At 43.4% G+C, this 57,671-nt stretch carries 57 protein-coding genes (1 of these 57 running past the window's edge); 24 read left to right on the top strand and 33 right to left on the bottom strand.

Annotation, left to right across the window (positions count from 1 at the left end; translation table 11 throughout):
* From NH462_RS18420 to NH462_RS18405, 4 genes are all read right to left on the bottom strand, one after another.
* Window positions 1–361 carry the 5' portion of a class I SAM-dependent methyltransferase gene (locus tag NH462_RS18420; RefSeq protein ID WP_253107088.1) on the bottom strand. Its footprint begins 305 nt before the window's first position, so only the first 361 of its 666 coding nucleotides appear in the window; its start codon is at window positions 359–361; the stop codon falls past the left edge of the window.
* Window positions 362–371: 10 nt separating this feature from the next.
* On the bottom strand, window positions 372–4,031 hold the full coding sequence (locus NH462_RS18415) for an AAA family ATPase (protein WP_253107087.1): 3,660 nt from the start codon (window positions 4,029–4,031) through the stop codon (window positions 372–374).
* Window positions 4,032–4,035: 4 nt separating this feature from the next.
* A complete protein-coding gene (gene sbcD / locus NH462_RS18410) occupies window positions 4,036–5,235 on the bottom strand; it encodes an exonuclease subunit SbcD (RefSeq protein WP_253107086.1) in 1,200 nt (399 codons plus the stop codon).
* 81 nt (window positions 5,236–5,316) lie between these two features.
* Window positions 5,317–5,556 carry a hypothetical protein gene (locus tag NH462_RS18405; protein ID WP_010376069.1) on the bottom strand — a complete coding sequence of 80 codons (240 nt, stop codon included), beginning with the start codon at window positions 5,554–5,556 and terminating at the stop codon, window positions 5,317–5,319.
* Between the two features lie 460 nt (window positions 5,557–6,016).
* Between NH462_RS18405 and NH462_RS18400 the strand changes: the two genes are divergently transcribed.
* From NH462_RS18400 to NH462_RS18375, 6 genes are all read left to right on the top strand, one after another.
* Window positions 6,017–8,440 (top strand): M1 family aminopeptidase, encoded by a 2,424-nt coding sequence (locus tag NH462_RS18400; RefSeq protein WP_253107085.1) that lies wholly within the window; start codon window positions 6,017–6,019, stop codon window positions 8,438–8,440.
* A complete protein-coding gene (locus NH462_RS18395) occupies window positions 8,440–8,928 on the top strand; it encodes a DUF6702 family protein (RefSeq protein ID WP_253107084.1) in 489 nt (162 codons plus the stop codon). The genes NH462_RS18400 and NH462_RS18395 overlap by 1 nt, the downstream gene beginning before the upstream one ends.
* 111 nt (window positions 8,929–9,039) lie before the next feature.
* Window positions 9,040–9,927 (top strand): hypothetical protein, encoded by an 888-nt coding sequence (locus NH462_RS18390; protein WP_253107083.1) that lies wholly within the window; start codon window positions 9,040–9,042, stop codon window positions 9,925–9,927.
* Window positions 9,928–10,165: 238 nt separating this feature from the next.
* On the top strand, window positions 10,166–10,759 hold the full coding sequence (locus NH462_RS18385) for a 1-acyl-sn-glycerol-3-phosphate acyltransferase (protein ID WP_308375416.1): 594 nt from the start codon (window positions 10,166–10,168) through the stop codon (window positions 10,757–10,759).
* Between the two features lie 334 nt (window positions 10,760–11,093).
* Window positions 11,094–11,795 (top strand): hypothetical protein, encoded by a 702-nt coding sequence (locus NH462_RS18380; protein ID WP_010376083.1) that lies wholly within the window; start codon window positions 11,094–11,096, stop codon window positions 11,793–11,795.
* 15 nt (window positions 11,796–11,810) lie between these two features.
* Complete coding sequence (locus tag NH462_RS18375; RefSeq protein ID WP_039495419.1) at window positions 11,811–12,551, top strand: reprolysin-like metallopeptidase; 741 nt, start codon at window positions 11,811–11,813, stop codon at window positions 12,549–12,551.
* A gap of 76 nt (window positions 12,552–12,627) precedes the next feature.
* Here NH462_RS18375 and NH462_RS18370 read toward each other — a convergent pair whose 3' ends face one another.
* The gene (locus NH462_RS18370; protein ID WP_010376088.1) at window positions 12,628–13,248 is read right to left on the bottom strand and encodes an arylesterase; all 621 of its coding nucleotides are present in this window, start codon (window positions 13,246–13,248) and stop codon (window positions 12,628–12,630) included.
* On the opposite strand from NH462_RS18370, the gene NH462_RS18365 reads away from it, so the two are divergent.
* The 3 genes from NH462_RS18365 (at window position 13,247) to NH462_RS18355 (ending at window position 17,228) form a co-directional block, all read left to right on the top strand.
* Window positions 13,247–13,960 (top strand): ABC transporter ATP-binding protein, encoded by a 714-nt coding sequence (locus NH462_RS18365; protein ID WP_010376092.1) that lies wholly within the window; start codon window positions 13,247–13,249, stop codon window positions 13,958–13,960. The two genes, NH462_RS18370 and NH462_RS18365, sit on opposite strands and share 2 nt — an antisense overlap.
* On the top strand, window positions 13,950–16,451 hold the full coding sequence (locus NH462_RS18360) for an FtsX-like permease family protein (protein WP_253107079.1): 2,502 nt from the start codon (window positions 13,950–13,952) through the stop codon (window positions 16,449–16,451). The genes NH462_RS18365 and NH462_RS18360 overlap by 11 nt, the downstream gene beginning before the upstream one ends.
* Before the next feature lie 159 nt (window positions 16,452–16,610).
* Window positions 16,611–17,228: an HAD family hydrolase gene (locus NH462_RS18355; protein WP_253107077.1), complete on the top strand. Its 618-nt coding sequence runs from the start codon at window positions 16,611–16,613 to the stop codon at window positions 17,226–17,228.
* Between the two features lie 19 nt (window positions 17,229–17,247).
* Here the strand turns inward: NH462_RS18355 and NH462_RS18350 are convergent, their stop codons facing one another.
* Window positions 17,248–17,628, bottom strand: coding sequence for a DUF3224 domain-containing protein (locus NH462_RS18350; RefSeq protein ID WP_253107076.1), 381 nt, complete (start codon window positions 17,626–17,628; stop codon window positions 17,248–17,250).
* A 144-nt stretch (window positions 17,629–17,772) separates the two neighbouring features.
* On the opposite strand from NH462_RS18350, the gene NH462_RS18345 reads away from it, so the two are divergent.
* Complete coding sequence (locus NH462_RS18345; protein ID WP_253107074.1) at window positions 17,773–18,567, top strand: helix-turn-helix domain-containing protein; 795 nt, start codon at window positions 17,773–17,775, stop codon at window positions 18,565–18,567.
* A 59-nt stretch (window positions 18,568–18,626) separates the two neighbouring features.
* Here the strand turns inward: NH462_RS18345 and NH462_RS18340 are convergent, their stop codons facing one another.
* A complete protein-coding gene (locus NH462_RS18340; protein WP_253107072.1) occupies window positions 18,627–19,184 on the bottom strand; it encodes a TetR/AcrR family transcriptional regulator in 558 nt (185 codons plus the stop codon).
* A gap of 86 nt (window positions 19,185–19,270) precedes the next feature.
* On the opposite strand from NH462_RS18340, the gene NH462_RS18335 reads away from it, so the two are divergent.
* Window positions 19,271–19,804, top strand: a complete 534-nt coding sequence (locus NH462_RS18335) for a dihydrofolate reductase family protein (RefSeq protein WP_253107070.1) — start codon at window positions 19,271–19,273, stop codon at window positions 19,802–19,804.
* A gap of 40 nt (window positions 19,805–19,844) precedes the next feature.
* Here NH462_RS18335 and NH462_RS18330 read toward each other — a convergent pair whose 3' ends face one another.
* Window positions 19,845–21,218, bottom strand: a complete 1,374-nt coding sequence (locus tag NH462_RS18330; protein ID WP_253107067.1) for an MATE family efflux transporter — start codon at window positions 21,216–21,218, stop codon at window positions 19,845–19,847.
* A 95-nt stretch (window positions 21,219–21,313) separates the two neighbouring features.
* On the opposite strand from NH462_RS18330, the gene NH462_RS18325 reads away from it, so the two are divergent.
* Window positions 21,314–22,186: a LysR family transcriptional regulator gene (locus NH462_RS18325; RefSeq protein WP_253107065.1), complete on the top strand. Its 873-nt coding sequence runs from the start codon at window positions 21,314–21,316 to the stop codon at window positions 22,184–22,186.
* Between the two features lie 213 nt (window positions 22,187–22,399).
* A complete protein-coding gene (locus NH462_RS18320) occupies window positions 22,400–22,909 on the top strand; it encodes a hypothetical protein (protein WP_017216921.1) in 510 nt (169 codons plus the stop codon).
* 74 nt (window positions 22,910–22,983) lie between these two features.
* Here NH462_RS18320 and NH462_RS18315 read toward each other — a convergent pair whose 3' ends face one another.
* Window positions 22,984–23,220: a helix-hairpin-helix domain-containing protein gene (locus NH462_RS18315; protein WP_010376112.1), complete on the bottom strand. Its 237-nt coding sequence runs from the start codon at window positions 23,218–23,220 to the stop codon at window positions 22,984–22,986.
* A 37-nt stretch (window positions 23,221–23,257) separates the two neighbouring features.
* Entirely contained in the window at window positions 23,258–23,677 is a 420-nt protein-coding gene (locus NH462_RS18310; RefSeq protein WP_010376114.1) for a nuclear transport factor 2 family protein, read from the bottom strand.
* 370 nt (window positions 23,678–24,047) lie between these two features.
* Here NH462_RS18310 and NH462_RS18305 point away from each other — a divergent pair, with 370 nt between their 5' ends.
* Complete coding sequence (locus tag NH462_RS18305; protein ID WP_253107061.1) at window positions 24,048–24,539, top strand: GNAT family N-acetyltransferase; 492 nt, start codon at window positions 24,048–24,050, stop codon at window positions 24,537–24,539.
* Between the two features lie 64 nt (window positions 24,540–24,603).
* Here NH462_RS18305 and NH462_RS18300 read toward each other — a convergent pair whose 3' ends face one another.
* A complete protein-coding gene (locus tag NH462_RS18300; protein ID WP_253107054.1) occupies window positions 24,604–25,359 on the bottom strand; it encodes a DeoR/GlpR family DNA-binding transcription regulator in 756 nt (251 codons plus the stop codon).
* Window positions 25,360–25,503: 144 nt separating this feature from the next.
* Between NH462_RS18300 and NH462_RS18295 the strand changes: the two genes are divergently transcribed.
* Both NH462_RS18295 and NH462_RS18290 read left to right on the top strand, forming a co-directional pair.
* On the top strand, window positions 25,504–26,151 hold the full coding sequence (locus NH462_RS18295) for an HAD-IA family hydrolase (RefSeq protein ID WP_253107053.1): 648 nt from the start codon (window positions 25,504–25,506) through the stop codon (window positions 26,149–26,151).
* Window positions 26,148–26,435 carry a hypothetical protein gene (locus NH462_RS18290; RefSeq protein WP_017216915.1) on the top strand — a complete coding sequence of 96 codons (288 nt, stop codon included), beginning with the start codon at window positions 26,148–26,150 and terminating at the stop codon, window positions 26,433–26,435. Before NH462_RS18295 ends, NH462_RS18290 begins: the two co-directional genes overlap by 4 nt.
* Window positions 26,436–26,571: 136 nt before the next feature.
* On the opposite strand, the gene NH462_RS18285 is transcribed toward NH462_RS18290, so the two are convergent.
* The 4 genes from NH462_RS18285 to NH462_RS18270 form a co-directional block, all read right to left on the bottom strand.
* Entirely contained in the window at window positions 26,572–29,733 is a 3,162-nt protein-coding gene (locus tag NH462_RS18285; RefSeq protein WP_253107052.1) for an EAL domain-containing protein, read from the bottom strand.
* Entirely contained in the window at window positions 29,730–30,680 is a 951-nt protein-coding gene (locus NH462_RS18280) for a cytochrome c peroxidase (RefSeq protein ID WP_253107051.1), read from the bottom strand. Before NH462_RS18280 ends, NH462_RS18285 begins: the two co-directional genes overlap by 4 nt.
* A gap of 102 nt (window positions 30,681–30,782) precedes the next feature.
* Complete coding sequence (locus tag NH462_RS18275; protein WP_253107050.1) at window positions 30,783–31,355, bottom strand: NAD(P)H-dependent oxidoreductase; 573 nt, start codon at window positions 31,353–31,355, stop codon at window positions 30,783–30,785.
* Between the two features lie 79 nt (window positions 31,356–31,434).
* Complete coding sequence (locus NH462_RS18270; RefSeq protein WP_253107049.1) at window positions 31,435–31,794, bottom strand: MerR family transcriptional regulator; 360 nt, start codon at window positions 31,792–31,794, stop codon at window positions 31,435–31,437.
* Between the two features lie 116 nt (window positions 31,795–31,910).
* On the opposite strand from NH462_RS18270, the gene NH462_RS18265 reads away from it, so the two are divergent.
* The 3 genes from NH462_RS18265 to NH462_RS18255 all read left to right on the top strand — a co-directional run bounded on the left by NH462_RS18265 (window position 31,911) and on the right by NH462_RS18255 (window position 33,657).
* Entirely contained in the window at window positions 31,911–32,546 is a 636-nt protein-coding gene (locus tag NH462_RS18265) for a glutathione S-transferase family protein (RefSeq protein WP_010376138.1), read from the top strand.
* A gap of 24 nt (window positions 32,547–32,570) precedes the next feature.
* Window positions 32,571–32,939: a nuclear transport factor 2 family protein gene (locus NH462_RS18260; protein ID WP_010376139.1), complete on the top strand. Its 369-nt coding sequence runs from the start codon at window positions 32,571–32,573 to the stop codon at window positions 32,937–32,939.
* 343 nt (window positions 32,940–33,282) lie between these two features.
* Entirely contained in the window at window positions 33,283–33,657 is a 375-nt protein-coding gene (locus NH462_RS18255) for a PH domain-containing protein (protein ID WP_017216909.1), read from the top strand.
* A gap of 93 nt (window positions 33,658–33,750) precedes the next feature.
* Here NH462_RS18255 and NH462_RS18250 read toward each other — a convergent pair whose 3' ends face one another.
* From NH462_RS18250 to NH462_RS18245, 3 genes are read right to left on the bottom strand one after another with little or no spacing between them, the layout of a single operon-like run.
* Window positions 33,751–34,110: a nuclear transport factor 2 family protein gene (locus NH462_RS18250; RefSeq protein WP_010376142.1), complete on the bottom strand. Its 360-nt coding sequence runs from the start codon at window positions 34,108–34,110 to the stop codon at window positions 33,751–33,753.
* Between the two features lie 46 nt (window positions 34,111–34,156).
* A complete protein-coding gene (locus tag NH462_RS22935) occupies window positions 34,157–34,279 on the bottom strand; it encodes a hypothetical protein (RefSeq protein ID WP_017216907.1) in 123 nt (40 codons plus the stop codon).
* A gap of 11 nt (window positions 34,280–34,290) precedes the next feature.
* On the bottom strand, window positions 34,291–34,851 hold the full coding sequence (locus tag NH462_RS18245; protein WP_010376143.1) for a hypothetical protein: 561 nt from the start codon (window positions 34,849–34,851) through the stop codon (window positions 34,291–34,293).
* 293 nt (window positions 34,852–35,144) lie between these two features.
* Here NH462_RS18245 and NH462_RS18240 point away from each other — a divergent pair, with 293 nt between their 5' ends.
* The gene (locus NH462_RS18240; protein ID WP_010376145.1) at window positions 35,145–36,977 is read left to right on the top strand and encodes a peptidase S41; all 1,833 of its coding nucleotides are present in this window, start codon (window positions 35,145–35,147) and stop codon (window positions 36,975–36,977) included.
* Window positions 36,978–37,094: 117 nt separating this feature from the next.
* On the opposite strand, the gene NH462_RS18235 is transcribed toward NH462_RS18240, so the two are convergent.
* Both NH462_RS18235 and NH462_RS18230 read right to left on the bottom strand, forming a co-directional pair.
* The gene (locus tag NH462_RS18235) at window positions 37,095–37,322 is read right to left on the bottom strand and encodes a hypothetical protein (protein WP_010376146.1); all 228 of its coding nucleotides are present in this window, start codon (window positions 37,320–37,322) and stop codon (window positions 37,095–37,097) included.
* Between the two features lie 15 nt (window positions 37,323–37,337).
* On the bottom strand, window positions 37,338–39,470 hold the full coding sequence (locus NH462_RS18230) for a winged helix-turn-helix domain-containing protein (protein WP_253107048.1): 2,133 nt from the start codon (window positions 39,468–39,470) through the stop codon (window positions 37,338–37,340).
* Between the two features lie 315 nt (window positions 39,471–39,785).
* On the opposite strand from NH462_RS18230, the gene NH462_RS18225 reads away from it, so the two are divergent.
* The 3 genes from NH462_RS18225 to NH462_RS18215 all read left to right on the top strand — a co-directional run bounded on the left by NH462_RS18225 (window position 39,786) and on the right by NH462_RS18215 (window position 43,334).
* A complete protein-coding gene (locus NH462_RS18225) occupies window positions 39,786–40,394 on the top strand; it encodes a hypothetical protein (protein ID WP_017216902.1) in 609 nt (202 codons plus the stop codon).
* A gap of 38 nt (window positions 40,395–40,432) precedes the next feature.
* Window positions 40,433–41,188 carry a DUF3307 domain-containing protein gene (locus tag NH462_RS18220; protein ID WP_253107047.1) on the top strand — a complete coding sequence of 252 codons (756 nt, stop codon included), beginning with the start codon at window positions 40,433–40,435 and terminating at the stop codon, window positions 41,186–41,188.
* Window positions 41,189–41,804: 616 nt separating this feature from the next.
* Window positions 41,805–43,334, top strand: coding sequence for an ATP-binding cassette domain-containing protein (locus tag NH462_RS18215; protein ID WP_253107046.1), 1,530 nt, complete (start codon window positions 41,805–41,807; stop codon window positions 43,332–43,334).
* A gap of 132 nt (window positions 43,335–43,466) precedes the next feature.
* Here NH462_RS18215 and NH462_RS18210 read toward each other — a convergent pair whose 3' ends face one another.
* The 3 genes from NH462_RS18210 to NH462_RS18200 are packed head-to-tail and all read right to left on the bottom strand — an operon-like array spanning window position 43,467 to window position 47,382.
* Window positions 43,467–44,294, bottom strand: a complete 828-nt coding sequence (locus NH462_RS18210) for a DUF4198 domain-containing protein (RefSeq protein WP_010605557.1) — start codon at window positions 44,292–44,294, stop codon at window positions 43,467–43,469.
* Window positions 44,295–44,296: 2 nt separating this feature from the next.
* Window positions 44,297–45,388, bottom strand: a complete 1,092-nt coding sequence (locus tag NH462_RS18205) for a PepSY-associated TM helix domain-containing protein (RefSeq protein ID WP_010605556.1) — start codon at window positions 45,386–45,388, stop codon at window positions 44,297–44,299.
* The gene (locus NH462_RS18200) at window positions 45,388–47,382 is read right to left on the bottom strand and encodes a ligand-gated channel protein (protein ID WP_253107045.1); all 1,995 of its coding nucleotides are present in this window, start codon (window positions 47,380–47,382) and stop codon (window positions 45,388–45,390) included. Before NH462_RS18200 ends, NH462_RS18205 begins: the two co-directional genes overlap by 1 nt.
* Before the next feature lie 122 nt (window positions 47,383–47,504).
* Between NH462_RS18200 and NH462_RS18195 the strand changes: the two genes are divergently transcribed.
* Window positions 47,505–48,440, top strand: coding sequence for a LysR family transcriptional regulator (locus NH462_RS18195; protein ID WP_253107043.1), 936 nt, complete (start codon window positions 47,505–47,507; stop codon window positions 48,438–48,440).
* A 25-nt stretch (window positions 48,441–48,465) separates the two neighbouring features.
* On the opposite strand, the gene NH462_RS18190 is transcribed toward NH462_RS18195, so the two are convergent.
* From NH462_RS18190 to NH462_RS18145, 10 genes are all read right to left on the bottom strand, one after another.
* On the bottom strand, window positions 48,466–48,774 hold the full coding sequence (locus NH462_RS18190) for a cupin domain-containing protein (RefSeq protein WP_010376168.1): 309 nt from the start codon (window positions 48,772–48,774) through the stop codon (window positions 48,466–48,468).
* Between the two features lie 297 nt (window positions 48,775–49,071).
* Complete coding sequence (locus NH462_RS18185; protein WP_010376170.1) at window positions 49,072–49,455, bottom strand: VOC family protein; 384 nt, start codon at window positions 49,453–49,455, stop codon at window positions 49,072–49,074.
* 100 nt (window positions 49,456–49,555) lie between these two features.
* Window positions 49,556–50,257: a TorF family putative porin gene (locus NH462_RS18180; protein WP_253107041.1), complete on the bottom strand. Its 702-nt coding sequence runs from the start codon at window positions 50,255–50,257 to the stop codon at window positions 49,556–49,558.
* Window positions 50,258–50,269: 12 nt separating this feature from the next.
* Window positions 50,270–51,487, bottom strand: a complete 1,218-nt coding sequence (locus tag NH462_RS18175) for a BCCT family transporter (RefSeq protein WP_253107039.1) — start codon at window positions 51,485–51,487, stop codon at window positions 50,270–50,272.
* A gap of 151 nt (window positions 51,488–51,638) precedes the next feature.
* A complete protein-coding gene (gene betA, locus NH462_RS18170; RefSeq protein ID WP_253107036.1) occupies window positions 51,639–53,306 on the bottom strand; it encodes a choline dehydrogenase in 1,668 nt (555 codons plus the stop codon).
* 9 nt (window positions 53,307–53,315) lie between these two features.
* The gene (gene betB / locus NH462_RS18165) at window positions 53,316–54,779 is read right to left on the bottom strand and encodes a betaine-aldehyde dehydrogenase (RefSeq protein ID WP_253107034.1); all 1,464 of its coding nucleotides are present in this window, start codon (window positions 54,777–54,779) and stop codon (window positions 53,316–53,318) included.
* Between the two features lies 1 nt (window position 54,780).
* Window positions 54,781–55,371: a transcriptional regulator BetI gene (betI, locus tag NH462_RS18160; protein WP_017216888.1), complete on the bottom strand. Its 591-nt coding sequence runs from the start codon at window positions 55,369–55,371 to the stop codon at window positions 54,781–54,783.
* 301 nt (window positions 55,372–55,672) lie between these two features.
* Complete coding sequence (locus tag NH462_RS18155) at window positions 55,673–56,524, bottom strand: transporter substrate-binding domain-containing protein (RefSeq protein ID WP_253107032.1); 852 nt, start codon at window positions 56,522–56,524, stop codon at window positions 55,673–55,675.
* A gap of 215 nt (window positions 56,525–56,739) precedes the next feature.
* Complete coding sequence (locus NH462_RS18150; RefSeq protein WP_010376185.1) at window positions 56,740–56,952, bottom strand: helix-turn-helix transcriptional regulator; 213 nt, start codon at window positions 56,950–56,952, stop codon at window positions 56,740–56,742.
* Window positions 56,945–57,445, bottom strand: a complete 501-nt coding sequence (locus tag NH462_RS18145; protein WP_010376186.1) for a hypothetical protein — start codon at window positions 57,443–57,445, stop codon at window positions 56,945–56,947. Before NH462_RS18145 ends, NH462_RS18150 begins: the two co-directional genes overlap by 8 nt.
* Window positions 57,446–57,671 lie beyond the last annotated feature (226 nt).

Genomic DNA, 57,671 nt, shown 5'->3' with positions numbered 1-57,671 from the left:
CTTTTACAAAGTGCATCACCAGCAAGCACAGTACCGCATCCGCTTGATAGGCCTGTGGTGAAATCGCGCCATGATGGATCTGCACGCGCTCCTGTAGGCTTAACTTAGTAAAATGCTGATCTGCAATTGCCAACATATCAGCAGATACATCTTGCGCTATAAACCGCCAACTCGGGTTTAGCTGAGCAAGCTCTACAATTTCTTTGCCTGTCCCTGCACCCACAACCAAAATGGTTGCGCTATCTGGGTAAAGTGCTAAAAGTTGTGCCCCAGTAAGTTGGTGAATTAACGCATAACCTGGCACCAGTTTTGTGATCCTCGAGTCGTAGTTTTGGGCTTCTTCGCCCGTAAAAGTCGGCATCCAAATTTCCTTATGTTTGTGGTACTAAATTTAAAGATGAGTAGCCTCCCGGCTGTTTATTCACATGGATACGGGTGGCGATCCGCTCGCTCATCTGAGCAACATGCGAGATCACTCCAACCTTGCGGCCTTGTGATTGCAACGCGTCTAGTGCATCAATCGCGACACCTAGCGTCTCAGGGTCTAACGTACCAAACCCTTCATCAATGAATAATGAATGTATTTGCACTTTATTTGATGAAAGTGCAGCAAGTCCAAGTGCTAAAGATAAAGATACCAAGAAGGACTCTCCTCCAGACAAGGTGTTGACGCTACGTTGTTCGTCAGCCATGTCTTTATCTATCACCGCAATTTCTAAAGACTGCTCAATATTGGTAAGCAGATAACGTCTAGAAAGCGTATGCAATTGCTGGTTAGCATACTGTAATAAGATTTTTAACGTTTGTGTTTGCGCGCAATTACGCAGCTTTTTGCCTGTTGCGTCGCCTAATAGCTTATCTAACAAATGCCATTGCTCGTAGTCTTGTTGCTGCTGAGCGAGATTTGCCGCTTGCAAAGAGAATTGTTGTTTATTCTGAGCATCGACCTCTAATGCACTTTGCACTTGTAGCAACTGATTTTGAGTTTGCTCAAGTGCTTGCGTCATCTCGGTATGACTTTGCTTAACTTGTTCACTATCAACCCCATCAGGGTATTTACTTTCAAGTAGGCTGAGTTCTTCACGCTGATGACTAAGCTGCAGCTTAGTGTTTTGAAAGGCTTGCTGAACTTGCGCACACTTTTCTAAATTCGCTCGAGCTTCATCTAACGAAACCTCAAGTAATGCTAATACTTTTACTTTGTCTAGCTGCCCCTGCTGGTCGAGCAACCATTGTTCAAAGCGTACATCAAGTTGCTGCAACCGCGATGTTTGCTCGGCAATTTGCTTTTCTAGCTGCGTCAGGCTGTGCTGAGCCTTTTCACGCTGCGCTTCGGTTTGGCTCAGCGCCAGCTGGGTTTGTGTGATCTGCTCTCGGCTTTGCAGTTCTTGCTGCTTAAGCTCTGCAATCCAATCATCCAAGCTGGTGTGCTGCTGTGGCAAGTATTCAGCGCGTTCGCGATTGAGGCGTTCAATATTCTGCTGATGTTGTATAAGCGTATGTTCTAATTCTTCAAGCCGCTGCGCCTCATCTTGTTTTTGTTGACTGACAAGATGTAATTGATGCTCTAGCTGAACTTTATTCGCCGTTAATGCATCTTTACGCTCGGTGGTTTTTAGCCAAGTTTGCACCCCTGTTTTAAGTTGCCTAATGGCAGCTTGAGGAGATGAATCAAAGTCTTGCCACCACGACTTATCGGAAATTAACGCTTCAAGTCGATTGCGTAAGGCATCCACTGTCTGTGATAGCTGATCATATTCGGTTCGCAAAAAGGCAATATGATTACCTAAATCATGGTGCTGCTGCTGAAGTGCCTGCCCTTTATGTTTAGCCTGCTCGAGGTGTTGTTGTGCCTGCTGAACCAATTGCCACTGGCGGTCGATATTATTGCGTAACTTGGATAGTTCATTTAGCCGTGACTGAATACTCACGAGTTGCAATTCAGCTTGCTCAGCGCTGCCAACTTTATACTCATCACTCAACGCATCTAGTCGAGCGCGATTCTCATTTATTTGCTTAGTGCAGTGAGCAATTTCCTGAGTGACTGACTGCCATAGCGCATTTTCACGCTCTTTTTCACCGACTTGTTGATTATAACGCTGCAACACCTGTTCCCGAGCTTGCTCAGCAGCTTGATACTGAGACCGAAAATCCGATAGTAACTGCTCCCAATGGGCATCGATGTGCTCTACACCATAAGGATGTTCTTTTGAGCCACATACCATGCATTCTTGCCCTGCTCGCAATTGAGCGCGTAAATCGCTGATCCGCTCACTTGCGCGTAACTGCACTTGCTCCAAATTATCACGAGTTAGGGCTAGGCGCTGTTTAGACAGCTCATCTTGCTGCTTGGTATCTCGGATCAGTATCTCAAGCCTTTCCAAGCCAATATGATGCTGAGTTTGTTGCGATCGTAACTGATGCAGCAAGGCATCCCCTTCTTCAATACTACGATAGGCTTGAACGCATAGAGACCAGTTCTGTAATGCCAAATTTAGGTCTTGTTGAGTCAAAGGTGCGAGTGCTTCTTTTAACGCTGAGAGCGCGCTGGCTTCGGTGTCGTAAACCTTTTGTAGGTGCTGTACCTCAGCCTCATGTTTGCTCAATTGCGTACCTAGCGCTTGCTGTTCATTCGGTAATTTTTGCAACTGGGTTTCATGATCGTTGCGTTGTTGTTGGTACTTTTGCAGATCATCAAATTGAGGCTGAACCACGCTCCATTGCCCGGCAATATTGCTAACTGAGTGCAAGTTCGCTTGCTCATGCTCTAGCTGCTGTAATTCAGTAGCGATTTCGCCTTGTTGCACGTGATACTTCTGTATCGCAGCTTCATGTTGCGCAATAAGATTGGCATGCTTATCGAGATAAGGCTTAGTTTCTCGTTCTTGCGCTTTGTGTAGGCTCAGCTTTTCATCCAATAGACGAATGGTATTAAAGCTTGGTTCTAACTTTACAAAATTGGCTTGCTGCGTAATAAGCTGCTGTTCCAGTTGCTGCTGTTTTGCTTTAAGCGTTGCAATAGCGGATGCAAAATCTTGTTGCTGCAATGCTAGCCGCTCTTGAGATAGCTGCGCAACGCGTTTATCCGCCAGCTCATGCTGCTCACGATTATCACGCATCTCATTGGCTTTTAAGACTTGCTGCGCATATTCCTGCTGTGGCTTTCCCTCTTCTATTTGCTGCTCAAGCGTTTTTAGCGTGTGTTCCACCTCAGCTATTTTTTGCTTTCTTAGCTCGACATCCGCGAGCCATTGCAGCTGAGCTTGCAGCTTTGTGCTTGTCTCTTGTTGTCGATTTCTTGTATCAAGCAATCCCAACTTTTGTGCTTCAAGTTCTGCAAGCTGCTCTGGTGACAAGAGCACAATTTGACCTAGCCTATCTTGCAGGGATTGCAGCTCGATTTTCTTTTGTTTGTGCGCTTCAAAAACCGCTTTACCTATATTGCTGAACTTTTCGGTACCCGTAAGACATTCTAGTAACTGAGCCCGTTCATCTCCCCCAGCCTTCAAAAACGCAGAGAATTCATGCTGAGCAAGCAACACAGCTCGAGTAAACTGTTCAAAGTTAAGCCCGACTAGCTGTTCGATTTTTTGTTCTGTTTCTTTTTTCTTCTCACAGACTAGGGTCATATCAGGTAGGCTAAACAACTCTATAGTGGCGGTTTTTAAATTACCTTTAGGGCTTTTTCTAGCGCGCTCTACCGACCAGGTAGCTTGATAACGTTTACTATCTTGGGCAATAAAAACCACGCTCGCAGAAGCCGCAACACAGCCCCGACGCAATAAGTTTCGCGGGTCATTTAATTTAATGTTATCGCCATTAAAGGCAACTTTCTCTTTGTCGTCCGATTTCAACCGTGCGGTTTTGCCATAAAACGCGAGACAAATCGCATCCAGTAAAGTGCTTTTTCCCGCCCCTGTATCACCAGTAATGGCATAAAGACCGGTGTCTTTGAGTGGTGCCGCAGTAAAGTCGACTTCTGCACTTTCTATAGAGGCAAGGTTGGTGATCAATATTTTTTCAAGTTTCATCGCCCTACTCCTCCATGCTCGCGATCACTTCAGCTAATTTTTCATGCAATGTCGCGGGTGCTTTTTCCTGCTCAGGTTCAATTTCGCGATAGGCGATATCCAACAAGGTATTGGGCGATAACGATTCAACTTTGCCCAAATCTTCAAACAACCACTCACTGGCGGCTGCGCCTTTAGACACCCGCTCAATACCACAAAACTTAATATCCTTCCCTTTTAGCGCTTCATCAATCTCGGCTCGAAAGCGGCTATTGGTTTCAGCTGCAGATAATTTTAAGCGAACATAGGGAGCGCTATCGAACTTGCTAAAATCCTGCGCCGCGATAGCTTCGCATAATTCAGCCAAGCGCTTTGCACCATCTTCAGGGATATATAACACATCTTTAAAACGGGGAACGTAAAGGGGGTTTACATCGACCAGACCTTGCTCGTTAAATTCAGCGAGCAATACCTGATGCTTATAATTGCGTTCGGAAAATGACATTGGCAAAGGTGTGCCGCAGTATCTGATAGCACTTTGCTTAGCGACGGTTTGCGCTTTATGTAAATGACCTAACGCAACATAGTCAAACTGCTCGCCAAACACGCCTGCAGATACCGCATCAAAACCGCCAATGTTGAGGTTACGCTCAGAATCTTCAGAAATCGTTCCCCCCTTGGCGTGCAGATGCCCCATTAGCACAATAGGGCCTTTCACTTCTTCTATCGTACTTAGCGCATGCTGATAAGCTAATTGCACCCCTGCTTGATAGTCAAACTCGTCATCTAGCGGTTTTGGTAAATCAGCACTGCGTAAAAATGGCATTGCCACAACATGCATATGCTGCGCTGCGATGGGTAAATCGATAACAACCTGTTCCGGCGCTTGCTTGTTAAAACGTCCAATAACATGGGTGTTAAATAAGGTTAAGAGTGGTTTTGCGGTTTCAATGCGATTAGCGGAATCGTGGTTGCCAGCAATCAGAATAATGTGCAGCTGAGGGCACAGTTGAGATGCTTTTTGGATAAAGGTATACAGTTGCTTTTCAGCACTGGCGGGCGGTGTTGCGGTATGAAAAATATCACCGCTGATCAACAGTACATCGACTTGCTGTTCAACCAGCGCATCGCATAGCCAGTCTAAAAACAGCTGATGCTCTTCACTGCGGTCATGCTCGTAAAACGATTGCCCTAAGTGCCAGTCAGACGTGTGTAAAACCTTCATTTAGCGTTCCTTTTCCTATAGAAACGCTAATATAGCATCGTCGAGCAATATTCGTCTTGTGAATATTGACGCTTTAACAGCTTAGTGAGTCAACTGCCACCAAGCAAAAATGATTATAGGTAATGCCAGTAAAAAGAATTTAGCAGGTAACTTGAAAACACGACTATGCTTATCTTGCACGCGTTTAATCGCCGATTTCTCGTTACAGGCAGCTACTTTATCAACATAAAAATAGCCGTCATCTAAATAATCTTTACAGTTTTGTTCGTCTGCAGGAATTGCAACAAACTTCTCTTGTTTTTTTAGTATGTAGAAATCCATACTGCCCACCACATTCGATTCGCTAAACGGGTATTTAGTACAGAGCAAAACTAACGCCAGTTTTACCCAGAGATTGTAAAGTGCGCGATTTTAAAGACAAACTTGGGTCAATATCAACAACTAATTTTGTTTTCTTTATTTATTTATAAAATGTAGACAATAACCCAGCAAAATACCTTTTTGGCATACAAATTAATTTTTTAGACCACTGTATTTTTTCTATCAAAAACAATAGATTAAAAAACACTCAAAACAGTCTAATTTCAGTCGAGTCCAAATCTTGTTACTTTATCTCAAAACTTTGATTTATGTGTTTTTATTTGTCAGTTTATTGACACGTAGAAGGTTTTATTTGTCTTCCTTTGTCACCATGCAAATCCCCTCTACTCACTCAGAGCAAAAAACTGAAATAAAAATGTTTATCGGTCAATGCCTTGGCATGATAAAACGGGAAATAACAATGAAAAAATCAACACCAGCTATGCCTTTATTGGTTGCACTCGCGCTATCCGGTGTCGCACACGCCAGCGCCATTTCACAAACCAAAGGGCATTTTGAAGATAAGTTTCGCCAATTAGATGAAGCCTTACCTACCCCAAATATCTACCGTAGTGCAGCCGGTGAGCCCGGAGAGCGTTATTGGCAACAAAAGGTGGATTATGATATTGATGTAAATTTGGACGAGAAAGCCAAAAGATTAACCGCTACGCAGACCATAAATTACAAAAATAACTCTCCTCACACCCTCAAATATTTATGGCTACAATTAGACCAAAATATCTTCAAAAACGATTCAATCGCTGAACGCACTGCAACTTTTGGGAACGAATTACAGAGTAATCCGGTTGCAAAACATGCAAAAATTTCACTAAATCAACTCAGACGTCAGCAGTTTATGGATGACACAGAACTTGGTTTTGTCATTAATAATGTCAAGGACGGTCGCGGTAAACAGCTCAAGATCACGATTGTTGATACCATGATGCGTGTTGACCTAAACGAACCGCTCAAATCAGGTAAAGATCTGCAATTTAGCATGGACTTCGCCTTTAATATTGTTGAAGAAGATGCGGTTGGCGCACGTTCGGGTTATGAGCACTTTGAAAAAGATGGTAATGACATCTTTTTGCTCGCGCAATGGTTCCCTCGTCTAACGGCGTATACAGATTATGAAGCTTGGACCAACAAGGCGTTTCTTGGCAGTGGTGAATTCACGCTCGAATTTGGTGACTACGACGTTGAAATCACGGTGCCAGCCGATCATATCGTTTCTGCAACCGGTGAGTTAGATAACCCAAAGCAAGTTCTGAGCAAAACCCAGCGTGACAGACTAGCGCAAGCAAAAACAGCAAAACGCCCGGTATTCATCGTTACTGAAGAAGAAGCGCTAGAAAACGAAAAAGCCGGCACAGATGACACTAAAACGTGGCGCTTTAAGGCCAAAAATGTGCGCGATTTTGCTTGGGCTTCATCACGTAAATTTATGTGGGATGCTAAAGGCTATCAGCAAGGTGGTGACGAGCAGCCTCTCGTGATGGCCATGTCATTTTTCCCCAAAGAGGGGGGGGACTTGTGGAAAAAATACTCCACCGAAGCCGTTATTCATACCATGGAAGTCTATTCACGCTTCTCGTTTGATTACCCCTATCCAACCGCGCAGTCGGTAAATGGTCCTGTCGGTGGGATGGAGTATCCGATGATCACTTTCAATGGTCCTCGTACGAAATTGCAAGATGATGGCTCTCGCACCTATTCACTGGCCGAGAAACGTTTTTTAATCGGCGTTGTCATTCACGAAGTAGGGCATATCTACTTCCCGATGATAGTCAACTCAGACGAGCGCCAGTGGACATGGATGGATGAGGGCCTCAACAGCTTTTTAGATGGCGTTGCTGGCCGCGAATGGGATCCCACCATTCCTTGGGGCGTTGAGCCAAGAGATGTTGCTGCCTACATGAAATCTGAAGATCAGTCTCCCATCATGACACAATCAGACAGCGTATTGCACTTAGGTCCAAATGCCTACACTAAGCCAGCAGCGGCTCTTAACATTCTGCGCGAGGTGATTTTAGGTCGTGAGCTATTCGATTTTGCATTTAAAGAATATGCCCTACGCTGGAAATATAAACGCCCAACGCCTGCCGACTTCTTTAGAACGATGGAGGAAGCTTCTGGGGTCGATTTAGATTGGTTCTGGCGCGGCTGGTTTTACAGCACAGATCATGTCGATATCTCATTGGATAAAATCTATCAATTGCGGTTAGACACCAAAAACCCAGACATCGACTTTGGCCGTCTACGTGAGTTTGAAAAGAACAAACCAATGTCGTTATTCGTCAAACGCAATCAAGAACAAGGGCGCGCACTTTGGATTGATAAAAACCAAGACATAACAGACTTTTACGATAGTAATGACCAGTTTACGGTAACCAATGAAGAACGAAATGAGTATCGTGAGTTTTTATCTGAGCTTAAACCTTGGGAAAAACGTACCCTTGAGCGCGCGGTAAAAGAAGACAAAAACTATTATGTGCTTAAGTTTAGTAATGTCGGTGGACTCGTGATGCCAATCTTACTTGAGCTCACGTACCAAGATGGTAGCAAAGAAGAGCGAACTATCCCTGCCGAGATTTGGCGTCGCAATGCCCGTAACGTCAGCAAGCTAATTATTACAGATAAAGATAAGCCGCTTGCATCCGTGACTGTTGATCCGCGATGGGAAACTGCTGACGTTGATATCGAGAATAACCATTACCCAAGGCGCATTATAGAATCCCGCCTAGAACTCTATAAAAAGAAAGAGCGTGAAGGTAAAGTGTATCGCGATATCATGCAAGACGTGAAAGCCGAGCTAAAACCATTCGAAGAGAAAAAGGATAACTAATGAAAACCTGGCGCTTAGCCTGTTTACTGGTGCTGATTTCGCCGCTTTGTCAGGCGCACCAATTAAAAGCAGCGATCACCACTGTTTTATTTAACGAACGCAGTGGCAATATCGAGATCATGCACAGATTTTATCTCCATGATACTGAGCACGCGATAGAGAGCCTACTGAGTCACAATGCCGACATCTTTAACAATGCTGCAGATAGAGCAAGCTTTGCGGATTATGTCAGTAAGCACGTTGAAATCAAAACAGGCGCAGGGAAAGTGCTGCCTTTAAATTTGGTTGGTGCGGAAATCGATGGCCAATTCTTTTGGGTATATCAAGAAACCCCGCTGTTCTCACCAATAACAGAGCTTAAAATGCGTCACAATGTACTCAGAGATGTGTGGTCAGAACAAGTCAATTTAGTAAACTTCGAAGGCAAAGGAAAAGTCAGGTCGCTGCACTTTGATGGCAATGATGATTGGCTAAGCGTCACGTTTTAGGTTATCTAACTCGCTAAAGTAAAAAGGCACTTCGGTGTCTTTTTTACTTTATCAACTCAAGTTCTGCGCTAAAGTTAAAGAATACTTTTTAATGCACGATGAGGAAAAGGAATGATAGCCTCAATAAAGCTGGTGTTGACCTGCATATTACTGACGTCATTTAGCGTCTGTGCAAACGATTTAGTGCGCTATAACATCTCTAAAGAATTTGCAGATCCAAAACAAGACTACTACATCGCGTTATTAAGGCTGGCTCTAAATAAGAGCCGCGATAAATATGGCGCTTACCAACTCAGTGAAAACTCTTTCGATCATACCCCTCAAGGACGCACCTTAGAAATTTTGGAGCAAGGGAAGCTTTTAGATGTTCACTGGAGTATGACATCCATCAAAAGAGAAAAGAGTTTAGCGACGGTATATGTGCCGCTACTAAAAGGAATGATGGGCGCGCGTTTATTTCTTATCCACAAAGATAGCGAAGAAAGACTCTCTCTACTTCACTCTCCCGCCCAATTAATGAGCTTAACACTTGGTAGTGGTATCGATTGGCCTGATACCTCAATCTACGAAAAAAATGGCTTTGTTGTGGTTACTAGCATGGCATCCCTTTTACCTAAAATGCTAGAAGAAAAGCGCTTTGAGCTCTTTCCTCGTGCGCTTCACGAACCATGGACCGAGTTACAAAGTATGAATAGTGCAGTAGTAGAGTCCAAGTTCGCGTTTTGTTATCCCGCCGCCATGTATTTTTTCGTCAATAAAGACAATCGTCGACTCAAGGAGCGCCTTACCTATGGCCTCAACAAAGCAATAGAAGACGGCTCGTTTGATAAACTGTTTTTCAATCACCCAATTACTCGTGAAGCCATTGCAAAAGCTAAATTTGAAGAGAGAAAAGCATTAAAACTGCAAAACCCAAACTTGAGTGGCCACACAAGGGATACCCTGTTTAACCCCAAATATACTTGGCAACCTATCCACCAGTGCATATCACCCAACTAAACCTAGCTCAGAGCGACAAGCTATTGAAACTTGAATTATCGGCTTTGGTTAATTAATCTGGGGCGGGGATACAGCAGTAAGGGATCGACATTAGTTCAATCATGCTTTTGTAGATTTCTCTGCCTATTCAGTAGTTCATTTTACACGATGGTATCGTACACCAGCGCTGGCTACCTAAAGTTGTCAACTAAAATAAATTCACCATCAATAAATAATAAAAACAAAGAAGGCCATTACCTTGATCAATATTCCACCCAATATCCCACGCTCAAACAGCCCTATTGGTCGAAAGCTTGGAAACTTGATGCTTAAGATGATGGGATGGAGGATAGCTGGCACTTTCCCAAGTGAAGACAAATTCGTAGCAGCCGTCGCGCCGCATACATCAAACTGGGATTTCTTTATTGGCATTGCTGTCAAGCTTGCACTTGATGTTGAAATTCGTTTTTTAGGCAAGCACACCATTTTTATCCCACCATTTGGCTGGCTATTACGTAAATGGGGCGGTATTCCGGTTAGGCGAGATACACCTCATGGTATGGTCACGCAGGTTCGCGATATCTTCAATGCCAACGACCAATTAATTTTGGGCCTAGCCCCAGAAGGGACTCGTAAATACACCTCAGAATGGAAAAAAGGTTTTATCTACATAGCACAATCCGCCGAAGTCCCCATTGTGCCTATGGCAATAGACTACCGTAGTAAAACTTTTGTTGTTATGCCGGCGATTAACAATACTACAGAGCTCACTCCCGATCAGTTACTTCACCAAGTCAAACAACAGTTTTCAAAACAAATGGCAAAATACCCTGAACACGCATCAGGACTATGAATAAAAGCGTCAACTAAAGCTGAAAACTTTAAATATACAAATCAACTAGATAGAGACTAACAGATAAATAATGCCACTAATTGAAAAAATAAAGTCAATCTAATCAATTACTTTAAAAAGACACACTTTAGTTACATTAGTTTGACAACCCCACTACTTAACACATTTAACCACACCACATTGTAAAGATTTGTTAATGAGATTTATACATATATATCATGAAGATATTTAATTTTAATGAATCCAGATGAAAACACTTGGTAAATTAAAAGTTGATCACAAACCCGCAAAATGAATAGTATTTCACCACTTATTAACGTATTCGTGGTGGATTATGCGATTGCTCATTGTTGCATTACTTGTTGGTTTTATTGGAATTGCTTTTTGGAAAATGATGCCTGAAGCTCAACTTTCACATGCAAATGTAATTCAAGTTTCGAACAACACAGAAGATGAGTCGAAGGCGACCCTAGAGCTTGATACGCTTGAACAAGGTTCTAAGCAAGTCACCATCACAGCAGCGCCAATACAAAAAAGCAGTGACTTTTATGCGGTGAATAAGGTATCGAATAAAGCAAAAGCCGTGCTGTCAGCCGCAAAGGTGTTACCACAAGACTTAAACAATGAAGCTTATATTGAATTTGATTTACCTACACTCAGAAAATTAGAAGGCGGCGATAACTTTGAATTGCTTATTCCGCAAACACAAGAGTCATTTGTAGCAGAAGTGACCGGCATATCCTTAGCAGAAAACGGCGATAAAAGCGTCTTTGGTAAGGTCACAGGTGCTGATGGTCGTTTCCATACCACCGTTTTGACGGTAGGAAAAGACGCCGTATATGGTCAACTCACCGCGCCAAGCGGCAACTATGTATTCGAATCAAAAGACCAATTTGGCTGGATCGCAGCCAAGCGAGACTTATATCGCTCTCACAAAGAAGAAGAACTGCATCCGCATGATAGTCATGACGAAACAGAACGTAACTCAGTGTCTGTGAAGGAAGATATTTTTCAACCCAAAAGTAACGTTAACTAAAAGAAAGGAAAAACAATGAATACAACAGTAAAGGCAGCATCGCTGGCAACAGCACTCGCTCTATCTGCAAGCGCATCAGCAGTCACCGTTGATATCGGCATTCTTTATACTGATCAGTCAGCGGCTGCTACATCAAACATTAACACTAAAATCAATCAGTTGATTGCGTTTACAAACCAAGTTTACAGCCAAAATGGTATCGATCTGCAACTACGTCTTGCAGGCACGCAAAATTTAGGTAACTACAACATCACACCAACGAGTGCTTGGTTAGATTCTGTGACTAACAGCAGCTATGTAGCTAACCTACGTAATACTTGGCGTGCAGATATGGTTGCAGTACTTGGTACAGGTGAGCGCAATGGTAACTACATCACATGTGGTCTAGCTTGGGTAGGTCAAGGTAGCAATGGCAACCTATATTCAAGCATGAGCAACCGTATGTTCAGCATTACAGGTATCGATTGTGGTGCAACAACATTTGTTCATGAGCTTGGTCACAACCAAGGTCTAGCGCATTCACGCAAACAAGGTGACACCAGCGGTGGTGTATACGTTGACGGTATGGGCCACGGCGTACAAGACAACTTCGCCAGTATCATGGCTTATCCACATGTATTTGGTAATGCAACACAGTACGACTACTTCGCTAACCCGAACTGGTCTCTTGGCGGTGTGCCTTACGGTGTAGTTGGTCAATCATATGCTTGGAAAACGGTAGATGCGACTAAAACGAGCATCGCAAACTTCAAGTAATCGCTTGACGTTCAAGTTTCAAACTAAAACACACCCAAACCCGCGCTCTTAGCGGGTTTTTTCGTGCTTAGTATGCTTACTTTGCCAACCATTGATTGATTTCTTTATACATAAAGTCGCGGATTAGAGGTTGTGCTTCTTTGTTTGGGTGTAAGTTATCGTTTTGCATTAACTCCGGTTTGTCCGCCACTTCTAACATAAAGTAGGGCATTAGATAGCTACCGGTTTGCTCTGTCACTTGTTGGTAGCTCTCAGTAAACATACTGGTATAACGTGGACCTAAGTTAGGAGGTATTTGGATTTCCATTACGGCAACGTTGGCGCCAGCTTGTTGACTAGATTGCACCAGTTGTGTGAGATTTGCCTTTAACCTTTTAACAGGGAAGCCACGTAAACCATCATTACCGCCCAATTCGATTAATACATGAGTAGGCGAAATCGTTTTCAATTGCTGATTTATTTTTGCCACAGCATTACCTGTTGTTTGACCGCTAACGCTAACATTGATAATTTCGATCGGATTTTGTTCTGTTTCGTATTTATTTTGTAACAATTTAACCCAACCATCATCTTGTTTCAGGCCATAAGCGGCGCTTAAGCTATCACCAACTATCATGAGTTTTTGCTTGGCATTTGCGCTTAACGGCGTCATTACAATAACAAGTATGAACAACAACTTTAGGAAATAGTACTTCATGTCAGTGCTTTCTCAGTTAAATATGATCCAAGTAAAAGGCCTTACTAAACAGGTCTCGACCGTCGAAGGTAATCTCACTATCCTTAGTGATATCGATTTCACTGTCAAGTCAGGTGAGTCCGTGGCAATCGTTGGCGCTTCAGGCTCTGGTAAGTCAACCTTACTTAGTTTGCTTGCCGGCTTAGATATCGCATCCAAAGGAGAAGTTCATTTAGATGGCGAATCATTGCAAAAAATGGATGAAGAAGCTCGAGCTCAACTGCGAGCAGAAAAAGTCGGCTTCGTATTTCAGTCATTTATGTTAGTGCAAAGCTTAACCGCGCTTGAAAATGTGATGCTTCCTGCTGAATTAGCTGGGGACAAAGGTGCGAAAAATCAAGCGACAGAGTTATTAGAAAAAGTTGGCTTGTCTCATCGACTAACTCACTATCCCTCACAACTTTCGGGTGGTGAGCAGCAGCGAGTGGCTATAGCCAGAGCCTTTGTTGGCAAACCCAAAATCTTATTCGCCGATGAACCATCAGCCAATCTAGACAGTAAGAACGGCCATCTTATCGAGCGTTTACTGTTTGACCTAAACAAAGAGAATGGCACCACTTTGGTGCTTGTTACCCATGATGAGCAACTCGCTCAACAGTGTGATCGCATCATTCATATTGAAGCTGGAAAACTAGAAGTAATAAAACAAGGAGCGGCTGTCAATGTGGTTTAAGTTAGCACTTACTTTATTCTCTAGGGAATTTAGACGAGGCGAGCTCACCATCATCCTAGCTGCAATTGCGCTTGCAGTATTGACTGTGTTTAGCTTGTCTTCCATTACCGAGCGGATCCGTTTGAATCTAGAACAAAAATCCGCAGATTTTATCGCTGCTGACAGGCGGCTTTCGAGCAACCATGATTTCGACGACCGAGTATTGACCACAGCACGAGAGTTTGGCTTAAATACCGCCAAGCAAGTGTATTTTGACTCGATGTTATTTGCCAACGATGAGTTAATTCTTGGCGCGCTAAAAGCTGTGACAGAAACCTATCCACTTAGAGGTAAACTTACTTTAAGAGATAGCCTTAATGGCGAGAATTACCAAGTTCAAGCCGCCCCAAAAAAGGGCAATGTATGGCTCAGCGAAGGCTTGTTTTATTCCCTTAGTCTTAAAATTGGCGACGTGGTAGAAATAGGGGCAGGGCAGTTTACCGTGAGTAAGGTGCTTATTAGCGAGCCTGATGCCCCTTTCTTCTCGCTGGCGGGGAACAAACGCGTCCTTATTAATTATGATGATATTGCGGTGACGAAAGCCATTCAACCCGGAAGCCGAGTATTTTATCGCCTACTATTTTCGGGCACAGAGCAGCAGCTGGGAGAGTACTACACTTGGCTCAAGCCGCAACTCAAGAGCAACCAATCTTGGCAGGGAATAAAAGACAGGCAATCACCTTTAGGTGAAAACTTAGCTCGTTCGGAGAGCTTTTTACTCCTTGCTGGATTGTTCGGTATCATGCTCGCTGCCGTAGCGATGGCGGTTTCTGCAAAGCGCTATTGTGAGCGCCAGTATGATCCTGTCGCCATGATGAAAACTCTCGGTGGTAGTCGCAAAACCATCCGCCGTATTTATCTTTTACACCTTTCTTTAGTGACCTTTTTTTCCGTTGTAGTCGGTCTTGCTATCGGTTACGGGCTGCAAAGTATTGGGGCCGCTTACCTGATTAACTTTATGGATACAGCCCTGCCTGAAGCAGGCTTCAGGCCTTGGCTGTTGAGTATTGCTGTGGGTGTAGTGTGTGCAATGATGTTTTCATTGAAACCACTATTAGATTTATTTGATATCCCGCCGCTGCGCGTCCTAAGACGTAACCTCGGAGACACCATCGCGATTAGCCGAATTCATATGGCGCTCTCGGCATTAACTATTTTTGGATTAATGTGGCTATTTAGTCGCGATATTAAGATCACCGCGATTTTATTCGGCGCAACCTTGCTACTCATGGCCGTGCTATACGTGATCTCAAGACTGTTATTTTCAGCGGGCAGAAAACTGGGGTTGAGCCCTGGCTCAAGTTGGTCTCTTGCCATTGCCACACTGCAAAAACGTGCTAATGCAAATGCGGTACAGCTTATTAGCTTTGCTCTGGCTATCAAATTAATGTTGTTTTTAGTGGTACTGAAAAATGACATGATCTCAGATTGGCAGATGCAAGTTCCAGAAGACGCACCTAATGCGTTTTTTATCAATATCATGGAACAAGAAATTCAGCCAATGCAAAGCAAACTCGATGAAAGTGGCATCAAACATGAACATTTTTACCCCGTCTTTTTGGGCCGTGTCAATGCGCTAAATGGCGAAGAGTTTGCGCGCAGGGTCTCACTACAAGAAGGTGAAGAAAAAGACGAAGATGCACGAGAAGGGGTAGGGCGAGAGCTCAACCTTACCTGGCTAGATGAATTGCCAGCGGGCAATGAAGTAGTCGATGGCGAATGGTTTGACGACTCTGATGCGCTTCAAGTTTCCGTCGCTCAAGGGCTTGCCGAGCGGGTAGGGATAAAAGTGGGGGACACACTTAGCTTCCTAATCAATAGCCAAACAATTGAAGCCAAAGTAACGAGTTTACGTAGTGTCAATTGGGGCTCGCTGAAACCTAACTTTGTGATGATATTTAACGATAAAATCGCCGGCCAATTCCCAGTGACTTACTTTACTGCCGCCAAGCTTGAAATAGCAGACACTAAGGTTATTAGCCAGTTTTTGAAAGCGTATCCGACAGTTAGCATGATCGACATTCAAAGCCAGCTCAAACAGGCGCAGTCGATGATTTCTCAAGTCTCACTGGCGATTAGCTTTGTACTTAGTATCGTGCTTATCAGCGGTTCTTTGGTGCTCATTTCTCAGGTTCAGGCAAGCCTTGCCGAACGTATGCAAGAAATCGTTATCTTGCGCACTCTCGGTGCCAAAGGTCGTTTGATAAAACTCGCCACGCTTTATGAGTTTTTATTACTTGGCGGATTAGCAGGGCTGGTAGCTGCCGTGGTCAGTGACATTGCACTGTTTGTGATCCAAGTCCAAACATTCGATGTGGATGGCCGCTTGCACCCCTATATTTGGCTATTAGGGCCTGCAACTGGCGCAACGTTCGTCGCTGTAATTGGTTACTTTATGGTGGCGAATACCATGAAACAAAACACACAAGGACTACTACGCAAACTCGCATAAAACTTCGAAAAGCCTAAAAAGTGGCTCACCGTTACCATCAGTGAGCCACTCATCTCGCAAAAGCAAAACTCCATCGTCTTGATCTTTACAAACTTCAATTACGTACCTACCTTTAAGTAGGGCTACGCAGTACATATGCGAAACCAAAGGATATTAAAAATGGATAGGATACCGGTTAAAGGCATCATTTTTGACCTAGATGGCACACTAGTGACATCTGAACTCGATTTCTCACTTATTCGGGCACAAATTGGCTGTCCGATAGGGCAAGACTTACTCAGTTTTATCAGTGGATTGCCTTCACCTTATATGCGTGAAGAGGCCATGAACATCGTCCACCAACATGAATTATGTGACGCACAGCACTGTGAAGTTATTCCTGGGGTTAAGGAGTCTATTGCGCACCTTTCGAGAATGGGTGTCCCGCTTGCCGTTGTTACCAGAAACTTTGCAAAAGCGGCGCGACTGAAGCTTAAAACAGCGGGATTGCCAATCCCATTGATTTTAACGAGGGACGACGCGCCAGCCAAACCAGACCCAGCCGCACTGCTGCAAGTTGCTCAGACCTGGCAAGTGCCACCTTATCAATGCGTTTATGTTGGCGATTACCTCTACGATATAGAGGCGGCACATAACGCCAATATGCCATCATGCTTGTTTGCCCCCAATGACAAACCTCACTACGCAGAGCAAGCAGATGTCGTCATTAGTCACTTTGCTGAGTTAGTTGATGCGCTGTACACGCTAGACATGAGAAGACACCGCTACTTAGCCTAGCGCAATAACATTGAAGCTATCAGTTATGTGTTATTTGGTAGTTTGCCTTTTTTCCCTCAGTCGACTCAAATGACCCTTTGTCACCCACCGCAATCGCGTCAACATCGCTCTGTACCACCGTAAAATTACTATGTGCTTTACCGTGCTTAAAACGACCGTCGTGCATCAATACAACTTTGCCTTGTTGCCCAGAAAAGCACCCGATTACTGCTTCAAAGCCATTAAATTCAACATCTCCTTCTTCGGTATAGTGAAGCTGATAATAAACTTCGCTACAGCCTTCAATTTCGCCGTCATAACTGAGGCTCACCACGGCTTTGGAGAGTTTAGCACCATCATCAAATTGTTTTTCTGTGGTTTCTTGCCAATTGATAATTTCGTACACACCTGTTAGTTGCATCGCATTTCCCTTAATTTTATAGTAGAAGAGTTTCACCTTGCTCTGCCGTTTCATGCAGCTTGTTTTAAATCTAGCACGCAATTTAAAATTGGTATTGTAAAAACGCGACAACAAACAATGAGCTCTATCCATAACAAGGCAGCGATGAAATCTAACCTTAGCCCAATCAACGGTGTACTCCACCAACAACAAAGCGCTCCAAACTACCAGCTTAGACGGTATTTCCCATGCACAGAGTTAAAAGGTCTTGTCGAGCAGTTTTGGTTTGTCGACTGGTGTTTGCCGGATAATAAAACCCATACACAACGAAACTTACCAGATCCCAACTTTCATTTACTACTAAGTACCGATGAAATAAAAATTATTGGTCCTGTAAGCAAAGTATACGATTACACAATGCATGGAAAAGGGCAGATCTTGGGAATTAAATTTAGGGTAGGTGCCCTAGTAGCGCAATTTGATATCACCCCTTTGGCATGTGTCGATAAAACCTTTTCTTTGGAGCATCTTTGCGATGTGCCATCGAGTTCGCTTATTTCTTCATTAACGGCGGCAAGTGATGATGCAGAGCGGGTAAAAGTGCTATCACAATTTTTAATGCCGTTTACACTCCCCTTAAGCACAGGTGCAGCTATGGCTGAAGGTATTCTCAACACTTTGCAAGATCACAGCGATATTTTTACGGTTGAGCAACTGGCCGAACAGTGCAACATGCCAATACGAAAAATACAAAGGCTCTGCCAACACTACATAGGTTTTAGTCCCAAATGGCTAATTCGAAAGTATCGTCTACACCAAGCGCTTGCACTGCTTGAATCTGATGCGACTACAATGGCAGACATTGTGGCTCAGTTGAACTATACCGATCAGTCCCACCTTATAAGAGACTTTAAAGAAATAATAGGTACCACTCCAAACCATTATCTCAAGCGCCTCTAACAGGTACTTCGCCTATATGTGTTGTAATGCCCCTTTACAACACCACAACACAATGACACTTAAGCCTCAATCGCTTTACAAATTAGTGCAATTGCACCGCTTGTCATCGAGACATTTAACGCTTCTCTATCTGGGTTACACTCCATAGCAAGTGCTACCCCATGTAAATAATCAACCAGTAAGCAAATCGCATCTTGTTGTGCCTGTTCTTGTAATTCAAGCGTTTGAGTCACTTCTTCAAATCGAGTTTGAAATACCTGAGCTGGACCTACTGAGTCCATTGACAGCAGCACAGTTAACAACCCTGGATAGTCGTCGAGTAGCTGTAAATAACTTGCACTGAGCTGTTGTAGTTCTGTTTGCCACTTTTCATCGCAGCTAGGTTCATATATTTCATCGACTAAAGAGCAGGTCAAAGCTTCGAGCAAAGCCTGTTTGTTTTTAAAGTAGTGATAAATTGCCATCGCATCGACATTTAGGCTGCTCGCCAACGCTCGAATACTAGGTACTTTTCTACTTTCCTTCATCTGCAATTTTGCTGCTTGTATGATCCGCTCCTGACTTAGTGCTTCACCTTCCGCCAACGGTCGGCCACGCTTCTTATCCTTGACACTCATTGTTTACTCTCGCTAAGATAAAATAAATTCTACACCGTAGAATTTATTTTATCTTGAAATGGTTTAGGGTTCAATCGGAGTATAAAATGGCAAACATCGTCTATATTGGGGCAAGCCTAGACGGCTTTATCGCGGATAAAAATAACTGCTTAGACTGGCTACACGAATTACCTAACCCTGAGGGTTCAGACTTTGGGTTCGCCGATTTTATGGCCCGCGTAGATGCCATCATCATGGGACGTAATACCTTTGAGACAATCCAAGGATTTGATTGCGAATGGCCATATAATAAACCTGTTTTTGTATTAAGTAATACGCTTAAAGATGTACCAAAAGTCTTTTCAGATAAGGTATCGCTTGTGCGAGGTGAGCTGACAGATATCGTCAAACAACTGGCTCAGCAGGACTTTAAAAACCTTTACATTGATGGCGGAAAAACCATACAAAGCTTTCTTCAACAAGATCTCATTGATGAGCTAATTATCACGACCATTCCAACTATTTTAGGTGGTGGAACACCTTTATTCGGAACTTTAAACGAACCGCTTAAATTTAGACATGTGAATGCTGTGAGATATTTAGATTGTGTGGTAAAAAATTACTACGTACGCCAAAGATAACCCTAAGAAGGCGCTTAAAATAAGCGCCTTCAGTATGCAACTAAGCGCACTGCTTATCTTCTGACGTAGCTTCCATATCTGCATGCTTTAACTGACATAAGTCACGCCAAAGCAGAGGGATGATAATAACGGTTAACGTGATGTTTGAGATAGGTACCGCAAGCCACACCCCATCAACACCAAGCCAGAAGGGCAATAAATATAAAAACGGCAATTGCACCAACATGTTTCCAAGCGAAATAGCCAACGCTTTACCGCCTTTGCCTACCGCAACAAAGTACATTGAGGTAAGAAATATAAAACCATCCAAGAATAACGTGGATAGATGCAGCTGCAAACCACGCTCGGCCGCGTTGAGCAAAGCAAAATCCTCACTGAAGAGCCCAAGTACATCCTTCGGAAACAGATAAAACATAGTTACCATCATCACACCAAAACCCAAGCTCACTTTGAGCGCCAGCTTAAATATAGTGTGAATGCGCTGGTAAAGGCTTGCTCCATAATAATAACTGATAGGCGGCTGGACACCATTCGCTACGCCTTCTGCGATAAAATAGTAAATAACGCCAAGGTAACCAACCACAGCGAAGGCCGCCACCTCAACTTCACTGGCAAATATCAGCAACTGCTTGTTATGTAACGCAACGATGAAGCCAAAATACAAAAACATCACCAGTCCTGCTGCGCCTTGCTTTAGTATTTCCAGAGCTAGAGGCTGATTAAACGCACCTTTGGGTTTATTTGCTTCACTAGGTGTGAGCAAAAAGTAGAGTGTTGCAAGTGCGACTATCCCTTGTGAAATCAGCGTAGCAAGTGCAGCACCGGGCAGCTGCCATTGCATTTTCACAATCATAAAATAATCGAGCACTATATTGCTGAGCGCCCCTACAATCAGTAAAGCCGTTGCCACTTCTGGCTTACCGTTGTTTCTTAGTAGTAACGGCAACGCACCTGCCGCAATGGTAACCCCAGCGCCCCAATTTAATACCTGTAAGTAGGCCAAACTGGAATGTAAAAGCTCGCCCGATGCACCTTGAAGCTCGAGCAAACTCGGTCCGAATAATACAAGGACAGTCATTGTAACCACAGTCAAGATAGCGATGAACCAAAAGCTGGTGCTCATCAGCTGCTGCACACCTGTATTGTCGCCAGCGCCGCGATAAATCGACAGCAAACTGCCAGATCCCATCCCGATTAAAACGCCAAAACCAATAATGATCCCTATAATGGGCCAAGCAAGGTTTACAGCAGCCAACCCCTGAGCACCAAGGTAGTGACCAATAAAAATACCATCAACGATTTGGTACAATCCATTGACCATCATTGCGACAACGGCAGGAATGGTATAACGCCAAAAAGTACGGGTAACGTTGGCGTATTTAGCATGTGCTTTGTTCGCAGAATCTAACAGCATAATGAAATCCTTAAACATGAAAAGCCGTTATTATCCTTGTAATTGAGATTGGTAAAAGTTAGAATCCATCCGAAATTCGGATAGATTAAATCATCATGCATTGGACACTCGATCAACTTGAAGCCTTCGTCACCGCCGTCAGGTTGGGATCATTTTCAGCTGCAGCAAGACACTTGGGGAAGGCACAATCTCGGGTCAGCACCGCAATTGCCAATCTGGAAGCCGATCTAGGCTTTGCACTTTTTGACCGCTCCGCCAGGCTGCCAGTGTTAAACCAAGCTGGTCTCGATCTGTTGAAAGAAGCCGAAGCGGTACTCATGCAGTGTCAGAGACTGCAATCAAGAGCCAATTCTCTTAATAGTGGCGAAGAGGTGTCTCTCACCGTTGCCATGGATGAAGCAGTGCCCATTATCGCATTTGAATCTTTATTTGAACGATTAGCTCAGCAATTTCCGCTATTAAAATTAGCCATCATTAATGGCTCCCAAGACGATATTGCACAATGGGTGAGCGCAAAAAGGGCAGAAATAGGCATTTTATTTCACCAAAAACCATTGCCAGAATCGCTAGATTTCACTTCGATAAACAGCTTTAAACAGATCTTGATCTGCTCCCCTCACCACCCGCTGGCACAACATCCTGCCCCGAGCATTGAAGAACTAAATCGACATCGGCAGCTCGTAATACGCGACCGCATTGGTAATACTCAGTCACAAGCCATATCCACAAGTCACTGGCACATTGACAGTTACTATTACATCATGGGTTTAGTCATTAGAGGCGTTGGTTGGGCATTAGTACCTGAACATGTTGTCAACACACCGTGGTATATGGGAGAACTATTCGAGCTATCAACCGAGCATATCCCCAACCCTCTAGTCGTCGAAATGGGCATAGTGCAACGCAGAGATCAAAGCAAAGGCCCTATTGTGCAGTGGCTTTATAACGAAACAGCTAACTTATTCTGAGTAAACCTATACTGTCAAATTAAAGCCACACAGGCTCTGCATAGGCTGGTATTTTTTCTACACTGATGGTTAAATTGATCTGTTTTGGATAAATTACCTTTTAGCAAACACCAGTAACAAAAGTTCACATTTACATAGTAGAGTGGAAATAATACTGAGAACCAATTTAGGAGCACGTAGTTTTATTGTTTAAGACTGCAGTTAGGATACATTATGTTTGATAAAAATACGCTTATTGAAGCCTACGAAAACGTTTTAATTACGCTCATTAAAAAGCGTATCAACGAGTTAAAGTTTTATGTAAATCAAAGTACTTATTCTCATATGTCGTTATCTGTTGAATTTTGGCATTACGATGTAAACTGGAATATCTACAGCCTGCCCGAAAGCCGTTTCGAACAGCATAAAAACGTTGCTTCAGACGAGTTTATCATCTTGTCTGACTTTGAAGATGATTGTCCAGAAGTCAGTAAACTGAGAGACATTTTCGAGAGCTGGGAAGATATAGAACTCGTTGAAGACGAGGACGAGAATATGGATCTGTTGTTCAAGCTATCTCATGAAGCGCTCGCCGAGGCACTATGCGGAAACGAAGTAAAACCACTATTACTAGACATCTTTGCTGAGAATAAAGCGCTGAAAAATAAACCGCTTAACGAGCTTATCAAAGTAGAAGATCCTGACGGACGCTTTGATATCAACTTTGTAGAAGCTGTTGCTTAGTAAGCCGTCAAATAAGCCTAGATCATATGTTTACCAGACTACTTTAAGTAAGCCCCGTAAAGGGGCTTTACACGCTAGTTCATCTCACGCGCCTTTGTGATTGCAGCTTGAATGGCAGCTTTGGCCTGTGGGCTGTTTTTCCAACAGGTTGTTCGCAACATTGAAGCGACCCGCTCAGAAATTTCTTCAACTTCATAAGTTGCAAGCTCGCTCAAACTGCAAATACCGATTTCTTCAAAACGCTTTATCACCGTAGGGCCGACTCCTTTGAGGGCCAGTAAGGTGTTTTTTTCACTTTCAGAGAAAACCATAATTCAGCTATCCTTTTCTTTATCAAAACAGTCAACATTAGCGCGATAATATTGAAATTCTATCACTATCTTGGCTTGAGAAGTCTGGATCAACATAAATATGCATTCTTGTGATCAAGCTATCAGAGAATTCGAACACACTACAAAAACGGCCAGATGAAATTTGATTATCAGGCCAGTGCGTACCATTACGCATCACACCGCCTTCGCGCCCTTCAACAACAACTGTTTTTCCAGACACAATGAAATTAAAATGCGCAATATCGTGCCAAATACTGTTGAGTGAGCTGCCAATTTTATCGCCAAACTCAAGTAATGCTTGCTTACCAACAGCGTCACCAAACTTTGGAAAAAAGAAAATCACTTCATCATGAAATAAGTCTAAATAGCTTGAATCTCCAGCATCAATCTTTTTAAAGTACTCAGTCACCAATTCAATTAAGGTATTTTTATCCATCGTGTTTTCTTCCTAATCCTTTGCAATTAATTTGTTATCTCACTCTCTTAATTAGGGCAAAAAAAGTAAAAACAATATAGGTAACCTGAACTTAGATATTTTAGTAACTTAACTAACTTCTTATCCCGAGTTAAGGTTAGGTAATCTCAATGGAAGAATTTGCGGTGCAAGGTTTAAAGTTAGCATTGTAGATTCCTCGTCCATAAAGTAATTAACCTTATTTAATGCAATCAGAATACGCAAAATAAAATCCGATGACGACAATCAACCCCAGCTTGCTTTTCTCTGCACAAAGCACGCATTGTACACCTCGAGAGGGAATGGTAACTTATTGATGAATTTACGTTTAAATTTATTGAAAGAGAGCTCAATGTTCAAGCTAAGACCGTTCCAAGCCAATGATGTTGACAACATAGTCGTGATTTTGAACGATCCCGATGTCGTTCGGTATTTATCAACAAAAATTCCGCAACCTTACACTGAGCAAGATGCTATGTGGTGGGTAAATGAAGGCAGTAAACACGGATATGTCCGAGCGATTTGCGATGGTCAGCAGCTTATCGGCTGTATAGGTATTACCCCTGGCGAGTTTGAATATCAGCGCTCTGGTGAAATAGGCTATTGGCTCGCAAAAAGCCATTGGCGTAAAGGGATTACTCATAAAGCCATTTTACACATTACCTCAGAGGTATTTAACGCGACCAGTATTGAACGGGTCTTTGCCGCCGTATTTGACGACAATCGTGCATCAATGAAGCTACTAGAGAAGTCAGGTTTTGAGCAAGAGGCGGTGTTAAAACGCGCTATATTCAAAAATGAGCGTTTCTACAACAATCACATTTTTGCCTTATTAAAGCCTTAAATGAGCGGTTGCTTAGTACAACCGTAAGTAGGCTACTCAAGCAATCAAGTGGCTCCGTATTAACCTAGACCAAAGTCAGCGCTATCTCTAGCGACTCAATCTGCTTTTTTAAGCTTGGATTAATTTCTTCATCGGTAATAATTGTGTCAATTTCGTTAGCTGTAACAATCTGATAAGTAGCGACTTTATCTAGTTTATGACTCGGTCCCATAATCACAGTGTGATCGCTTTGACGAATAGTCGCAGAGAGGATCTCCGCTTCTTCGACATAGCTTGCACTAAAACCGTGGTGAATATGGAACGAGCAAATCCCCATAAAAACAATATCAAAACGGATCCGTTTCACCATTTCGATCGCCGTCATGCCTACCACCCGCATTGCAGGTTTAAACATAGGGCCGCCTAACACAATCACATCCACTAATGAATGGTAGGCCAGCTCTTTGGCGATCAGTGGACAACCAGTAACTACCGTCAGCGGCATATTTTTAGGTAAGTGCTGAGCCAAATAACGGCACGTCTCGCCAGAATCAATCACTATCGTTTGTCCAGGCACGAGCATCGCCAAAGCAGGTTCAATATAACGAATTTTACTGGTATCGGGCTTATCTAAACGCTCGATATAGTCAGGAGTATTATCCTGCAGCGCTAAAGCGCCACCATGAACACGCCGCAGGAGCTTAAGCTCAGCCAGTTTGTTTAAATCCCGACGGATTGTGTCTTCGCTCACATCAAGCGTCTGCGCCAAGGACACTGAGGTGATCCGCCCTTGTAAATTAAGCTGATCGAGAATGAATTGATGACGTTCTGCCAATAGCATTGCATGTTCCTGCATGTTTTTGCGTAATTTTACTTGAAAAAGATCGAGATACAAGCGTATTATTTGCACACACATGCATGATAAAGCCGGTTTAATATCAACCAACGCCTGTTTATGCATGAAATATTATCATAAGGAGTAAAAATGGCACTTAATTCACTCAACCTGAACCATTATCAGGGATTGATATTCGATATGGATGGTACACTTGTTGATTCTGAAGTTGCAGTACGACAGGCCGTCGCGCCTTGGTGTGAGAAACATCATGTCGATTTAGAAATGGTATTAACTATGGGCAGAGGTGCACGTTTCAAAGACTTTATAGAACAATTTACTCCGCATTTAGATAGCCTGCATGAAGTCGAGCTGTTGGAACAAGCAGAAGCCGACCTTGCCCATACCGTAACTGCCATTCCTGGAGCTAAATCGTTATTAAGCGAAATAAAAACACAGCAACGCAAATGGGCCGTTGCAACTTCTGCAAATCGTCACAATGCAGTTGCACGACTCACCACAGCAGGTTTACCTATTCCTGAAATATTAATTACCGCAGATGATGTTGGGCACGGTAAGCCTCACCCTGAGCCATTTTTATTGGCGGCCAAACGGCTGGGAGTGGCAACCTCTAAATGTCTTGCATTTGAAGACTCAGATCAAGGGGTAAGATCCGCACTTAGTGCTGGCTGTGACGTAGTCGTAGTTAACCGTTTTTGCACTATTCACCATGACCATATTGTTGCCCGTATCAATCACTATCAGGATATCTACTTATCAGAGGAAGTAAGCGAATGAAAACATGGCTGACAGGCTTTTATCAAACGAAAGATACCTACTGGGATTTCGCCGGTGTATTCTTCGGCGGTATCGGTTTTATCGCATTATTCGGCCAGCTGCTTAGCGAACTTGAGCGTCAAGGCCCAACCAACTTGTCCTTTACGTTTTTAATCGGGTATGTGTTGGTGTTTAGTTTTTGGCTGATGTATGGGCTGAGATTTCAGCGAATAGCAATCATTGTTACTAATGTACTTTGCCTACTTTTACAGATCTTAATTTTACTAACTGCCATTTTGCATTGAGTCGTTGGCAAAGCTCAACAGCTTTGCCAACCTATTTAGAATGGATTGTCATTTGATTGGGAACCCATTTACGAGCCCAGATATCAGCTCTAATTGGATCACATCACTCCATACTGCAATTTAACAACTACACACCTCAATCCAACCACAGTTTGGGAGGTATTCGCTCCGATGCAATGGCAAATTGCTCAACCCAATCGATTAATCCCTCAATCGCCATTGGTTTGGCATAAAAGTATCCTTGTACATACTGACAGCCCAAGCCTTTTAAGCAATCCAGTTGTCCTTGTTGTTCTACGCCTTCAGCTATCACTTTGAGCGATAAACTCTCTGCCATCGACAAAATCGCGTTGACCAAAACGGCAGCATCTTGGTTTTGATCTATATCTTGAATAAAACCTCGGTCGATCTTTAATATATTGATGGGGAAGCGTTTAAGATAGCTAAGCGAAGAGTAGCCAGTGCCAAAGTCGTCGATTGCTAAGTTGACCCCTGTTGCCCTTAAGCTTTGCAGCCAAGCGGTTACGGCTTTATCATCTTCAAGTAAAATGCTTTCTGTGATTTCAAGCGTTAGGTTCTCTGGAAGAAAGCCTGATTGCTGCATGATTTGTTTAATGATAGTGGCGTTAAAGCCGAGTCGATACTGCTGACTCGAGACATTTACCGTCAAATAACAATTCATGCCGAGCGCTTTATTTAATCTGCGAATATCATTACATGCCTTAGCAAGTAACCACTCACCAAGAGGAGCAATAAGGCCACTTTCTTCAGCAACCGGAATAAATTCAGCGGGGGAAATATACTGGCCGAAATCAGTTGGCCAGCGCATGAGCGCCTCAACGCCATATAATTTACCCGACACCGTATCGACAATAGGTTGGTAATGTACGGTTAAACGCTGGTGTTCAAGCGCAGCCCGAAGTAGCTGCTCCAGCTCAACTCGACGATTCACCTGTTGCTGCATTTCTTGCGCAAAAAAGTGATACTGATTGCGCCCCGCCTCTTTTGCTTTATACATGGCTAAATCGGCAAGTCGTAATAACTCTTTTTGATCTTTTGCATCACTTGGTAAAATCGCGATCCCGATGCTTGCCCCGGTAAATACCTCAAAGCCGTTGATCACAAATGGTTCACTCAGTGCTTTGACAATTTTATCGGCTACTTGAGCAGCATGATCCGGATGCGCAATTTGGCTCAATAACAATACAAATTCATCTCCCCCAAAGCGGCTCAAGGTATCGCTTTTACGCAGCAGGCAGTTTAAGCGCTTAGCTACGGAGATAAGTAAGGCATCTCCGGCCTCGTGACCCATGGTGTCATTGACACGCTTAAACCTATCTAAATCAATAAATAACACTGCACTTTGATGATGAGTACGGCTCATGCGTTTAATATCTTGCTCAATGCGCTCAAGTAATAGCGTTCTATTAGGCAGTCCGGTCAACACATCGTAATAGGCTTGATATTCAATCTGCTCTTCTTGCGCTTTGCGCTCGGTCATATCAGACAATATGGCAACGTATTGCTGCACCAGCCCTTTGTCATCATGCACGACACTGATTGCTAGCCACTCTGGATATAACGTACCGTCTTTACGCTTGTTCCAGATCTCACTTGCCCACTGTCCGTGCGAGTTGAGGGTGCTCCACATCTGCTCATAAAAATGTTTGTCATGCTTACCTGAACTTAAAATATTAGGTCGTTGGCCGAGCACTTCATGTTCTTCATATCCAGTAATTTTGGTGAAAGCAGGATTGACCGCAGTGATCTCAAGTTTTGCGTTGGTGGTCATGATCCCTTCTTGGGTTGCATTAAATACCGCCGCTGCGGTCTTAAGCTGTGCACTTGCGCTTTTTTGTGCAGTGATATCTTCTTTGATCGCAATAAAGTTAATGATTTCCCCTTGCTGGTTTTTAATCGGGGAAATAGATGCATACTCCCAATAGTAATCTCCAGACTTACGACGGTTGTAAAACTCACCACGCCAGACTTTGCCTTGTTTAATGGTTTGCCACAGCGCTTTGTAGTCGGTAAACCCTTTTTTGGAACCGAGTACTTTGGGTGTTTGTCCTTTCACATCCTCAAGTGAATACCCAGTAACTTGTTCAAACTTAGGGTTAACGTATTCAATGCGAGCACGAGGATCGGTGATCACAATGGAGGAGGGGCTTTGCTCAATGGCATGGCCCCACTTGCGAAGCTCTTCTTCCGCTTGTTTAAAAAGGGAAACATTAACACTCACAAACACTTGGCCATTGTTGTGTGTATTCGTTTGTTTTACCTGTAACCAAGCGCCAGATTCGGTTTGATGCAAATTGGCGTCGGAGTTAAAAATTTCTCCAAACTGCTGCTGCCACTCTTCTAACTTGCGTGGCATTTTTTCGCTATCGGCAATTGCAAAATGATTACGCCAAGCACTGTTACAGAGCAGCAAATTGCCACTGCGACTAAAAAGAGCAAAGCCTTCGGTTAAACGCGCTACGGCATCAGACAAAGTTTGGCTGGTGCTCAGAATTTTATTTTTGGCCACGTAAAGCCGGTTTGCAAACACAATCAAGAGCAAAAATAGCACAATGGTCAGCAGTAAAAGCAATTCACTTTGATGCTTGGTTTTTTCTATGGTTTCACTGTGGTGCTGGCTATATGCCGCGTAAAGCGCTGAAAAAGCTTGGTCACTAGGCAAAGACAAAAAGCGTTGTTTTGCCTTTTTTAATTCTGCACTGTTAGCAAGCGCGACGTTAAAATGCTGATAGATAAGCTGCTCTAAGCTACTTTCTGAGCTGATGGTCAGTAAAGGCTCTGCGACAAATTCATAGAGCTGACCCAACATTAAATTAGCAAGCATTCTATTAGCGTGGGTTGCCAGTTCGGGCTCACTCTGCTCCAATTCGATTAGCAACTCGGGTAGATAAAGCAGGCTGTTTTTAATATTTGCCGCCGCAGTTTTAATGGATTCGACTTGCAATACTTTATTGCTGAGTAGCTGACGATAAGCATCAAATTGCTGTCGAATGTCAGGCGTGGCTTCTGCAAATAATGCATCCTGCTCTGGTGTATTCAAAGCGTCAATTGCATGTGCTAATTGCGCTAACTCATCATATTGATTGAGCTGTGCACTAAGCATTTGTAACACCGCGGCATCCAGTTTGGCATCAATACTTTTAGCTTCAAAAAGCAGGGTAACTCGTGCTTGGTGTGTTTGACTGCTGAGCTCTTGTTGCGAGTAAAAATACGCAAAAAGCGCAATTGGCGCGCACAGCAGTAACGCTTGCACACCAATGAAGGCCTTATTCTTCATTCGTGGTTTTCCAAATCCATTTCGTGGTGATGTCCTGCTAGGCTGTCAATAAAGGCAACTAGCTTGTTAATATCGGAGTCTGAGATATTGCGGCCAAGTTGGTATTTGGCCATGGTCGCAACGGCGGATTCTAGGCTGCTATGACTAGCATCGTGAAAAAAGTATGCTTGTTTGCTAGCAAGTCGCAAGCTCGGTACTTTGAACACAAAGCGATCTTGCTCATTACCAGTTACATTAAAACGACCATAATCTGCTTTTTGAATTGGTGTATTTCTATCGCCAAAATAATCACCAAAGGTGCCCATTTTAGCAAACATATTGCCACCGACATTGCGCCCTTGATGACAACTAATGCAACCATACCGTTTAAATAACTCATAACCAGCAATAGCCGACTTAGGCAGTTTTACGCTTTTATCTTTAAGCCATAAATCAAACGGCGCATTAAGCGTGATTAACGACCCTTCAAAAGTCGCTATTGCGTCTTTTACCGTGTGTTTCGTTACTCCCTGCGAGTACACTTTAGTAAATTGCGCGACCAGCTTTTTATCTTGATTTAACTTAGCAACCACTTCTGGCCAAGTCATATCATGCTCTTTTGGGTTTAAGATGGGTGAGTCGATTTGATCATACAGCGATTGCGCCCGGCCATCCCAAGCTTGACGAATATTTAAAGCCACGTTGTAAACAGTTGGAGTTTTTAGCTCACCGAGTGCGCCATTAATCCCACTGGAAAGGGGCTTTACATCTGCGCCATGGCTGCGTAATTGATGGCATGATGCACAGCTAACTTGGCTTCCTCGTGAAAGCCGCTTATCAAAAAAGAGTGATCTGCCTAAGGTGACTTTATCGGTATCAAGCCCTATTGCAGGCTCAAGTGGCAGAATTGGCTCATCTGCAACTCCCAATAATGGAAACGCAAAAAGTAATAAACTCCAAATTCGCATACACTCCGCCCAAGTTGCCATCTTGGTGTAAAAGATAGCAACATTCGGCATTGCAAATTTTGATTTAAAATAAGCTTAGCAATGGAAGTTGTGTGTTTATATTCACTCACCCCGCACGGCTAAACTTGTCACTTCACTCAGCCAGTTATCAATTACCTTAGGAGTTGCTAAGTGCGCAGGGCCAAATAACGTATGTTGAGTTGGTTCTATACCACAAAATCCCAATGTCCCATGTTCTAGCTGAGCCATAAGCCCAGCAGCAACTTCTTCCAAATAAGTTTGCGGCGTGTCTGAGGTGAGAATGACTCTTGCGGTTTTATGCGGTAGAAGCTTTTCAATTTCAATGCCGGCCTCACTGTATTTAAAAGCAAAGCCTGGAAGTAATGTTCTATCTATTAGCCCTTTGAGCTTGGCTGGTAACGCCAACCACCAAATTGGGCTTACTATCACAATGTGCTGTGCCCACAGTAAGTTCTCTTGGAATTGCTTGAGGCATGGCTCTAATGTTTGGCTCGCTTCATAGCCATACATCAAATTGATTTCAAAGTGCATCTCACTAAGATCCATTCTGCGTACTTGATGTTGGGTGCTTGCAGCTTGCTCGTAACTTGTGGTGATAGCATGGCAAAGGCTTTTGGTTTTGGGGTTACCGTTTAGTAGCAGTATTTTTTTCATCGTCGTTTCCTTATCACATGACTGAGAAACGAGTGTACTGTCTCCCCTTTACGGGAGAGTCAAGTTACTCTACCTGAGACTAGGATAGTTTTATCTGTGGACATTCATCAAGCGATGCGATGCAATGTTCAATACGCTGTATTTTTTGCTGAAGCTGCGCAACTTGCTCTATGAAAGATACTTTAAGTTCGACTAAAAATATGTTGATTTCGACCCAGTTGACTTGCCGCCCTTTAATTTCAATCACCTGCTGTAATTGCTTAATCGACACGCCGAGCGATTTTGCTTCTTTTATTAATAACAGCAGATCGACATCTAATTGAGAATAGACGCGATACTTACCAACACGCTCCGGGGTAGGAATAAGCCCTTTCTCTTCATAAAAGCGAATAGTCTTGACTGACAGCCCAGTTTGCTTTGACAGCTTGCCAATATACATTTTTGATTCTCCCTACTAAAAGCAAAATAGCGGTTTACAGCCTCCGAAAAAGTTGTAACTATCAACAGTAAACCAGCCACACGCTAACAAAAAGTATCGTCAAGGAATAGCAAAAGATGTATCAGTTATTTTACTACCCCCGAAATGCCAGTTGGGCACCGCATCTCGTACTCGAGCACCTACAACTAGAAAAAGAACTGCTCTTGGTCGATAGAAAAACACAACAACAAAAGTCTGCGACCTATTTAGAACTCAATCCAACAGGACGGATCCCGACATTGGTCGACGGTGACCAAATCATCTTCGAGAGTGCAGCTATTTGTTTGCATTTATGCGAAAAGCACCCTGAAGGACAGCTTATCCCAGCGCCAGCAACCCCACAGAGAGCCACGTTTTATCAGTGGCTTTTTTATTTAACCACGACGGTTCAGCCAGAACTCATGCTGTATTTCTATCCTGAAAAATATCAGCTGTCACCAGTGAACAGCAAGACCATGTCTCAAGCCGCGGAGCAACGAGTCGGCGACATGTTTGCACTCATCGACAAGCAGTTGGCAACACACACCTACTTAGTTGATGAACAGCTCACGCTTTGTGATTATTATTTATTTATGCTGGCTCATTGGGCAAGTGGGTTTAATACTGCGCCAAAAGACTATACGCATTTGGGCCGATTTATGCGAATGATGGCACAGCAAAAAGTGGTAAAAAGAGTGTGTGAAATTGAACAAACCGATCTAAGTTTTTATTAGCATCCATTACACCAAGGAGGAAAAATGGAAACCTTAGTGAAAAACTATATCTCTGCCTACAATCACTTTGATATTCCGGGTATGCTAGCTCAGCTTACTGATGATGTCGTGTTTGAAAATCTCGCCAATGGTGAAATTACAACGCGTACAACCAGTAAAATGGAATTTGCAGAATTAGCAAATCAGTCTGCTAAGTTATTTTCCGAACGCAATCAATCTTTAACCGCCACCACGCAAGACAATGATCTGTTTATTGTTCATGTGACCTACAAAGCGAAATTAGCTCAAGACTTGGCCAATGGCATGAAAGCTGGGCAAAGCATCTCCTTGCAAGGCCGCTCAGAGTTTGCATTTCGCGATGGTAAAATTTGTTTGATAAGAGATATAAGCTAACTCCTTACTCCAAACTCGGGTTATTTAACCTGAGGTTTGGATAAGGAATGGGCTAATTCATTGTTTTAAACTCACCTTAAATAACTTTCTTATCTAGCCAGAGAGTTTTAGGGATAACTAGGCGAATTTACGCACTAATAGCAGGCTATTGGAAGTGAATTCAACACAGTTAGCACTAAAACTGGCTGCTAGAAAGGCATTAATTATCCAAACTCAGGTTATTTATTTGGCAAAATCAGCGTGCTTTCCTATGCTGGTTTTGCACTTTCATCATTAATTCATTTCGACCTAAGCACTATTTTGCGATCGGTCCAAGACGAATGAAATAAAACGGAGAACAACAATGGGACTATTAAGTGGTTTACTCGGTAATGCAAGTGAAGTAGACAGTAGCGAAGTAGATAAGTTATTAGCAGATACGCTAATTCCAGGGGAAGAAGTTGCACAAGCTTACAAGGTGATCCGCGACTTGTTTATTTTTACCAATAAACGCCTAATTTTAATCGACAAGCAAGGCATGACGGGCAGCAAAGTAGAAATGCTCAGCATTCCGTATAGCAAAATCACAAAATACAGCAAAGAATCTGCGGGTCACTTCGACCTCGATGCGGAACTAAAAATATGGATTGGCTCAGATCCGACACCAATTAGTAAAGAATTTAAAGCGGGCGACAATATCAACCAAGTATATAAGATCATTTCACAATATTGTTTATAGCCGCACGCAGTTAACTATGAATAGGCACGCAGGATGCGTGCTTCTTCCACACATATTCGTCCACTCTTTTATCAATAGAGTGCAGGCTTGGCATTATAACAAATTTGCAGAGTGACCTATCAAGCGCCATTTATCATCGCTACATAAATACCAAATAGACTGCCTTAGTGCGTCATATGACCTCTCACCCAAGGTATTTTCCAGTGCGGAGACGTACTCAATCACAACCTTATTGGGAAACTGCTCAACTAACTTATAATCCTCGCTAATTATTTTATGCTCACTGAGATCTTCACTCTTCAAGCCTTCAATAATGTCATCCTTTGTCATACCATCACAAAATAGTCCACTTTCTGAAAACTCATCATGGATGTAGTCCGAGATCAGATTAATATTTTTTCGTAGCTCTGGCGAATGTAACGCTCGCTCTAAAGCTTCAATTTTATCCAGCATACTCTTTCCAAAAAGCCAGCATAAACCGGCTTTGCTTCTGGGCTACTTATTTTCGAGGCCAAACACCTGCTAGGCATACATCTACAAACTTTTTAGGTTTCGTCAGCTCAATCTCAACTTGTGAATGGGCAGCTTCATTACGCTTAGCACGATTTTTTAAATATGACATGACTATCTCCTTTACTCTTGAATTATAAAGTTATGTACACCTAACTTAGGTAATACAGATTGAAAAAACTTGATGTCGAATAAGACGGCGTGTTTTTCAGGCAATATTGAATCGACTTTAAATAGGTAGGGAACTTGATTCGTGGTTAGCGGATCGAGATCTGATGTCTGACAAGCTAGACAGTATGTTCTTATTATGGATTGGTAATGATCATTATATTCAATCTTTTCTAGTGGAGTTTCATTCCCGAGAACCACTTTTTTTCTAATTGGATAATGATGTATAAACTGCCCAACACCTTTGCAAAATACTTGGTATAGTTCTGTATGCAAAATAAATGCATGGAATAACTCATCAACTAATTTGCTTGCTGCAGCAACTGCTTTTGGTGAAATAACCACAAATATTAGATAGTCTTTTAGACCCTCAACGACCACCTGGATCTCATCATCAGATAATTTATATTCAAAGTGCGTTTCTATATACCAGTCAAACCACTCCAGCACAGCTTCGTCAAACTTATAGTTTTCAATGAAATCGACCGCATTTTCCTTACCCTCAATTGCTTTCATTAAATCCCGTCTCCATCTCAGCAACAGCCTTAAGGTATACGTCTCACTTTAATTAGTCAAAGTGATTCTGCCCCTAATTGATTACTCGCATGAAACAATAAACATGCTCCTGCTACCAAATTTCAACTGGCTTTAATGAATTTAAACACTGAAAATGAATTGTATTAATAAAAGTAAAATAGGCAATGTAGTTACACGTTTGCCAATTCAAACTTACCCATTTGCTCCTTAAAAGTTTACAGCTGCTCAAATAACAGCTAACTTGTACCTAAAAAATTCATAAGGATATAAAAATGATAAAGCAACTTACTAGCATAATTTTATGTTTTGTACTGACGGCATGTGGCAGTGACACAAATAATACAACTCCAACAGATGTGACCTCTAACAAGCCTCCAACAAATACGCCTTTACCATCATCACCTAAACCCCTTCCTGATGTGAGCTTCGACCAAAGCTTTATCGATGATGTCTCTGAGTTTGTTAAATTAGCGCATGCTGTTCAGTATTTTTATCCATCGGCCGAGGTAAGAGGCTCGGATTGGTCACTTTTCATTGCGGAAAGCATTGTCGAATTAAACCAAACACCAAGTAAAGAGCGTAAAGAAAAGGGGATTGAACTCATAAGGCAAATTGCACCTTACTTGGTTACACAACAAAACCATATCCCAAAATTGCTCCCTGATACGCAAACATATACTTGGATACAAAATGCGTCTGCGCATTTCAGCGTCTATACACGGTTGCTAGTATCAGCTACGTTAGCTGAAATTCAAGAGGAGAAATACGCCCCCAGCAAGCAATTTGTAACTCTTAACTTTTATCAAAGTCCCCTCTACTTACCACTCTACCTGCCCGTTAAAACTGAACTCTCTGGTGGTACATTCACTCAATTAGGCCGTTGGCAGGTTGAGTCTAACTTCGCGCGTACCGAAGCTTGTATGGCTACCGTGTCGGGAATGTGGGCCAATATTCAACATTTCTGGCCTTACTTTGAGCAGATTGATATTGACTGGTCAGCAAGTCTTATCCCGTTACTAACCGCTTGCAAAACTGAAGAGCCAGAGCGAAGGTTACAGCTAATTAAAACCGAGCTCACTAAATTGAATGACAACCACATTATAGTTAAGACTCCTGATATGTTTACGGTTAGCGACGCGTACTATGGTACTTTTTTTTACGAGATCGTAGAGGGAAAAGCCATTGTAACGAGAGTTCAACAAGATGAGCAAACTGGTATCGAAATTGGAGATGAAGTACTTACTATTAATGGTGAAGATATAATAGAACACCTATCAAAGAAAGCGCTTTACTCGCTTAAAAATACACTACATAGGTTGAGCCACACTGCAAGACAAGGAGTTTATTTTAAAGATAAGACCCCTGTTAACTTTACCGTTAAAAAACCGGCGGGGGAGATTTTTCAGGTAAATATAACACCGCTAGAGCAGAGTGAAGTAAAACCTTTGATCGGATTACCTTACACCCCCCATTCAACGTCAAAAATTGAAGATTTAGGCGACAATATATATAAAATCAATATTTATAACGTTATACCAGATGACTTGAATGCGATAAAAGAAGCGTTAAAAAATGCTCATGGCGTTGTAATCGACTTTCGCCATTACCCACAAAGCTGGGACGGATGGCGAAGCGTATTAAGCTGGTTTATCAAACAAGATGCGACCAATGATACTTTGGCACTATTATGGCAAGGAGCACCAAATCAAACAGATAAAAAGCTCTACCCCGTTCAGCAAATAATTCATCGAGATGCCAACCCACTTTCAATTCCATCCATAGTACTTTCTTCTAGAAGAAGTATCAGTCAGAATGAACATGCTTTGGTATTTGCACGTAGTGGTGGCCTAGCAATCTTAGGAGAGCACACTTCAGGGATTAATGGTAACGTTTTTTGGGTTCCGTTTTTTGGCGGTTTAAAAGAGGGCAATCTAGGTGCTGAGTTCCAATACACAGGTATGCTCGCGAACCGACATAATGGTGACCCTTTGATAAACGCAGGTATTGCGCCAGATTATTTAGTGCCAAGAACCAGAGAAAGCATTATCAATGGTACTGACAATCAAGTAGAGCGTGCCATTGATATTCTAAAATCAGAATTTTAGTCTTATAACAGCTCACTTAATTGAATGGTCCGCTTAAAAGCTATGACAACAGGTAATTAGCTTTTAAGTGGACCCAAACTTTATGAACTAACTTCAGGACGAGGAGTTAGCGCCACATCAACTTACCGTACGCTCTGAGCGCAGATAAAAAACCGCAGAAAAGAGCAAGGAAACAAACACTTGATTCCAAAAGTTAGAGACAAAGGGATCAGCAACAAACTGAGATGCAATATGCCAAATACTCAGATTTAGCAAAAAACCGAGTACAAACCCATAGCCTTTGTATTGTGCGAGCAATTGCCCCAGTTCTTGCCTAAAACGCTGATATTGAGCTAATTGGCTCATTTTATACTCCAGTTATTAATTCGCAACCGTAAGCTCTACCACTTCTTTCTTGGCCGATATTCGATTTATCAATAATACATCGTTATCGTTAATGTCGGTGAGATAGTCAACACTGGTAGGCACTTCGCCGAGTATAGTAAACGACGTTTTGTCTAAATCATAGGACCAAAGTTGATTGTCTTCATTGACGCCATATATCCCATTGCCGCGCATTACAAAAGATTTTCCTCTGCCGCCTTGATTGTTTAGTGCACTGAGCCGCTGAGGTTCAACAGCGCCGATTTGCCAAAACTGATCAAATCTATCCTTATACACGATTTTACCGTGTTCACTTTCAAGTGCCCAAAGCACAGGTCGCTGCGTCAGTATTTCAAACGATTGTTGAGCAAAATCATAAGCAGCTAACTTCATTTCTCCCTTTACCCTAATCTGTGTTAGTGCACGTTGTGTTGCACTTTTCCATTGATATAAGCGTAAAACAGGGTAGGCGTGCGGGTAAGGTGTCAAGCTACCATCTAAAGCAATTTGTGTCAGTACACCACTGGCACTGACCAATATGCTTTGACCATCCTCGGCCCAGTGGATCCCGCGAATAAAAGTATCTAACGGGAAATTAGTCAGTTGTCGCGTGTTATTGCCATCGCTTAGCCACACCTGTTCAGTACCAGAGCGCTCCGACCAAAATGCCACTAAGTCTCCATCTGGCTGAAAAACAGCCTGATCTTCACCAAGGTTGGTTCGTGCAAAGCTGGTATATGTTTGAGCGCCTTGTGCTAGCTGTGTCAGTGGTAATTTGACGATATCACCGTCGTAAGGCCCTTTGATCATCAGTACACTTTTGCCATCAGGACGAAATTCGGGCTGCCTCATTCGATCTGAAAACGGCAATTGAATTTTACTCACAAGTCCTTCATAAGTCAGGCTAAATAGCTGACGTCCGGTACTGAAAATCAATTGTTGGTTGAGTGGGTCAAAACTTGGGTAGATATCGTGAAATTTAGTAATTTCCGGCGGCCGCTGGATCTGATGGCTAGAGATCAACTCACCGTCGGGTTTTAGCATATCGATATAATGTAGGCCATCAGCATGAATACTACTGACCGCGATTAAATCATCTTGAGGTGAATAGGCGTAATCAATCAACGTCCCGTCTTCTACGGTATAAAGGTCGACACCACTGTCGTCATCTATGGAATAATTGATCAGCTTCCAGCGCTCGCCTTGTTTTTGCTTCAATACCACATTGCCATCGTTCAGCCAGATAGGCTTATCAACCACTGAGTTTTTACACTGGAGAATAACTTTTGGCTGCTGAGGGCTTTTCAATGCTTTAGTAAAATCGAGTGTTACAAGGTCGTAGCAGCGCTTTTGTGTAACGGGCTCGCTACAAGCGTCGGTGGCCAAAAACAGTAACTGCTCACCATCTTTTGAGAAACTATGCCTGCCATATGCTCCAAAGCGCTCTGTGAGTAGGATCTCTTGCTGGGTATCCGCTTTTTTTGCCCATATCTTATTATCGCAAAACTTATCTAAATAGCGGTGAAAAACAATGTACTGACCATCAGGGGAATAGCTTGCATCAAATTCTTTATCGTCAGTTGCGGTCAATGAGCGCAAAGTATCAAAGATCAGTGGTGAAGGTTTTTTGATGGAAAAATATTGATAACCGATAGCCCCGAGCAAAATAGTGAAGGCAAGTAAAACAAACACATAAAGACTGAGTTTATGTTTATTCTGACTTTGATTGAGGTGATTATCTTGTTGCATTTCAGGTTCAGGGACTGGCATCACCTCAAGTTGCGGCTCGGCATTCGTCAGCTCGCTCGTTTGCTCCCCCCAACGTACTTCACACTCTAAGCTATATCCTTTTTTAGCATGCGTTTGGATGTAACCTTGCACCTTACCATCATCCCCAAGCGCCTTTCTCAATTGCGCAATACTACGCTGCAAAGTATTAGGAGAGACTACCGTATCTGGCCATACTGTATCGAGCAAGGTATCAAGGCTCATCACTTTGCCTTGATTCTGAGCCAAGCAAGTGAGTACCGCCAGAGCCTTTGGTGCCAGTGTTTGACATTCACCTTGGTGTGAAATCTGGTTACGTGATAAATCTACAAAAAAGTCACCAACCCAATATTGTTCTACCATAAATCCCCAGAGTACCTATCGCACGCGCTAACAACGCCAATTATTATAATTATCAGTATAAGGATAAGCAGGGTAAAAATAAACAAAATCAAAAACTTAAACTTTATCAACCTGTAAGCTTAAGGACTGTTGATAAACGTCTATTTCTCACATCTATGGAAGCTTTATCTGCCTCCATACCTACGTTCGCTTTGGTAAAATACTACTAAAGTGAACAAAACTTACCGGCTGCTTGCTTTTTATCCAACTTCAGACCAAAATAAATGTAACCAATATTAGTTACATACTTAAATGTAACCAAATTAAGTTACTTTTATGACGTCAATACCTCAAGGTGCGGTGATCACAGCAGACATTGTCGGCTCCCAATCACTGTCACAATTACAACTTACAAGGCTGCAAAGTGAGTTAAAGAACTACTTAGCTGAAATAGCGACTGCGGAGCAGGGCTATTATAGTTTTTACCGCGGCGACGGTTTTCAGCTTGTGTTGCCAGATGCTACGAAACTGTTCAATGTGGCATTACAGCTACGGTTGTTTTTAATTAGCCGACATAGCGATGCCAGACTCAGCCTCGCGGTCGGTGAAGTTAATATCACAGCAGCAGATTTATCAACCGCAACAGGTGCTGCACTGGTGCTTGCGGGCCGAGGGTTGGACGCAATTGGACAAGCAAGACTCAGGTATAACAATGACAGCAATGCCCACTTTGCACTAAATCTGGCATTCGTGGATTTATTACTTTCGAACTTAACCCAAAAACAAGCAGAGGCCGCTTTTATTCATATTTCACACCCTAAGTTGAGCCATGCCGATATTGCAAAACAACTCAACACCAGTCGGGTGAACGTGACTAAATTACTCAATAGCGCACACTATGCTTTATTAGGTCAATTTTTAGCAATTGCACGCTCGCACCAATAGTCGAATGCTCAACACTTACATATCACGAGGTGGACTTAATGAACGAATGGCAAGTATTGTTATTGTGGTTAGTAATAGGCCACACAATCACTGACTTTTACCTCCAACCTATGAGCTGGGTGCATGACAGAAATACCCGCCACTATAAGTCCATCAAATTGTTGTGGCATAGTGTGGCGCATGGCGGGGCTGCACTTGCAATCATCCTACTTTGGCAGTCGACTTTGTTTTGGGGAGTACAGTGGAATGCGCTGCTCTTTGCGCTAGCGGTAGGTATTAGCCACTATTGTATCGACTTAGCTAAATCCTATTCTAGCAAAGGCGTTATTCCTTTTGTGCTAGACCAATGTGCACATATCACTATATTAGTGGCCGTCACTTGGCAAATTGCAGAGTCTGAGATTGCCCTCAGTGCCTTTACCAAGCCTTTTGCCAATGTCCAGCTGCTAATATTGGTTGTGGGCTATTTAATGGTATTGCATCCTGCATCGATATTCACCAGCATGCTGCTTGAGCGTTGGCAACTCAATAATTCAGCTCTTGATAGCCTGCCGCAAGCAGGAAGTTTAATTGGTCAACTTGAACGTGTATTACTACTGAGCTGCGTGTTACTGGATAGCTGGGCTGCTATCGGCTTTATTCTCGCCGCTAAACCGGTGTTTCGCTTTGGCGATCTAACCCAAAGCCAAGACAGAAAGCTCACCGAATACGTGATGTTGGGCACGCTTGTCAGTGTGTTGCTAGCCCTTGTGGTAGGCGTCTTAATCAAACCATTTATGCCCATTCAATTGTAATTTAATCAATTCCACGCCTTGACATTTAACCTAGGGCCTGTTTATCCTTCAAGTTTGTTTTTGCCGCAGTTTGATTGGTATTTATACAAGGCAGAGCCTGCGTAGCATAGTTGTTCTATGTGAGTCTGGCGATAAAGACTTTGTGCTCCTGCAAAGTCACCTTACCCCACATCCTTGTGGGGCAACACAGAAGAAATGCCAATCAAGCGCTGCCCTTTGGGTTCACCTGAGTGCGCTTTGTTCATTGTTGCTCAACTTTTGCCTAGATTACTAAGCGGCAAATCGAGCGTCGCGACCAAAACACACTCAGGAGAACAAAAGTCAAACAGCAAAGATCAACAGGCCCTTGTGCCTGCAAAATAAACGTAGGCACGATTTACCGCTAATTATTTGCCTCTATTCGTTTTATTTCCTCATTAGGAGTTGCCATCACAATGAATAACTAAGCCCTTTGTAACTGACGAACTTATTATTAATTTCCAGTGCAAGGCTTATGGTTATCGTTGAGGCTTCTCAGACTAATCTATAGACTCTCATTTTCTATTTTACTGTTTATGGCTTTTACGAGTCTTTGTGCCTTTAGCCTTTTGCACTGCTGCAACTAGGAGCAGTAATTATGCCTTGGATACAGGTAAAACAAGCAAGCTTGACACTTGCAAATGGTCAGTGTTTATTTTGCAATGTCGACTTAACAATAGAGCGACAATTTATTGCGATAACGGGCCCTAATGGAGCGGGCAAATCACACTTACTCAAAGCCTTATCCGGTGAACAGCCTCTAACCTCGGGCGAGCGACAAAGCCATGGGAAATGCTTTTATCTCCCACAAGATGCGACTAACCGCTTTACCACCGTTTCTGAACTACTCGGGCTTAAAGAGAAGCTAGTAGCACTGCATCGAGCCCATCAGGGGTTAGCCTCTGAGCACGATTTTGACTTAATCTCAGATGATTGGCAGTTAGAATCAAGTTGGCAAGCAACACTTGCACCGCTAGAACTCACTTTGGAAACCCCCTTTACAAGGCTTAGTCCAGGAGAGCGAATGCGTGTTTATATTGAGATACTACAATCTCAACCTGCAATCCTATTACTGGATGAGCCGAGTAACCACATGGACAGCGTCAATAAGCACTGGCTAGCTGAGCAGCTAAAGCACCACAAGCATGGTGTGGTTGCCGTCACACACGATCCTATTTTATTGGACGCAGCCGACCATATACTGCACATAAAACAGGGGGAGCTAACTCATCACTCGCTTGGATTTGACGCCTTTAGAGAGACACTACTTCAAACTCAAGCTCGACAAAAACAACAACATTTGGCAAATCGCGCAGCACAAAAAGCACTGAAACAAGCCATGATTGCAGCGGATCTGCAACATCAACGGCAAGCCAATAAAGGAAAAGCACAAGTGCGTGCTGGTAGCCAAAGTAAACTAGTTACTGACTTTAAGTCAGACAGAGGGAGTAAGCGTCATGCCGGACAAACCCATAAAATTCAGCAAGCTCAAGATAGGGTTAAGAAAAATGCGGTTTACTATCGAGAAGACAAACAGCAGTTTCATTTTAATTCAGCTCTGCGAGCGAAAGAAAAGATCCGCTTATGTGAAGCCGAACTGTGCTTTGGACCGGAAAAGACACTGAACCTTTTTGCGGATACAACACAAAAGCTCAGGGTAATTGGAGATAATGGCATCGGAAAATCGACCTTGCTTAAAACCCTTGCAGGTAAGCTAGAGTTAAAGCGTGGAGAAATCCAGCGCCCAACGACATGTGTTTACTTAGATCAGCATTGCGCTTGGCTTGAGCAGGGCCCTTACGTTTTAGATATTGCCGAGCGCTCACTTGACACGCCACATCATAATATAAGCACCAGCTTTGCAAGCGTTGGTCTGGGTCTAGATAAGATTTCAGGACCTATCACGAGTCTCAGTGGTGGCGAGAGAATGAAAGCGGCCATCGTGCTGGCGGTGCAAATGCAAAGCTTTTTACTGCTTGACGAGCCGGATAATCACCTCGACCTTGAAGCACAAGAAGAGCTTGCTGCCATGCTTAATCAGCTTCCTTGTGGGTTTATACTGGTCTCTCACAATGAGTATTTTTGCACTCAACTTACCAACATAAAAGTTCTACCGCTGCGTGATTAATAGTCATAGAAGGAAGAAAAGGGGGAGGAAGGAACGCCTCCCCCTTTGGGCACTTAGTGGCGTCTCTGTTATGACCACTAAATTAAATGGGCAGAGACGACTGCACGTCTCAAACCACATGGGGACGATGGGTTAAAGCGGTAATACCTCAAGGGTAGTGACATAGCTGCCGGCACGCTTTGTGGCGGGTGCTTGTGCTTTGTCGTCTTCATATTCCACTTCAAACCAATACATGCCTGGCTCAGATAGTGTTAGCGTCACTTCACCTTTGGCATTCGTTGTATATTTGCTTGGTTGACTGTTATCACGGTACTTTTCATCCTGACGTACCACTATCACTTCTGCACCCTTTGCAGGTTCACCATCCATCGTATACTGCAAGGTAATTGGTTCACCGGTGTACAAATCATTAGGGTGAGTAACCGGGTTTAGTTCTAGCCCTTTGCCGGTTGGCTTAAGCGCGGTATTATTTGGTGCGCCCAAAGTTACAAATACTTCTAATCGTCTTGCAACGTCGGTCACACTTAAATCTTTTGCCGTTTTTGGTACTTCTTTGTTAAAGGCTTCTACTGAACCAACTTTGCCGCGTCCTGGCCAGTAATGCTTTTCACCGTTTTCATCAGTCCAGCGCGCCACCAGCGAGCGACTTTGATTAAACACTTTGTAAGTGCCTTGCTGATTGAGCTCAATGTCAAACACACTGCGATACTTAAGTTTTGCGGCGTTCTTAAGCTCAACCTTGCTACCAGAAGGAGACAGTGCAGATAGACGCTCTAGTGGATAAGCATAATGATCTGGGTTAAAGATCCCGTTGGCAATGGCAGCATCAAACGTGATCCATTCGCTGTCACCAGATACCACGGTGGTACTTGGCTTTATCCATACTCGGTGTGCTTCACTTAACGGGCTATATGCGGCTAAGGCAACTAAGACACCAGAAACTAACGTTGAAATTTTCACGATTAAGGCTCCATTGTTAAAATTGTTGTAGCGAGTTCAGATTTACCTTCTGCAATCACAGTGACAGGCGCAGTGATAGGTAAGGTCACTGGCAGTTTCAATACTTCACGACCTCCAAGCTCACGAGCAGCCTCTACAAACAGCGTGTACTCACCCGCAGGTAAGGCTTTAAACTCATCGCGCCAAGGGGTTAAATCAATCTTTGCCGTACCAGGACGCCTTGTAGCACCAGTCACGCCATCTACAGGCATGGATAGGCTACGACCGCTTCTACGCCACCAAAGGCGTAAGTCTTTTAACCACTTTTCACCCTCTTTATCGGCCATGTTAACGTCATACCAAACGGCAATATCGGCAACTCGCTGTTGTTTGCTGTCTGCCAGCCATACTGCTACATAAGGTGGGTGATATTCCGCAACGTTTAAGCGCGGGATAGTGATTTCAACTTCATCAGCTTTAGCGTGCGCGGGTACCATCAGCACTAAAACAGGTAATACAAAGCCTGCTGCTACGAGCGGCCAAGTCGACTTTCTTCCTCGAGAATGCTTGTATAAAAGCCATAACCCTGTGAGTGAAAACACTACACAAGCTACTGAAAACACATCAATAAACATACGCCATGCAAATCCTGTATTACGTCCTTTGTGAAGATCGTTAAGGTATGATACCCAACCACGATCCGTGATCTCTTGATAAAACTCACCGCTATCAAGGGCGATGCTAAACCAGCCATCGCCACCAGCTCTTGGCAGCGCAACATACAATTCGTACTCACTCCACTGCACTTGCTGTAGTGCAGGTAACGCCGAGCCTGTGTGTGACTGATACCAAGATTGAAAGCTGTGTGGCAGCGCTGTTTGCTCTGCCGCCGCGTTAAGCTGGGTCAACAGAGCGCTTGGCAGCACCGCTTCTTTAGCATATGTAGTAGGTGCAGCTTCTATCTGGCTTGCGTGATTTAAGGTGATCCCAGTCACGGCAAACAGCAGCATTCCCACCAAACACACGGCAGAGCTCATCCAATGCCAAGTGCGCCAATCAAACAGCTTTTTAAGTCGCCGATTCGACGACTTAGCCGCTGAGCGAGCTCGTGTCATTAAAAGCTCCACGCCAATGAAGCCCAATAGCGACGACCATCTTCAAAGTAGCCGTATTCTGCTTCAGTAATTTCTTCATCGAAGAGGTTGTAAATTCCGAATCCAAGCTTAATTGCTTCGTTCAGTTGATAATTTGCACCTAAATCAGTTAGGTTATACGAAGGTGCGACTAAGCTACTTTGCGAAGGCCCCGTTACAGGCTGGCTTTCTTCACCACGATAATGGAAGCGTAACCACGTGCTCAGCTCATCAGAATACTGATAATTAAGCGAAGTTTGGAACAAATGTTTAGGTAACTGGTTTAATGGGCTACCAGTATACACTCCGGTTTTTTGCTCCGAATCTGTGTAGGTATAGTTTGCGCTAAGCTTTAGTTTTTCCGTCAATTGACCCGAGAAGCTAATTTCACCACCTTGGGTTACGGCTTCATCAACGTTGACATAGGTTGTCGGTAACGAGCCAAACTCGTTAGGGCCGTCCGTGCATTGAGTTAGTGGGCACGAAACCCGTGAAATTTTATCGTCAAACTCGTTATAGAATACCGTTGCAGAGGTACTGATCCCTTTAGCCAGTTCAACGTAAACGCCTACCTCGTAATTAATTGAGGTTTCAGGGCTTAAATCTGGATTACCATAAATATTGCCACCACGACTCACTTGGCCCCACGCCGCAGTACTTTGACGTAAGTTCGGCGCTCTAAAGCCGGTTGAGATCCCACCTTTAACCGTCACGGCGTCTGATGCAGTATAAACACCGTATAAACGCGGGCTAACGTGGCCGCCAAAGTTACCGTCTTTGTCGTAGCGTAGGCCCATAGTTAGGGCAAATGGCTCAACGACGCGCCACTCATCCTCAGCAAATACCGACCACTGATCGTTGTCGACTTGCTGCAAATCACTAATGCGGTTACTGGTTTTGTCGGTCAAATCTTCATTGAGATAAGCGACACCGATTGAGCTAGTATGAAACTCGCCAAGCGGTAACGTCCAAAGAGACTGGAAGTCTACGTTTTTGACCGTCATCTCACGGGATTTATTATCAAACTCTTCATGTTTTAAGTAACTACGAGAGCTACCAAATGACCAGTAACCGTTATGCGTCAAAGAGATTGACTCGCTATCGTATTCGGTTGTAGTGGACTCAGGACAACCACGGCGGCCACACGGCTCACCTGGCGCAAGCGGTGCTACCGTTTTACCGAGCGTTGCATCAAGCGTCTGTGAAGCAATACCATAATCCAATAACCATTCGTGTTCATCTGATGGTGTATAGGCCAGTTTTACCTTCAGCGTATCTGCATCGCGACCTCTAAAGCCAGACACGATTTCGTCTTCATCTCTGTGCGTAGTTTGGCCGTAAATTTGTACCCCTAAGGTATCTTTGATTAGCGAGCCTGCAGCAAAGAAATTAGCCTGATAAATATCACCTGAGCGACTGTTTTCTTGGCTGGTTGCGTCAACTCTGACTTCTCCATGCCACTCGTCAGGCGTTTTTTTAGTGATAATGTTAATTACACCACCAATTGCATCAGAGCCATACAGCGAAGACATAGGTCCGCGCACAACTTCGATACGTTCGATGGCAGCAACAGGAGGCGTCCATGCACCTTCAACACCAGGACCGTCACTATTTGGCCGAGTCTCACGCGAACTTTGTCTTTGCCCGTCGACTAAGATAAGCGTGTACTGACTGCCCATGCCGCGAAGGCTAATATCTTCCCTGTCTCCGCCTCCAGTTACTACAACTCCGGGAACATCTGTCATGGCATCGGTAAGATCTCGATAAAAGCGCTGCTGTAGCTCTTCTTGATTGATAACGCTAACAGACGCCGGGGCATTTTTTAGCAGTTGCTCAAATCCAGAAGCGGATACGACGATCACTTCCACCTCTTCTTTTATTTCTGATTTTGCATCACTTTGCGCAAGTGAGGAAAAAGGCAGGGCAGCTGCAACAGCTAAAGAGAGTGGCGCCAAACTACGACAGGCCATCAACATCGAGAAACCTCCATGATAGAATACAAGATAAATAACAATTATTTTCATTTGTAATGGTATGATGATTGCGTATTTTGGAGCAATGCGGTTTTTCTTAAAGGTATTTTAAGCAGGTCTTAACAATGAATCAGAAATTGACTCGCGGACTTAAAGTGTTCGCAAAAACAGTAGAAGCTGGCAGTATGAGTAAAGCCGCTGACTTATTGCATATGACCACCTCGGCCGTCAGCCAGCAGATCAGCAAATTAGAGCAAGACATAGGCCTAAGTTTATTTAATCGAAATACTCGTAACCTCACGCTCACCGAAGCGGGCTCTATCTATTACAAATCCGCGATACAAATACTGCAAACCGCAGAGCAAGCGGAGCATGAACTTGAGTTATTACAACATACGCCTTCTGGCATATTGAAGATCTCTGCCCCCATCGGGTTTGGAGGCGGGCTACTCAGCAAGCCTCTGCGCTACTTGAGTGAGCAGTTTCCACAAATAAAAGTCGATTTAATCCTAACCGATGAGCCCATTGACATCATTACTGAAGGTGTCGACTTGGCTATCTGTATAGGCCCTTTACAGGACTCAAACCTTATTGCCCGTCACCTTGCTGACTGGCAACTGATCCCCTGTGTCAGTTGCCATCATCCACTAGCACAACTCAATTTATCGCATCCTGACAGCTTAGCGCCTCACGCCTTGATTGGTCATTCGAGTAGTAAACAAAACCCTTACCATTTGAGCCACCAACAAACTCATCAACAAGTGGCGCTGCCAACAGCGCGTTTTATGGTGAATAATATGCAGGCTTGCATTCAGCTCACTCTAGATGGCATTGGCTATGGGGTATTACCTGAACCCGAAATTAGACATCACCTTTCATCGGGGAGGCTAAAACAGCTATGTTCAGAGTGGTCATTACAAAAATATAGCGTTTACGCCGTGACGCCGCATCGCGATACCGTTGCGGCAAAAACAACCGCTGCAATTGAAAGCCTAAAAGAGTGGTTTACCCAAGTTTCCAACGACAACCAAGTGTTTGTTGGCGACTTTAGTTTTATCTAAGCTTCGCTCAGTTGAACTTTGGTAGTTAATAAAAGATGGCGAGCCATATAGTTGGCTCAGAAGTGTCTGTATAACTTACTTTATGCTTTTGATGTGCGGGAATATTAAGACTATCGCCCGCCTTTAAGGTTACTATTTTACCGTCATCAAAAGTCAACTCACCACAGCCCTTTAATACCAGCACCCATTCATTTTCATCTTGGTCGTAGTATCCAGAGCTTGGCGAGGTATGACCATTTGATACTATCCGTTCAATACGAATATTTGGATGAGACAGCACCGTTTCAGAAATTTCTTCGGTTACATCAGCTGGAATATCTTTTAGAAAGTTCATAAGCTTGAAACTAGGGCCTAGCAATTAGTCAAGGATAGAGAAATAATTTGCCGCAACAGCACATCCGTTTATCTGGTAACGGCAAATTGGGAGAATGGTACAACTTGATCTGTAGAAATGTTCAATACGTCGTTCTCAATCTTTCAAAACAATCCATCAGGCGATTGGTGAAAAATCCCCTAACTTAAGCGACTCCACTCGGACTTCTTACCCAGTTGTACAGTCACCATTAAAGTTACACAATTTAACAATGTTTGTAAAACAAAATTTAACATTAAATAAACAAGAATGAACTTACTAAAATCCTTTAAGTTCTACACGCCAAGGAGGATCCAGTCGATTCTCACCAGCCCAGTATAATTTGATCTTGTTCCCTGCAGGGTCAAACAGTATGGCTTCTCGCCACAGATAGCGCTGCTCTGTCGGCAGTTGCTCAAATACGATACCCCGGGCCTCAAGCTCAGTGACCCACTCATCTAACTGTTCATGTTCAAAGTAAATAACTGCACCATTATTGATGGGAGGCATTTCTAACGATAACGAGAAGGTTGCATTACCTTCAGGGCATTCAAATCGAGCATAGTGAGGTGTATCAACAATTTGAGTGAAACCTAGCGTTCGATAGAATTGACAAGCTGCATCCATATCATCAACGGGCAGGGTAACTTGGTTAAGATCCATAATCATCATCCTTATAACAATACTGAATCATTGTGCCTTGTAGGCAAAAAAATACCAGCCTAGGTTAGGCTGGTATTACAGTCATCACATCTAATGTGAGTTACAAATCAAATGTTCTCGACACAGAAAGTACGATACGTTCATCAGCCGTATCCCAATCTAAGCTCGTATTTTCAGCCGCCACTTCAATATCAAAGCCTTTAAATGTCGTTTGATAAGCAAGACGATAGTGATTGTAAGATTTATCGTTACCATCCCATGTATATTTATCGCCATCCAATGAATTGGAGATATCAAAGCTTGCTCGTAATGCATGACCTTCTGCAATTTCAAAAGTATGCGCTAACATCGCAATAGTGTGACCCGCTTCGGTTCCGAAATAATCCCAGCTGTACCAAAAATTAAACTCAGTTTGGCCAAACTCACTCGCGTAACCAAACTTAGTATATATCTCTGGATAGTTACCATCGCTTGAGTTGTCACCACCATGATAAGAATAGTAAGCAATACCATAGTCAAGGCTCCAGCTTTGGTTCAGCTCGATAAAGCGACCAACGTAAAAGTCCCACTCTAGGTCAGTGTCACCACCAAAGTCGACGTTAGACGCCCAGCTTCCAGCATACACGCCATTAGCAAAGGCTTTATCGATGCTGCCTTGTAGGGCTGGGTCATTTTGCGTTTGACTCACACCGTTAAAGGTATAGTCAGATGCACCTGTAAGCGTTGCAGACCAGTCTGCCGCCGCATAGTTAGAGGCGAGTATAAGTGGGAGTGCACAAAGTGTTTTCTTTAAAGTTGTCATGTAGTTGTATCCCTAGTTTACTGATTCAATTTTTCTAAAGTCGATAAGGTTGTCTTTTGGCGAGCTATCAATCTTGCTCACTGTTTTGTATTTGCTATAAGCAATGTAACCAAAACATGAGAAGAACAAGCCTATGACTAACGCACCAACCCATTGGATCTGTAAAAAGTTGAGTTTAAATAACAGCGTAAGCAGTGATAACGCCACGATATTAAATAAAATATAGTTTCTTTTTCCTAAACGGCTAACCGTGAGGTTAAGGTTGTCTGTATATAGGCGGATCAAAGAGTCGAGTGAGTTAATTACAAACACCACGCCAACAAAGACCATTGCAAAGTTTTTAATACCCGCAGTTGGGATCCCAGCCTCATGGTAGTGATAAAGCACACTAAACCACGCTGCGATTGGAATAGATGGGAAAATCAACATCGCCGCTAGCACTTGATAGGTTTTCAAACCACCGACAAAACGCGATGTGAATTGCCCAATCATGATACTCCACGCAAACCACCAAAACAGATAAAACTCGTGATAGTCATTCAGTGGCAACACAAACTGATCTAAATTGGCAAAATACCCACCGAGCAACGCCAAGTTATTGGTATAACTCGACATCGCACTGTCACCAAAGACAAACGCTGACGCCCACATAAAGGCGATTAAACCGATAAAGACCCATGTTGTCGTGATACTTAAAAAACGCACGTACTTAAGGCTGGTGCTTGAATAAACCGCAAAAGCAATCGCCGCAAACACTATCAAATAGAAACTAGGAATAATCGACTCACCATCGCCTAAGCTTGGTAAATACCAAGGTAGATTAGACAACAATAAGAATGCGGTAAACGCACAAGTACCGATAATAACTAGGTTATTAATGAATTTAACCCAAGGAATTTCAAAGAATTTCACTTTGGGCTCTATTACGCAGAAATAAAAGCACGTAAGAAAGTAGAACCCCCAGATTAAAAATCCCCAAAAGCCAAACTCTATGGCCAGCGGATTAGTAAATGCATACTCTGGGCTTGCTTTTATGTCTGCGTAACCCGCAAACTCCGTAAGCGGAAACATGATCAGGCCAACATCTAGGCCAGAAGTAAATAAGATTGCAATAAAAGTGAACGTTTTAACCGGTGTAACACCAACGCACTGTAAATTCCCCCACTTCAATAAAATAAAGGCAATTGCCAATAGGGTGAAAATGATGCCTGCACTAAGCCATACTGTCATTGTCACCCTCCCAAAATTGATAGAAGTAACTCATTTTTTCTCCGTTGTTTTTATTTACATTATTCCCGCATTAATGCAGTGCAAACGATTTGCACTGCATGCCACTGCAGGTCTCATATGGGGCACGAACTTTCCCATACGAGTGGCGAAACTAGATCTCCGAACTACGTTGAACCTGTTGCCAGTTTTGTGTCATAGCAACGTTTGCTCCCTCAGCGGCAAGTGGCGAATTGCCTAAAATCATATCCGCTGCTTTTTCCGCGACCATAATAGTCGGCGCATTGAGGTTACCGTTTGGAATGGTCGGGAAAATAGATGAATCCACAACGCGTAGCCTCTTTACACCGTGCACACGGGTTTGCGAGTCTACAACCGCCATTTCATCCTCACCCATTTTGCATGAACAAGAAGGGTGATAAGCACTTTCTACCGCTTGACGCACGAAAGCATCAATTTCTTCATCGGTTTGGATATGCTCACCTGGTTGGATCTCGCTCTGTCTAAAGTCATCAAACGCACTTTGCTCAATGATTTCACGAGTCAACCTGACACAAGCCCTAAAGCCTTCAATGTCTTCTTGTTCTGCCAGATAATTAAACTGTATTTTAGGCGCAACCGTTGGATCTGCTGATTTAATCGTTACTTCACCACGGCTCTTTGGTTTATTGTGGCCGACATGAACTTGGAACCCATGACCATCAAAGGCACTTTTACCATCGTAGCGAATGGCCGCAGGTAAAAAGTGGTACTGAAGATCTGGCCACTCAACGCCCGCTTTCGAACGAATAAAGGCACAAGATTCAAAGTGATTGGTCGCGCCAAGACCTGACTTATCAAGCAACCATCTTGCACCGATCAAACCTTTAGAAATTAACCCCAACTTGCCATTCAAGGTGATGGGCTGCTTACACTTGTATTGGAAATAAAACTCCAAGTGATCTTGAAGGTTTTTGCCAACCCCAGGTAAATGGTGTTTTACTTCAACGCCTGCGGCAGTCAACGCTTCTTTATCGCCAATGCCAGATAATTGTAATAAGTGCGGTGAACCGATTGAACCCGCACTCAAAATGACTTCTTTTGCAGCATTCGCTGCTTTCAGGTTACCTTTAGCGCTGTACTCAACACCGGTTGCGACTTTGTCTTCTAGCAACACTTTTTGTACCAGTGCTCCCGTTACAACTGTCAGGTTGCTACGATGTTTAATTGGGTCTAAATAGGCGCGACTTGATGAACAACGCTTACCACCTTTTACGGTCATATGCATTGGCCCAAAGCCTTCTTGCTGCTCACCGTTATAGTCTTTGGTAAACGCATAACCCGCTTGCTCACCAGCGCTAATAAACGCACGATAGAGCGGGTTTGCCATTTCATTACCATTATTGGTGCCAAGCGGACCTTGCTCACCACGGTACTCGTCGCCACCTAAATACCAAGATTCAGCGCGCTTGAAGTAAGGTAAACAAGACTGATAATCCCAACCTTGTGCACCACTGTCTTGCCACTCGTCAAAATCTTTAGCATGACCTCGAACGTACACCATGCCATTGATTGACGATGAACCACCAAGTACCTTGCCGCGAGGACAATGCATAACGCGATTGTCTAAGTGCGGCTCGGGCTCAGTGTGGAACTGCCAAGCATATTTATCGGTATTCATTGGAATAGATAGCGCGGTTGGCATCTGAATAAAAATACTCTTATCACTACCGCCAGTTTCGAGTAGTAGCACTTTGTGCGCTGGATTTTCCGATAGGCGGTTTGCAAGCACACAGCCTGCTGAACCTGCACCTACAATAATATAATCAAAATCAGTCATCATACTCCTCGATTAAAATGGACTTTCAATATCGCTCATACCAACATACACGGACTTAGTCTGGGTATATTGATCTAGCGTCTCGATGCCATTTTCGCGGCCAATGCCCGACTGCTTATAGCCTCCAACGGGCATTTCAGCGGGTGAGTTGCCATAACTATTGATCCAACAAATACCAGCTTCTAGCTGGTGGATAACACGATGTGCACGTTGAATATCCTTACTAAACACACCCGCAGCCAAACCTAAGTGGGTGTTGTTTGCACGCTGAATGACTTCTTCCTCGTCATCGAATACCAATACCGACATCACTGGACCAAAGATCTCTTCTTTGACTATGGTCATATCATCATGACAGTCGATAAATACGGTCGGTGCGACAAAGTAGCCGTTTGGCGCCGTTTCAGGACTAAGTGCCTCACCACCGGTCAGTACGGTTGCGCCTTCAGCTTTGCCTTTTGCAATGTAATCCATCACCAGTGTGTGATGCTGCTTTGAGATTAGAGCGCCAAGATTTACGTTTGGATCGAGCGGATCGCCCGCGATGATATTTTGTTCGGTACGCTGCTTTAACTCAGCTAAAAAGGCGTCGTAAACCTTACGCTGAACAAATACGCGTGTGCAGTTGGTACACACTTCACCTTGGGTGTAGAAGTTGCCCAACATCGCGGCACTTATCGCTTGAGAGATATCAGCATCTTCAAAAACGATAAGCGGTGATTTGCCGCCTAGCTCCATCGTCACTTCTTTTAAATTGCTTGCCGCACTTTGCATTACTTTTTTGCCAGTACCCACTTCACCGGTGAACGATACTTTTTCAATATCAGGGCTGGTAGTAAGCCATTGGCCCACCTCAGCGGCACCTTGTACCACATTGAATACGCCCGCAGGGACACCGGCTTCAATAAAGATTTCGGCCAGCTTAATCGCGCCTAGTGGTGTTTCTTCCGATGGCTTGAAAATGAGGGCGTTACCAGCGGCAAGTGCAGGGCCTGATTTCCAACACGCAATTTGCAGTGGATAATTCCACGCGCCAATGCCTGCACAAATCCCCAAGGGCTCTTTACGAGTATAGAAAAAGTCCCCTCCCACTGGCTGCTGAGAGCCAACTTGAGCGGGAGCCAACCCTGCAAAATATTCAATCACATCAGCGCCAGTTTGAATGTCTACACATTCAGCCTCTTGCCAAGGTTTACCTGTATCTAACACTTCAATCTTAGCAAGCTCATCATTGCGCTCGCGCAACAGAGATACCGCTTTATGTAAAACACGACTACGCTCAATTGGCGCCATCGCTGACCATAATGCAAAGCCCGCTTTAGCACTTTCAATCGCAGCTTGCTGAACATGACTGTCAGCAACCTCTACCTCATAGATCACTTCATCCGTTGCTGGATTTTTTACTGCAAACTTTTCGCCTGAGTGGTTTGCCAAGAACTGGCCATGAATAAAATTTTGATATACAGGGACTGTCACATTATCCTCCAAACTGCTTAATAAGTGATTGAATGTAGCGTTTTGCGAGCGTTTCACTGTGATGAAACGCATGATGGTCAGCTTTGCTTAGCACAGCTCTTAACCAGAGTCCGTCAATCATACCGGCGGCAAGCTCAGCCGCTTCTTTTGCTTGTGCTCGCGACATAAAAGCAGCAAACGAAGTCGCTAAGTTACTCTGCAGACGGCGACTGTTAACACGCTGTAGTCGGTGAAGCTCGTCATCGTGCATAGACTGCGCCCAGAAACTCAACCAGGTGCGCGTCGTATTTGACTGCTGCTGCACCATGGCAAAGTTAGCTTCTACGATATACATGAGCCGCTGCTCGGCACTACAACCACCAAAGGTTTTGTCCAACAAACTGTATTTCAAGTTGTTTAATAGATAGCGCACGGTTGCTTCAATCAAGCCTTGTTTACCACCAAAATAGTGACTGATGATCCCCGATGAGAGACCTGCTCTTTTACTGATACTATTAATAGTGGTTGCTTGTAATCCTAACTCGGCAACTGACTCTAAAGTGGCGTCAATTAGCTGCTGACGACGAACAGGTTCCATTCCGACTTTTGGCATAGCTTTTTATTAATTGACCGTTCAATTAAAATAAATCTTAGGGTGATAAAGATGAGACTTCAAGGTTGACTTTTTGTAAAAAGCCAAATTTTTGACGTTCGTACCTAGGTTAATCCCATGATAGCTAAGGGGTTTTAAAGGATTACAAAAAATCTTAAAAAATTTTAAAAAATCTGAGATTTTGCAGGTATTTGCGATAATTTACCGTTTTGATGTGACAATTTGATTAAGTTTGGTTTGGCTAGAAAACAATCATAATTTAAGCAAATGAGGGGGCTTAAGTTAGCACAAAACATCCTTGCTAGTTAGGATTTGAAAGCGGTAACGGTTGGTAACTAGGAAATCTATTTGAGACAGTTGAAATCCCAAAAGAAGCGTTTGACTGATAACTCGCTACTAACAACTCAATCTTAGGTTTAAGCGCTATGATCGCTTCATCAATTTTACCTTTCAGCCTCGTACTAAAAACATTTTTACGCAGCAAAAAATGTACTTGGTTATCATGTACCACATAAGGCCAAGCCTGTGCAGCGTCAAGTCCTCGCTCTTTGATAAAATAGTTCCCCGTGATCATATCATCCACAATAAAATCAACGCGCGCTTTCATTAACATTTCAACCCGCCGCTGCGCACTGGCAATACTCACAAACTGATCTTTATAGCGGGGATCTTGTTTAAGCTTACCAAGCTCCTCTCCATAGTAAGATCCGATGCTTAATCCTATGGTTTTCGATTGCTTTAGTAATGAAGCGAGATCGGCAAGCGCTGTGGGAGGTGATAACGAGAATAATCGCATACGTTCAAAACGGTAGGGCAGAGAGAAATCTCCGTGTGCTTCTCTATCTTTAGTGTAGCTAACCATTACTGCGACATCTATCACTCCTTTTGACATTTCTTCAAAAGTGCGAGCGCTGGAAGGGAGGCGAATATAGGTGGTACACACGGCAACATGCTGGAACACCATCTCAGCAATGTCTACGTCTAGGCCCCAAGGTCCAAGCTCATCAAATACAGTTAATGGCGGCCAATCGGCAACAACGCCGATATTCACCGTTTTACTGCATTCGCTTGCACTGGCAGGAGAAAATACCAAACCCCACACCAATATAGCCATGCCAATCAAGTTATTCACTGATATGTACTGCTTAACCATGACACCTCGTGAGCAAGTCTATGACAATCGGCCTTATAATATGACGACTCAGTTCATCGTATAGGCACTATCTTTAGTAGTAACAATATATTTACCTAAAGCCTAGATCACAATGCCTAATTATTAAACTATTTAAATCAAAAAGCGCATCTGTGCTCACAGGAACAAAAGAGCGTGACGTAAAGCCCCTTTACATCACGCTTGTTTTGGGCACTTTATGGCTGATATTCGAATACCTCTTCAATAGAGACATTAAATACATGCGCTATTTTAAAGGCGACTTCGAGCGAAGGTGAGTATTTTGCAGCCTCGATCGCCATAATCGTTTGCCTCGTGACACCCACTCGCTCTGCAAGCTCTTTTTGTGTCATTTCACTGCTCATAAAACGTAGCATTCTGATTTTGTTTTTTATTGGTAAATCAGCCATACACAGCTCCCAAACGAGCTTTGACGAGCTGGGTTCCATAACCGACCAATTCAGCCAGCAAAAATGCAATCACCAAAATATGAAGTGGTGCAAATGGTAGTTCAAAAGGAAGCGCTTGCGACCAATTTTGCGCTTCGGCAGAATACTGGAAAATAGAGATACATACACCAACCTGAAGCACCCAATAGGCAGGTTTACACCCAGATAGCGCAATCAACTTTTCACGCTCATCTAACGGCTTATCCATATCTTTATCGCTAACAAAGCTTAGTAGCAGCTGACCTGCAATAGATGTCACGATAGAAATAACAATCACCTTGAACAACAGTCCTGATACCCAACTCGGATCTTGACGTAACTGCTCTGTAGCCGCTGTTATTTCGCCTAAATAAAAAAACAAGATATAACCTGTTACCAAAAACTCTATCGCAATCGTTAAGTCACGGAAACTCAACGAGTCTAAAAACGCTTTAATCTTATTGTTGCTTTCCATGTTACCCTCACTTTACTCAAGGTTAAATATTCTTTACATTGAAAGCGTAAACTTTGACCAACTTCAAGTCAAATATTTTTTACTTTAAGTCAAGTTTTAATAACTAACCTGATGTAATGGTCTCCTCCCACACTCGGCATCGGTGTGCCATGATTGAATTGCAAACAATCAAAATGGGAGAAGACCAAATGCAGATTACAACAATCAGTATCGACATCGCAAAAAA

This window comes from Pseudoalteromonas sp. OANN1 (assembly GCF_024124685.1).
GTDB classification, from domain to species: Bacteria; Pseudomonadota; Gammaproteobacteria; order Enterobacterales; family Alteromonadaceae; genus Pseudoalteromonas; species Pseudoalteromonas piscicida.
This window is presented reverse-complemented; position numbering and strand designations above follow the sequence as displayed.

Bases quoted from the DNA above. Each gene is read 5' to 3' on its own strand.
- NH462_RS18415 (WP_253107087.1), bottom strand. From the start codon at position 4,031: ATGAAACTTGAAAAAATATTGATCACCAACCTTGCCTCTATAGAAAGT.
- sbcD (WP_253107086.1), bottom strand. From the start codon at position 5,235: ATGAAGGTTTTACACACGTCTGACTGGCACTTAGGGCAATCGTTTTAC.
- NH462_RS18405 (WP_010376069.1), bottom strand. From the start codon at position 5,556: ATGGATTTCTACATACTAAAAAAACAAGAGAAGTTTGTTGCAATTCCT.
- NH462_RS18400 (WP_253107085.1), top strand. From the start codon at position 6,017: ATGAAAAAATCAACACCAGCTATGCCTTTATTGGTTGCACTCGCGCTA.
- NH462_RS18395 (WP_253107084.1), top strand. From the start codon at position 8,440: ATGAAAACCTGGCGCTTAGCCTGTTTACTGGTGCTGATTTCGCCGCTT.
- NH462_RS18390 (WP_253107083.1), top strand. From the start codon at position 9,040: ATGATAGCCTCAATAAAGCTGGTGTTGACCTGCATATTACTGACGTCA.
- NH462_RS18380 (WP_010376083.1), top strand. From the start codon at position 11,094: ATGCGATTGCTCATTGTTGCATTACTTGTTGGTTTTATTGGAATTGCT.
- NH462_RS18375 (WP_039495419.1), top strand. From the start codon at position 11,811: ATGAATACAACAGTAAAGGCAGCATCGCTGGCAACAGCACTCGCTCTA.
- NH462_RS18365 (WP_010376092.1), top strand. From the start codon at position 13,247: ATGTCAGTGCTTTCTCAGTTAAATATGATCCAAGTAAAAGGCCTTACT.
- NH462_RS18370 (WP_010376088.1), bottom strand. From the start codon at position 13,248: ATGAAGTACTATTTCCTAAAGTTGTTGTTCATACTTGTTATTGTAATG.
- NH462_RS18360 (WP_253107079.1), top strand. From the start codon at position 13,950: ATGTGGTTTAAGTTAGCACTTACTTTATTCTCTAGGGAATTTAGACGA.
- NH462_RS18355 (WP_253107077.1), top strand. From the start codon at position 16,611: ATGGATAGGATACCGGTTAAAGGCATCATTTTTGACCTAGATGGCACA.
- NH462_RS18350 (WP_253107076.1), bottom strand. From the start codon at position 17,628: ATGCAACTAACAGGTGTGTACGAAATTATCAATTGGCAAGAAACCACA.
- NH462_RS18345 (WP_253107074.1), top strand. From the start codon at position 17,773: ATGAAATCTAACCTTAGCCCAATCAACGGTGTACTCCACCAACAACAA.
- NH462_RS18340 (WP_253107072.1), bottom strand. From the start codon at position 19,184: ATGAGTGTCAAGGATAAGAAGCGTGGCCGACCGTTGGCGGAAGGTGAA.
- NH462_RS18335 (WP_253107070.1), top strand. From the start codon at position 19,271: ATGGCAAACATCGTCTATATTGGGGCAAGCCTAGACGGCTTTATCGCG.
- NH462_RS18330 (WP_253107067.1), bottom strand. From the start codon at position 21,218: ATGCTGTTAGATTCTGCGAACAAAGCACATGCTAAATACGCCAACGTT.
- NH462_RS18325 (WP_253107065.1), top strand. From the start codon at position 21,314: ATGCATTGGACACTCGATCAACTTGAAGCCTTCGTCACCGCCGTCAGG.
- NH462_RS18320 (WP_017216921.1), top strand. From the start codon at position 22,400: ATGTTTGATAAAAATACGCTTATTGAAGCCTACGAAAACGTTTTAATT.
- NH462_RS18315 (WP_010376112.1), bottom strand. From the start codon at position 23,220: ATGGTTTTCTCTGAAAGTGAAAAAAACACCTTACTGGCCCTCAAAGGA.
- NH462_RS18310 (WP_010376114.1), bottom strand. From the start codon at position 23,677: ATGGATAAAAATACCTTAATTGAATTGGTGACTGAGTACTTTAAAAAG.
- NH462_RS18305 (WP_253107061.1), top strand. From the start codon at position 24,048: ATGTTCAAGCTAAGACCGTTCCAAGCCAATGATGTTGACAACATAGTC.
- NH462_RS18300 (WP_253107054.1), bottom strand. From the start codon at position 25,359: ATGCTATTGGCAGAACGTCATCAATTCATTCTCGATCAGCTTAATTTA.
- NH462_RS18295 (WP_253107053.1), top strand. From the start codon at position 25,504: ATGGCACTTAATTCACTCAACCTGAACCATTATCAGGGATTGATATTC.
- NH462_RS18290 (WP_017216915.1), top strand. From the start codon at position 26,148: ATGAAAACATGGCTGACAGGCTTTTATCAAACGAAAGATACCTACTGG.
- NH462_RS18285 (WP_253107052.1), bottom strand. From the start codon at position 29,733: ATGAAGAATAAGGCCTTCATTGGTGTGCAAGCGTTACTGCTGTGCGCG.
- NH462_RS18280 (WP_253107051.1), bottom strand. From the start codon at position 30,680: ATGCGAATTTGGAGTTTATTACTTTTTGCGTTTCCATTATTGGGAGTT.
- NH462_RS18275 (WP_253107050.1), bottom strand. From the start codon at position 31,355: ATGAAAAAAATACTGCTACTAAACGGTAACCCCAAAACCAAAAGCCTT.
- NH462_RS18270 (WP_253107049.1), bottom strand. From the start codon at position 31,794: ATGTATATTGGCAAGCTGTCAAAGCAAACTGGGCTGTCAGTCAAGACT.
- NH462_RS18265 (WP_010376138.1), top strand. From the start codon at position 31,911: ATGTATCAGTTATTTTACTACCCCCGAAATGCCAGTTGGGCACCGCAT.
- NH462_RS18260 (WP_010376139.1), top strand. From the start codon at position 32,571: ATGGAAACCTTAGTGAAAAACTATATCTCTGCCTACAATCACTTTGAT.
- NH462_RS18255 (WP_017216909.1), top strand. From the start codon at position 33,283: ATGGGACTATTAAGTGGTTTACTCGGTAATGCAAGTGAAGTAGACAGT.
- NH462_RS18250 (WP_010376142.1), bottom strand. From the start codon at position 34,110: ATGCTGGATAAAATTGAAGCTTTAGAGCGAGCGTTACATTCGCCAGAG.
- NH462_RS22935 (WP_017216907.1), bottom strand. From the start codon at position 34,279: ATGTCATATTTAAAAAATCGTGCTAAGCGTAATGAAGCTGCCCATTCA.
- NH462_RS18245 (WP_010376143.1), bottom strand. From the start codon at position 34,851: ATGAAAGCAATTGAGGGTAAGGAAAATGCGGTCGATTTCATTGAAAAC.
- NH462_RS18240 (WP_010376145.1), top strand. From the start codon at position 35,145: ATGATAAAGCAACTTACTAGCATAATTTTATGTTTTGTACTGACGGCA.
- NH462_RS18235 (WP_010376146.1), bottom strand. From the start codon at position 37,322: ATGAGCCAATTAGCTCAATATCAGCGTTTTAGGCAAGAACTGGGGCAA.
- NH462_RS18230 (WP_253107048.1), bottom strand. From the start codon at position 39,470: ATGGTAGAACAATATTGGGTTGGTGACTTTTTTGTAGATTTATCACGT.
- NH462_RS18225 (WP_017216902.1), top strand. From the start codon at position 39,786: ATGACGTCAATACCTCAAGGTGCGGTGATCACAGCAGACATTGTCGGC.
- NH462_RS18220 (WP_253107047.1), top strand. From the start codon at position 40,433: ATGAACGAATGGCAAGTATTGTTATTGTGGTTAGTAATAGGCCACACA.
- NH462_RS18215 (WP_253107046.1), top strand. From the start codon at position 41,805: ATGCCTTGGATACAGGTAAAACAAGCAAGCTTGACACTTGCAAATGGT.
- NH462_RS18205 (WP_010605556.1), bottom strand. From the start codon at position 45,388: ATGACACGAGCTCGCTCAGCGGCTAAGTCGTCGAATCGGCGACTTAAA.
- NH462_RS18200 (WP_253107045.1), bottom strand. From the start codon at position 47,382: ATGTTGATGGCCTGTCGTAGTTTGGCGCCACTCTCTTTAGCTGTTGCA.
- NH462_RS18195 (WP_253107043.1), top strand. From the start codon at position 47,505: ATGAATCAGAAATTGACTCGCGGACTTAAAGTGTTCGCAAAAACAGTA.
- NH462_RS18190 (WP_010376168.1), bottom strand. From the start codon at position 48,774: ATGAACTTTCTAAAAGATATTCCAGCTGATGTAACCGAAGAAATTTCT.
- NH462_RS18185 (WP_010376170.1), bottom strand. From the start codon at position 49,455: ATGGATCTTAACCAAGTTACCCTGCCCGTTGATGATATGGATGCAGCT.
- NH462_RS18180 (WP_253107041.1), bottom strand. From the start codon at position 50,257: ATGACAACTTTAAAGAAAACACTTTGTGCACTCCCACTTATACTCGCC.
- NH462_RS18175 (WP_253107039.1), bottom strand. From the start codon at position 51,487: ATGACAGTATGGCTTAGTGCAGGCATCATTTTCACCCTATTGGCAATT.
- betA (WP_253107036.1), bottom strand. From the start codon at position 53,306: ATGATGACTGATTTTGATTATATTATTGTAGGTGCAGGTTCAGCAGGC.
- betI (WP_017216888.1), bottom strand. From the start codon at position 55,371: ATGCCAAAAGTCGGAATGGAACCTGTTCGTCGTCAGCAGCTAATTGAC.
- NH462_RS18155 (WP_253107032.1), bottom strand. From the start codon at position 56,524: ATGGTTAAGCAGTACATATCAGTGAATAACTTGATTGGCATGGCTATA.
- NH462_RS18150 (WP_010376185.1), bottom strand. From the start codon at position 56,952: ATGGCTGATTTACCAATAAAAAACAAAATCAGAATGCTACGTTTTATG.
- NH462_RS18145 (WP_010376186.1), bottom strand. From the start codon at position 57,445: ATGGAAAGCAACAATAAGATTAAAGCGTTTTTAGACTCGTTGAGTTTC.